The organism is Kitasatospora sp. NPDC087271 (assembly GCF_044744605.1).
In the GTDB taxonomy this organism is placed as follows: Bacteria; Actinomycetota; Actinomycetes; order Streptomycetales; family Streptomycetaceae; genus Kitasatospora.
Map to the genome: position 1 here is coordinate 55534 of NZ_JBIUYQ010000008.1, position 57521 is coordinate 113054.

Genomic DNA, 57521 nt, shown 5'->3' on the forward strand with positions numbered 1-57521 from the left:
AGCACACCGGCGAACATCACCAGGCCGGGCGCCCAGTCGCGGAACTCGTTGCCCGGCGTCGGCTGCGGCGTGCCGGGGGTGGTGCGCCAGGTCCGCCCGGGCTGCTCGGGGTCGGTGCGCCAGGGCTGCCCGGGCTGCTCGGGGCCGGTGCGCGGGGGCTGCTCCGGCTGCTCGGGGTCGGGCGACGGGCTGCTCATGGACTCCTCCAGGGGCCGAACAGGCCTACGGGCGGACCGTACGGACTTCGACCGTCCGTCGGGCCGGGGCGCCGGGCAACCGGGCCGGGGCCGTTCGGGCGACGCGCCGTGCGGGCCCCGCGGTACGCCCGGAGCCGGCCCGGCGAGCGTGACGGGGGTTCGGGGGCCGGGGTCCGGGAGCGGGGGCCGAGGGCGGTGGGGACGGGAAGCCCGGCGCGAACCGGTTCGCGCCGGGCCCGCGCTCGTTAGGATGAGCGGGTGCCCCGCCGGCTCCGGGGCGCGGCATCCGGAGGGAGTGGGCCGTCATGGCAGACGAGAGGCACGCTCCGGCGGCCGCGGAAGCGCCCGTCCGAAGGCGCGGCCAGGGCGAGTTGGAGGCACAGGTACTCGCGGTGCTCCAACGGGCGCCCGGCCCGGCCACCGCGGGGTGGGTCCAGGAACGCCTGGAGGGCGACCTGGCGTACACCACCGTGATGACCATCCTGTCCCGGCTGCACGCCAAGAGCGCCGTCTCGCGGTCCCGTTCGGGCCGCTCCTACCTGTGGCAGGCCTCCTCCGACGCGGCCGGGCTGGCGGCCCTGCGGATGCGCCGGATGCTCGACGGAGAAGCGGACCGGGACGCCGTCCTGGCCAGCTTCGTGAGCGCGCTGCTCCCGCACGACGAGGACCTGCTGCGGGCGCTGCTGGACGCCGCGTCCGTCGATCCGGCAGCGGCCGACCGTGAGAGCTGACCCGTGGGCTTCTTCGTCTTCCTCCCGCTCATCCTGCCGCTGACCGCGGTGCCGATCGCGCGTCTCACCGAGCAGCACCTGCACCCGCGCGGTGCGGCCCGGCTGATGACCGTGATCAGCGCGGTGATGGCGGTGTGCAGTGTGCTCTGCCTCGGCCTGATCGGCGTGGTGGGCACCGCGCAGATCCCCGGCAACCCGCTGCCGGACAGCTGGTCCGATCCGGAGGTGCGGGCCGCGCTGCCGTACCACGAGACGTTCGGGACGGCCGCGATGTGGCTGCTGGTCCTGGTGGCCGCGGCCTGTGCCCGGACGGTCGGCCGGCACCTGCGGGTGCGCTCCCGGGCCCGGCGGGCGCTGACCGGGCTGCCGGCGGGGCCGGAGTCGGCCGGCGATCTCGCGGTGCTGCCGGACCGCAGCCCGTACGCGTACGCGCTGCCCGGTTCGCCGGGGCGGGTGGTGGTCTCCACCGGGATGCTGGCCGGGCTGCCCGAGGACGAGCGGGAGGCGCTGCTCGCGCACGAGCGGGCACACCTGCGCCACCGCCACCACCGGTACCTGCTGACCACTCAACTGGCCGCCTGCGTCAACCCGTTCCTGCGGCCGCTGCAGTACGCGGTGGCGTTCAGCGCGGAGCGCTGGGCGGACGAGGAGTCGGCGCAGGAGGTGGGGGACCGCCGGATCACCGCGCGGGCGGTGGCCCGGGCGGCCCTGGTGTCGCACGCGGCGCCGGCGCCCGGCTTCGCGGCCTTCGCCGCCCCGGCGCCCGCGCCCGGCCCGGTGCCGCGCCGGGTCGCCGCACTGCTCGGCCCGGTGCCGACGTCCCGCAACTGGCCCCCGGCGAAGACCCGGGCGGGCCTGGCCGCGATGGTCGCCGCGGCCGGTACGGCGGCGTCGGCGCTGTGCGCGCTCAACGCCGCCGTGGCCCTGCTGGTGGTGCTGAAGGCCGTCACCCCGCTGTAGACCGGGTGGATCAGGCAGATCAGGCAGTGGCGAGCGCGTCCAGGGCGGCCTCGGCGTCGGCCAGGGACTTCGCGGCGATCGGCTGCAGCCCGGCCAGGGCGGGGACGTCGTCGGCGCGGGTGAGTTCGGCCGGGACGATGTGCAGGTGCTCGGCCGGGACGCCGAGCCTGGCGAAGTAGGCCCGCAGGTACGGGGTCTGGAAGTCGAAGGCCTCACGCGGGGTGCCGGGGCCGTAGCCGCCGCCGCGGGCGGCCGCGACGACGACCCGGGTGCGGCGCAGCAGGCTCTCGCCGGTGGCCGGGTCGGTGTAGACGCCGGGGAAGCTGATCCGGTCGATCCAGGCCTTGAACACGGCCGGGACGGTGAGGTTGTACATCGGCACGCCGAGCAGCACGGTGTCGGCGGCGAGCAGCCGGTCGACCAGCGGGTGGGTGAGGGACCACTCGTGTTCCTCGTCCGGGCCTTCGGCGAGGGCGGCGATGTCGGAGGCCGGGATGGTCCCCTTGCGTTCGACGCGGCGGCCGAGCATGGCGTACCCGGCGCCGATCGCGGCGACCGGCTCGGCGGCGAGGTCCCGGTAGACGTACCGGCCGGCGGAGCCGTGCCGGGCGCGCCAGGCGGCGGCGAACCGGGCGGTCAGCGCGCGGCTGACCGAGTCGCCGAGGCTGATGCTGGAGTCCAGGTGCAGCAGGGTGGTGGTGGTCACAGCGTTCTCCCGTCACTTCGGTGGTGGGTGGATCGTCATCGGTGTGACGGGCGGGGCCGAGGAAAGGTGACCGATGGACGGGGACGAGGTGCTGGCGGCGCGGTTCGAGGCCGAGCGGGGGAGGCTGCGGGCGGTCGCCCAGCGGATGCTCGGGTCGACGGGCGAGGCGGAGGAGGCCGTCCAGGAGGCGTGGCTGCGGCTGGACCGGGCCGGCCCGGACGAGGTGGACAACCTGCCGGGCTGGCTGACCACGGTGGTGTCGCGGATCTGCCTGGACGTGCTGCGGGCCCGCGCGGTGCGCCGCGAGGAGCCGACCGGTGCCGGGCTGCCGTCCGGTCTGCCGGACCCGGCGGCCGGGGCGGGGGCCGAGGGCGCGGACCCGGAGCGGGAGGCGCTGCTGGTCGACTCGGTGGGTCGGGCGCTGCTGGTGGTGCTGGACCGGCTGGGGCCGGCCGAGCGGGTCGCCTTCGTGCTGCACGACGGTTTCGCGGTGCCGTTCGAGCAGATCGCGCCGATCGTCGGCCGGACCCCGGTGGCCGCCAAGAAGCTGGCCAGCCGGGCCCGGCAGCGGGTGCGCGGGGCGGCCGCGCTGCCGCCGGAGCGGCTGGCCGGGCACCGGCGGGTGGTGGAGGCGTTCCTGTCCGCCGCCCGGGGCGGGGACCTGGCCGCGCTGCTGGCGGTCCTGGCTCCGGACGTGGTGCGCCGGGCCGATCCGGCCGCGCTGCCGGCCGGGCGTTCCCCGGTGGCCCGGGGCGCGGAGACGGTGGCCCGGGAGACGACGGTGTTCGGCCGGCGGGCCCGGTTCGGCGCGGTCGCGCTGGTGGACGGGGTGCCGGGGATCGTGATCGCCCCGGGCGGGCGGTTGCGGCTGGTGCTGCGGGTGGCGGTGGCGGACGGCCTGGTGGCCGGCTACGAGGTGGTCGCCGACCCGGCGCGGCTGGCCGCCCTGGAGCTGGCCGTGCTGCCGGAGTGACCGGGTCGTACCACTGGATCCCGGACGCGTTTCGGTGGATGCCGTCGGGCCCGGCGGCATCCACCGGGCGCGGCCTACTCGGCGAGCCGGACGATCATCTTGCCGGTGTTGGTGCCGCGCAGCATGCCGAGGAAGGCGTCCACCACGTGCTCGAAGCCGTCCACGATCGTCTCGTCCGGGACCACCGCGCCGGAGCGCAGGTGCGGGACGAGGAACTCGTACAGCTCGGGGTGGGCGTCGCGGTGGTCGCGGACCAGGAAGCCCTCCAGCCGCAGGCTCCTGCCGACCACGTCGAAGAGGTTGCGCGGGGCGGCGGGCGGGTTCCCGAGGTGGTTGTACTGGGCGACGGCGCCGCACCAGGCGATCCGGCCGTGGTCGCGTATGGCGCTGATGGCGCCCTCCAGGTGGTCGCCGCCGACGTTGTCCAGGTAGACGTGCAGCCCTTCGGGGGCGGCCTCGCGGAGCCGGTCGGCGATCGGCCCGTCGTGGTAGTCGAAGGCGGCGTCGAAGCCGAGGTGCCCGGTGAGGTGGGCGGCCTTGGCGGCGGAGCCGGTGCTGCCGATGATCCGACCGGCGCCGAGCAGTCGGGCGAACTGGCCGGCGGCGGTGCCGACCCCGCCGGCCGCCGCCGAGATGAAGACCGTCTCGCCGGGTTGCAGCCGGGCGATCCGGGTGAGGCCGACCCAGGCAGACAGGCCGGTGCCGCCGAGCACCGACAGGTGGGCGCTGAGCGGGACGCCGTCCAGGTCGGGCAGCGGGCTCGCGCTCCCGGCGGTGACCACCGAGTGGGTGCGCCAGGCCTGGCGGTGGAAGACCAGCGCGCCGACCGGCAGGGTGCCGGCGCGGGACTCGACCACCCGGCCGAGGGTGCGGCCCTCCAGCGGGGCGTGCAGCTCCCAGCCGCCCTCCTCCATCTCCTCGCGCATGTACGGGTCGACGGACTGGTGGGTGTTCTCGACCAGGGCCTCGCCGGCGGCGAGCGCCGGGACGCGTTCCTCGACGAAGGCGAAGTTCCCGGCGGTCGGGGCGCCGTCGGGACGGGACACCAGGTGGACGGCGTGCGCGGTGGGGCGGGGCATCGGGTTGCTCCGAACGGGAGGCGACGGGCGGACGCGCCCACCGTAGGAAGCGGGTGAGCGGCCGGGGAGGGGTCCGCGTCGATGGAACGGCGGCTTCCATGAGCGGGATCGATGGATGCCGGTAGATTCGGATGCATGACCGATCTCGCCCCGCACGAGCTGCGGATCCTGGTCGCGGTCGAGGAGGAGGGCAGCTTCACGGCCGCCGCCGCGCGCCTGGACACCACCCAGTCCGCCGTATCGCACGCCGTGCGCGCCTGCGAGCGGAAGCTCGGCGCGGTGCTCTTCGACCGTGGGCGCCACGGCGCACGCCCCACCGACGCCGGCGCGCGTGCGGTGGCGTACGCCCGCCGGATCCTGCGGCTGCTGGCCGCGATGGGCGCCGAGGTGCGGGGCGCGGGTACGGCGGGGCCGCTGACCGGCACGCTGCGGATCGCCGCCTTCCGCAGCGCAGCCGCCCACCTGCTGCCGCCCGTGCTGGCCGGGCTGGCCGCCCGCCACCCGGGGCTGACGGCGCAGGTCCGGATCGTCCGGGAACTCGGCCGCGGCACCGCCGGAGAGGTCGCCGACGGCCGGGCCGACCTCGGGCTGGCAACCCTGGACGCCGACGGCCCGCCGCCCGTCCCGGGCCTGGTCGCGGTGCGCCTGTACGAGGAGTCGTACGCGCTCGCGCACCAGCGGGGCCATCCGGCGCCGCGCGGGCTGCCGCTGGTCGACTGGGACGAGAACTGCGATTCGCACACCCGGGACTGGTGGCGGAGGCAGGACTGGATCCCGCCCGCGACCATCGACGTCGAGGACGACACGGTGGCCGTCTCGCTCGTCTCGCAGGGCCTCGGCATGGCGATCATGCCCCGGACCGCGCTGCTCGGTGCCCCGGCCGGCCTCGCCGTCGCCGACCTCGGGCCGCACCCGCCCAGCCGGTTCGTCGGGTACGTCACCACGCCCGAGCTGGCCGGGACGGCCGCCGTCCGGGCGCTGATCCGCGAGCTGCGCCGGCTCCCGCTGCCGGCGGGGCTGACGGCGGCCTGACGAGTCGTCTGGCGGGCCGCCCCTGGCGGGCCGCCTGTCCGGCTCCGGCGGCCGTCAGCCGTCAGCCGTCAGCCGTCCAGCGCGTCCCGGAGCCGGCGGAACTCGGCGGCCAGCCCGTCCAGCGTGTAGTGCGCGTTGAGCCCGCTCGGGTTGGGCAGCACCCACACCTCGGTGTCGCCGATGCCCTCCGGCTGGCGGCCGATCGCGGCCCGCCGCTGCCCGAAGGCCGTCCGGTAGGCACCGATGCCGAGCACGGCCAGGACGCGCGGGCGCAGCCGCAGCACGCGTTCGGTGAGCGCGGCGCCGCCCTCGCGCAGTTCCTCGGCGGTCAGCTCGTCGGCCTTGGCGGTGGTGCGCGGGGCGACGTTGGTGATGCCCAGGCCGAGCGCGGGCAGTTCGCCCTGCTCGTCCGGGCGGAACTGGCGCGTGGTGAAGCCGGAGCGGTGCAGGGCGGGCCAGAAGCGGTTTCCGGGGCGGGCGAAGTGGTGCCCGGTGGCGCCGGACCACAGGCCCGGGTTGATGCCGCAGAACAGCACCCGCAGTCCGGGCCCGGTGACGTCCGGGATGGTGGTGTCCTTGGCCGCCTGGAGCTGTTCGGCGGTGGGCTTCACGGGAGGGAGGGGCTGGTTCGGCACCCGGCCAAGTCTGCCCGTTCCCTGATGAGCCGGGTACGCCGGTTCCGTAGCCAGCGGAGGCCGAACACCACCAGCGCCGCGTACGCCCAGCCCGCGAAGATGTCCACGATGAAGTGCTCGGCGCCGTACACGAGGGTGAACGCCATCGCGAGCGGATAGGCGACCAGCAGCGCCCGCAGCCAGGGGCGGGCCGTCGGCCAGAAGAAGAACAGCAGCATCGCCGGGTAGGCGGAGTGCAGCGAGGGCATCGCGGCGACGTCGTTGGCGAACTGGCTGCCGTTCTCGACCAGCGAGTTGGCCTGCGGCAGCCCGCTCGTGGAGATCACGTCCCATACGACCCGGGTGAGCCCCGGCAGGTGGCCCTCCTGGGCGACCAGCCACGGCGGGTCGGCCGGGTAGAGCAGGTACGTGGCGAAGCCGGCGAAGGTGAGCAGCAGGTAGCAGGCGAGCAGTTGCCGGAACCGCTCGTGCCGGCGCCGCCAGAGCACCGCGAGCAGGACGAAGACCAGGAAGAAGTGCGAGAGGTAGACGACGGTCGCCGCGTAGTCGTACCAGTGCGGCGAGCCGGGCGTCCACAGCGCGTGCTGGAGCCGGACGGTCCAGGTCTCGCCGAAGCCGAGCACCTCGTCGGCGCGCAGTTGCGGCAGCCAGTGCGGGGCCCACGGGGTGTGCGCGCCGTAGCCGCGCAGCAGCGAGTACGTCCAGACCGCGGCCATCACCGGCACCCAGTCGCGCAGCACCAGCAGGAAGCCGCGTCGGCCGTGCCCGCTGTGCACGGCCGCCGTCAGCAGGGCGCCGATCAGCCACAGGAACACCACGTCGTTGGCGAAGGCCATGCCCTGGGTGCGCAGGTACCAGACGAGCGCGGTCAGGTAGACCGGCCAGGCCAGCAGCCGGAGTCTCGACAGACCGGTACGGCGGGGGCGGGCGGTCACGGGTCGCAGTCGCCCGGCCCGCGCCGGGGTGGGCGGGGCCGGGCTGAGCAGCTTCGTCATGCTCACCGAAACTACCAACGCAAACTTGGAGGACTCTGGGTGAACCATGACCGCCTCGTAAGAAAGTCGCACAGTCGGACCGTCGTTCTGACGGCGGAGCAGCGGGGTGACGGCCCCGTCATGAGACGGAGCCCAGCTCGTGCGGGGTGTTGTTGAGCCGGCGGCCGCCGGTGGGGGTGACGGTGACGATGTCCTCGATCCGCACCCCGAAGCGGCCGGGCAGGTAGACGCCGGGCTCGATGGAGAAGCACATGCCGGACACCAGCGGCCGCTCCTCGCCCTCGACCAGGTACGGCGGTTCGTGCGTGGTGATGCCGATGCCGTGCCCGGTGCGGTGGATGAAGTACTCGCCGAAGCCGGCCTCGGCGATCACCCGGCGGGCGGTCCGGTCGATCTCCTGGCAGCTGACCCCGGGTCGGACCGCCTCGAACGCGGTCTGCTGGGCGAGCCGGACCACGTCGTGCACCTTCTGGACCTCCGCCGGCACCTCGGTGCCGACGTGCACGGTGCGGGTGGTGTCGGAGCCGTAGCCGTCCTTGAGCCCGCCGAAGTCCAGCACCACGGTGTCGCCGGGCCGGATCACCCGGTCGCCGGCCTCGTGGTGCGGGTCGGCGCCGTTCGGGCCGGAGCCGACCACGGTGAAGTCGACCTGGCTGTGCCCGTACTTGATGAGCAGTGCGCCGAGGTCGGCGGCGACGTCGGTCTCCCGGCGGCCGGCGAACTCGACCTCCAGGATGCCCCGGTAGGCGGCGTCCGCGGCGCCGCCGGCCGCGGCCAGCCGCTCCAGTTCCTCGGTGCCCTTGACCGCGCGCAGCATCGGCAGGGTCTCGGTGAGCGAGGTGAAGCCGGTGCCGGGCAGCGCGGCCTGGAGGCCGAGCAGGTGCATCGCCCAGGCGTTGTCGGAGATGCCGTACCGCCCGGCCGGGTCGAGCAGCGGGCGGACGGTGGCGTACGGGTCCTCGCCGTCGGTCCAGTCGAGCAGCCGCAGGGCCGGGGCGCCGGCCGCCCTCTCGGCGTCCGGGCGCTCCAACCTGGGGACGATCAGCGCGGGTTCGCGTCCGGCGGTGATCACCAGGGCGGTGAGCCGCTCGGTGATCGCGGTGGGCTGGTAGCCGCACAGGTAGACCAGGTCGGGGCCGGGGGCGACGACCAGGCCGGACAGTCCGGCGGCGGTCGCTTCGGCGGCGGCCCGGGCCGTCCGGGCGGTGTAGTCCTCGGTGGTGAAGGGGCGAGGCACGGTCGGGTCCTCCTCGAAGGCAGGGCGGGCTACTTGCGGACGGTGTCCTGCAAGTTGAGGTCGTCGATCTTGTCCTGGATCTCGGCGAGCCTGCCCGGGCAGTACACCGAGAGCACGATCGCCTCGGCCCGCACCGCGTCGCGGTCGGACAGCACCGGTCGTTGGCCCGGCCCGTCGGCGCCGTTGGACATGCCGGACGTCCACTGCGCCTGGGTCAGCGCGTTCGACGGGTTCGCGCAGACGGCGCCGCCGTCCTCGCCCAGGGTGTGCACGATCTGGTCCCGCGCGGGCACCGGATAGCCGGCCGAACCCAGCGCCCGGGCGAGCTGCCCGGCCTTGCGGTCGGCCTGGTCGGTGGCGTGCAGCCGGGTGAACGAGAGCAGGCCGGTGATCAGCATCGCGACCAGCAGCCCGATCGCCCCGAGGTAGATCCAGCGGTGCCGGGAGGCCATCAGGCTGGTGGTCATGCCGCACCGCCCGCGGCGCCGCGCAGCTCGGCCGACTCCTGCGCGGCCAGCTCCGCCGCCGCCTCCGGGGAGCGCCAGCCGGGCTTGCGCAGCCTGAGGAACAGGTACGGGACCAGCAGGCCGAGGACCAGCAGGCCGCCGCCGACGATCCCGATGTACGTCCAGACGCTGCCGCTGCCGAACTGGGACGACGGTACGAAGCCGATCGCCATCGCGCACGCCGAGGCGAGCAGCCCGACCACGCAGATCGGCACCAGCGCCGGGGCCCGGTAGCCGCGCGGGTGGTCCGGCCGGGTGCGGCGCAGCCGGATCGCGGCGGTGAACATCAGCAGGTAGACGATCAGGTACACCTGCGTGGTGATCACCGAGAAGATCCAGTACGCGCTGGAGACGTTCGGGATCAGCGCGTACAGCAGGGCGATCGCCGTGGTGACCACGCCCTGGGCGACCAGCAGGTTCTGCTGGACGCCCTCCCGGTTCAGCCTCTGCAGGAACGGCGGCAGGTAGCCCTCCTGCCGGGAGATCATCAACAGGCCCTTGGACGGCCCGGCCAGCCAGGTCAGCATGCCGCCGAGCGAGGCCGCGACCAGCGCCACCGCGATCACCGGGGTGAGCCAGCCGATGTCGAAGTACTGGAAGAAGGCGTCGAAGGCCTGCATCACGCCGGCCGTCAGGCTCAGCTCGCTGGACGGCACCACCCAACTGATCGCCAGAGCCGGCAGGATGAAGATCAGCAGCACCATCGCCGACGCGGTGAACATCGAGCGCGGGAACTCCCGCGCCGGATTGCGCAGCGAGGAGACGTGCACCGCGTTCATCTCCATGCCGGAGTAGCTGAGGAAGTTGTTGACGATCAGCACCAGGCTGGCCAGGCCGGTCCACCGCGGCAGCAGGTGCGCGGAGTCCATCGGAGCGGCGGAGCCGTTGCCCTGGCCGAGGAAGACGAAGCCGAGCACCACCAGCAGCGTGCCGGGGATCAGCGTGCCGATCACCAGGCCCATCGAGGACAGGCCGGCCACGGCCTTCGTCCCGCGCGAGGAGACCCAGACGCCGGTCCAGTACAGCACCATGATCACCACGGCGGTGTACGGGCCGTTGCTGGCCAGCCTCGGGTTCACCACGTACGCGATCGTCGATGCCACGTACGCCAGCAGCGACGGGTAGTAGAAGATCGTCATCGCGAACTGGCACCAGACGGCGAGGAAGCCCAGCGGCTTCGACAGGCCCTCCGAGACCCAGCGGTAGACGCCGCCCTCCCAGCCGGACGCCAGCTCGGCGGAGACCAGCGCGGTCGGCAGCAGGAACACCAGCGCCGGGACGAGGTAGAGGAAGACGCAGGCCAGGCCGTAGACGGCCATGGTCGGGGCGGAGCGCAGGCTGGCCACCGAACTCGTGGTCATCAGGGCGAGCGTCAGCCAGGACATCCGGGGTGCGGTGACCACCCGGGTGGCCACCGCGCCGGTCCGCTCACGGGTGATCGGGCCGTCGGGGCTCCTCCGGTCACCGGGGTCGCCCCGGCCGCCGGGGCTGTTCGGGTCACCGGACCTGCTGGGACCGTCGGGGGCGGCGGCCTCTCCGGGGCCGCCCCGGCCGGGCGAGGGCGCGTCCGTGGAACCCATCTGTCCTCCTCCGGTACGGCCCCGGCCGGCTGCGCGGCGTCCGGGCGCGAGGCGCCGCGGGCGCGGACGCCGCCCGGGAGGGGCCCCGGGGCGGGCCGTACCCGGCCAGTTCACCCGGTTGCCGAGGCCGCCGCATGCGGCGTGCACCCGCGCGGGTGAGCGACTGTCAGGGGCGGGCCGCCGGATCCTGCGGCGCCGGCCAGGCGGCGCGGCGCAGCGTACGGCTCGCGGTCGCGGGCAGCAGGGCGGCCGCGAGCAGGACGCTGATCGCGGCCAGCGCGACGGCGGGGGAGAGGTGGTCCAGCAGCAGGCCGCTGCCGAGCGTTCCGGCCGGCATGCCCGCGGTCAGCAGCGTCATGGTCGCCGCGATCACCCGGCCGCGGAGCTCGTCCGGCACCTGCCGGAACACCAGCAGGTCCAGCATCACCCGCAGGGCCGGAACGCCGATCCCCACCACGAACAGCGCGGCGAACACGGTGGCCACCCCGCCCGGCAGCAGCGGCGCCAGCGTCACCGGCACGGCGGTCCAGGCCACCACCAGCAGCAGGACGCCCGGCCCGGCCAACCGGTGCAGCCGGGACACCAGGACCGCTCCGGCCAGCGCCCCCACCGCCTCGCCGGCCAGCGCCAGGCCGATCCCGGCGCTGCCCGTGCCCCCGTCCCGCAGCAGCACCATCACCGGCAGCATCAGGGCCGTCCCGGCGAGGTTGACCACCAGCAGGACGGCCAGGGCGGAGCGCAGCAGGGGGGAGGCGGCGAGCAGGCGGAACCCGGCCAGGGCGCCGCCGGACTCGGGGGCCGGTTCCGTGCCGCCCGGTTCGCGGTTCGGCTGTGCGGCGGTTTCGCCGCTCGGCTGTGCGTCGGCGGGGCGGCCGGGGAAGCGCACCACTAGCGCGGCCACCAGCGCGAGCAGGGAGGCGAGCGCGGTGCCGAGGAACGGCACCGCGCTGCCGAGCCCGTACAGGAAGCCGGCCAGCGGCGGACCGGCCAGCGAGGCCCCGGTCATCCGGGCCTCGTCCTGGGCGAGTGCCTGCGGCAGCTGCTCCGGCGCCACCACCGAGCGCAGAGCCAGCAGCCGGATCGGGCCGCTGTACGCGATGGTCGCCCCGACGGCGGCGGCGACGAGCAGCAGGTGGGTCAGGGTCAGCCGGTCGAAGGCCATGGCCACCGGGACGGTCGCCGTGACGAGCAGCCGGGCGGCGTCGGAGGCGATCAGCACCCGGCGGCGGTCGAGGCGGTCGGCGACCACGCCGCCGTGGACGCCCAGCAGCAGGGTCGTGACCATCTGTACGGCCCCGAAGGCCCCGGCGGCGGTGGAGGAACCGGTGAGCGCGAGGACCAGCAGCGGGAAGGCGGTGTCGCCGACCCGCATGCCGAGCGTCGCGGCGGCCTGGCCGGCCCAGAGCGCCTGGAAGCGGAAGTTCCGTCGCAGCGGGACGGGCGGCGTGGCCGTCGCGGCCTTCGCCGCCGCCTCTCCTGCCCCCGCTGCCGTCTCTCCTGCCCCCGCCGCCGTCCTCGACTCGTCAGCCGCCGTTCTGTTCCCCGCCATGGTCCACCCCACCGTTCGCGCTTCCGACATCATTCACGTTGTGGTGAATGATGTCGGAATCATGATTGGTTGCGCAAGGGTGAGCGCTCACCAGAGCGTGATTGCGTGCGGCGCGGCCGATCTGCCAAGGTGGTGCCCGTGGCCGAGCACGATCTGGAACCCGCCGACGGCGGCGAGCAACCCACCACCTGGGTCAAGGAACGCCAGGTGGCCGACGTCGCCGTGCTCAAGGCGCTGGCCGACCCGCTGCGGCTGGCCATCCTCGGCGCCCTGAAGTCCGGCGAGGAGCGCCCGCTCACCGCCAAGGAGATCGCCGCCGCGCTCGGCGAACCGCAGACCAAGCTCTACCGCCACATCAAGCAGTTGGAGAAGGCAGGGCTGGTCATCGTGGCCGGCACCCGGCTGGTCTCCGGGATCGTCGAGAGCCGCTACGCCGCCGCCCAGGAGTCGATCCGGCTCGCCCCGGAGATGTTCACCGCGGACTCCCCGGGCCGCTCCGAGGCGTACGACGCCATCCTGGCCGCCATGGACCGGGTCCGCGGCGACTTCCGGGCCCAGGTCCTCGGCGGGCGGCTGGACTTCAGCTCGCCCCGGGACGGATCGGTCGGGCCGCCCGGACTGTTCGTGCACTCGACGCTGCGGCTCAGCCCGGACCGGCTGATCCGGCTGCGGACCCAACTCGCCGCAGTCATCGACGAGCTGAACGAGGAAGCGCCCAGCACGGCCGAGGACGCGGTGGACGTGACGGTCTTCACCCTGCTCTACGGACTCCAGCCGGGCACGGAATCATAAACTCCGCGCCGACTGTCGGTGTGGTGGGACACGATGACCGGCATGTCCTATGAACTCCAGGCCCTGATAGGAACATTCGAGCTGTTGGCGGTGGCCGCGGCGGAAACCTCGACGGCCCGGGTGGTGCCACTGGCACAGGGTCTGGCCCTGATACCGGTCACCCCCGCGGTGCTCTCCGCCCTCCAGACCGACGACGGCTCGACGAAGCCCGCCGAGGGGGCCGGCTTCGGCTGGCACCCGGGCGGCTTCGAACTCCGGCTGGCCGCCTGGTCCAAGGCCGGCCCGATCGCCTGCGTGGAGGCCGAGTACTTCGGCGGCAGCGGCACTCAGCGTGCCGCCGTCTGGGAGGACGGCCGGATCGTCCTCGGACCGCTCACCAAGGGAGAGTTCGAACCCTTCCCGCCCGAGGGCTCCCCGATCTCCCGCGCCCTGCGGCGGATCGGCGCCCGCACCGAGGCCGGCCGGGTGGACGAGTTCGAGTCCGTCGGCCTGTCCGCCCACCGCGGCACCAGCGGCTGGGCGGCCGCCGACTGACCCGCCGCCGACTGAGGGGTCGTCGGATGAGATGCCGTCGGATGACTCGCCGTCGGGCGGCCCATCGCCGGATGGCTCATCGTCGGCCGGCCGTCGCTCGTCGTTCGGCGTAGCTGCGGTGGCTGCGTCAGGAGTGCTGCCCCACCGTGTGAAGCAGGCGATCCCGCCTGACTCGCACTTGAGAGGGAGCAGCACCCATGCGTGCCACCCGGATGGTCGCCGCGCTGATCGCGGCACTCGCGCTGACCGTGGTCACCACGGCGTTCGCCACCGCCGCCGACCGCCAAACCGAGACCCCGCGCACCACCCTCGCCTCCGCCCCGAACCCCGCCGCCATCCCGGCGCCCGCCGACGTGGTGGTTGCCGCCCCGCTCCTGCCCCCGGACCTGGCCCTGCCGACCGTTCCGGTGCCCGCCGCCCCGGCCCTGCCCGCCGTCCCGGCCCTGCCCGCGACCCCGGACCCGAGCGCGGCCCTCGGGACTCTCGGCGACGTCATCAACCAGATCGCCGGCCTGCTCTCGGAGGCCACGTCCACCACCCCCGACCCCGCGGCCGTCCAACAGCTCGTCGCCACCCTGCAGACCACCCTGCAGACCCTGATCGCCCAGCTCCCGGCCGCCCCGGCGGCGACCGCCCCGACCCTGCCCAAGACCTCCGGCCCGGCCACCCTGCTGGACCAGCTCGCCACCCTGCGCGCCCAGGCCCAAGCCCTCGCCACGGCCACCCACCCCCGCCCCGCCGCCGGCTGACCCCACCCACGCGAAAGGCCCCGCCCCCGGAGCTCAAGCTCCCGGGAGCGGGGCCCTGCCGCGCAACCCTCCAGGGGTCAGCGGTAGTTCACGTACTGGATCGCGAAGTCCAGGTCCTTGCCCTTGAGCAGTGCCTGTACGGTCTGCAGGTCGTCGCGGCTCTTCGAGCTGACCCGCAGCTCGTCGCCCTGGACCTGCGCCTTGACGCCCTTCGGGCCCTCGTCGCGGATGATCTTCGCGACCTTCTTGGCATCCTCCGTGGAGATGCCCTCCTTGATGTCCGCGAAGATCTTGTACTCCTTGCCGGACAGCTGCGGCTCGCCGGCGTCCAGGGCCTTGAGCGACAGTCCGCGCTTGATGAACTTGCCCTGTAGGACGTCCAGGATGGCCTTCACGCGCTCCTCGCCGTTGGCCTTCATCTCGATCTTCTCGCCGGAGCGGCTGATCTCGCCGCCGACGCCCTTGAAGTCGAAACGGGTGGCGATCTCGCGGGAGGTCTGGTTGATCGCGTTGTCGACCTCCTGCCACTCGACCTTCGAGACGATGTCGAAACTGGAGTCGGCCATGGGTGTTGGTCTCCTTGGTGTTCTGGCTTCACTGGCACGGCCTGCCCCACCGGGCGTCCGCCTCCCCAGCCTATCCAGCGGTACCCCGCCCCCGCCCCCGACAGCCACGCCGTGGCCCTTGATCGTCACGTGACCTATCGAGTGGCGGAGCACCCCCTGGCATCAGGTATTGTTTACGACGTCGAACGGGGCGGACGCCCCGGGGGACAAGATCCTGGCTGGTTGCCCGAGCGGCCAAAGGGAGCAGACTGTAAATCTGCCGCGTAAGCTACGCAGGTTCGAACCCTGCACCAGCCACAGGACAGAGAACGGCCCCCGATCTGCGGAGACGCGGATCGGGGGCCGTTGTCGTTTTCCCGCCGCGTGATCGTCGCGTGGGCGCCGCGGCGCTGCCGCGCCGGTGGCGGGGACACTTATTGCGCATTGCTTGCAATTACGGTCAGCAGGCAGCAGAGTGGGTGCGGGGGTGGGTGGGGCCGTTCAGCGTGATTGTGGTGGTGTCCCGGGTGTGCGTAGGGCGCGCCGGGGGTTCTTCGCAAGAGCTGGTCGTCTTCCCAACCGGCGCCCGCCGGGACAGCGGCCCACCCATCCCCGCCACCGCCCCCCGCCATGAGCTCTCCCGCGGTGCGTCAAGGGCCCGTCAATGGTTCCTGGGACGGCGTCAGGAACGCGTAGGGGTCGGGGGAAGGGCGGGGGTGCGGCCCGCAGGATCGGAGGAACGACCGATCGCGGAGGTTCCGTCCGATGCCCAGCGCCATCACCACCCCGGCCGTCACGGCCGAACCCGAACCGCCGGACACCGGCGCGGGCGACGAGCGGCACCGGCTGAGTGCGCTGGGCGGTCTGGCGGCGCTGTCGTTGGACGCCATGGCCTCGGTCGCGTACGGGCCGGAGTCGATCGTGCTGGTGCTGGCCGCGGCCGGGGCGTACGGGCTGGGCTTCACGCTGCCGGTGACGGTGGCGATCGCGGTGCTGCTGGGCGTGCTGGTGGCGTCGTACCGGCAGGTGATCGCGGCGTTCCCGGACGGCGGCGGCTCGTACGCGGTGGCGAAGGAGCACCTGGGCCGGCGGACGGCGCTGACCGCGGCCGCCTCGCTGGTGATCGACTACATCCTGAACGTGGCGGTCTCGGTGACCGCGGGGGTGGCGGCGCTGACCTCGGCGGTGCCGAGCCTGTACGACGACCGGATCTGGCTGTGCCTGGGCGTGCTGGCCCTGGTGACGGCGGTGAACCTGCGCGGGATCGCCGAGTCGGCGCGCTGGTTCATGGCGCCGACGGCCGTCTTCGTGGTGTCGATCCTGGCGATCATCGTGGTCGGCCTGTTCCGGGACGGCCCGGCGAGCACCGCGGCCGCCGCGGGCCACGCCTCGACGCTGGCCGAGAACGCCACGACCGTCGGCGCGCTGCTGCTGCTCAAGGCGTTCGCGGCCGGGTGCTCGGCGCTGACCGGGGTGGAGGCGGTGGCGAACGCCGTCCCGTCGTTCCGGACCCCGCGGGTGAAGCGGGCGCAGCACACCGAGGTGGTGCTCGGCGCCCTGCTCGGCGTGATGCTGATCGGGCTGGCCGTGCTGATCGGCCGTTTCCACCTCCAGCCGGTGGAGGGCGTCACGGTGCTGGCCCAGCTCGCCGACGCCTCGCTCGGCCACGGCGCCGCCTTCTACGTCGTCCAGTTCGCCACCGTGGTGCTGCTCGGGCTGGCCGCGAACACCTCCTTCGGCGGGCTGCCGGTGCTGCTGCACCTGCTCGCCCGGGACAACCACCTGCCGCACGTGTTCGCGCTGCGGGCCGACCGCCAGGTGCACCGGCACGGGGTGCTGTTCCTCGCCCTGGTGTCGGCGGCGCTGCTGGTCGGCTCGGGCGGGGACGTGAACAGCCTGGTGCCGCTGTTCTCGATCGGCGTGTTCGTCGGGTTCACGATCTGTCAGGTCGGCATGGTCCGGCACTGGTCCGTGCACCGGCCGGCCGGCTGGGTGCGGAAGGCCGTGCTGAACGGGTTCGGCGCGCTGCTCACCGGGGTCGCGACGGTGGTGGTGACCGGCACCAAGTTCACCGAGGGCGCCTGGGGCATCGTGGTGGCGCTGCCGCTGCTGGTGGTGCTGTTCGAGGCGGTGCACCGCAGCTACGGGCTGATCGGGGAGCGGCTGGAGCTGGGCCGGGTGCCGGGCGCGGTGACCCGCCAGCGCAGCCTGGTGGTCGTGCCGGTGACGGCCATCACCCGGCTCACCCGGGACGGCCTGTCGGCGGCGCTGTCGCTCGGGGACGAGGTGCTGGCGGTGACGGTGGTGCACGAGCAGGCCGAGGCGGAGGCGCTGCGGCGGGACTGGGAGCTGTGGCAGCCGGGCGTGCCGCTGGTGGAGATCCCGGAGGACCGCCGCCGGCTGGGCCAGCCGATCGCCGCGTTCGTGAACCGGCTCGGCGAGGAGCACGCCTACGACCGGCTGACGGTGCTGATCCCGGAGGTGGAGCCGGCCCGCTGGTGGCAGCGGGCGCTGCAGAACCGGCGCGGCGCCGTGATCGACCGCGCGCTGCGCCGGCACACCGACGCGGTGGTCTGCCGGCTGCGGATGCGGATGTGACCGGGGCCGCCACCGCTGAGGTGCTGGGCGTCCACAGCCTGGACGCCCGATAACAACCCGGCATCTTGACGCGGTCTTAACGGGGCGGCCCTGACGCCCTCGATACGCCCGGCACGTGCCCGCCCGCAGTGGCCCTGACCTGCGGGAAGTCCATGAGGGCGGGACGTGCCGGGCCGGCGCCGCAACGGATTCCGTCGTGTCCGACCGAACTTACGCTCGCCAACGTGTTCAACGTGCCCCAGGCGCTCAAGCGCCTCGTCATCGGCCGGGCCATGCGCAGCGAGGAGCTCGGCGAGACGCTGCTGCCCAAGCGGCTGGCGCTGCCGATCTTCGCCTCCGACCCGCTCTCCTCGGTCGCCTACGCGACCCAGGAGATCCTGCTGGTGCTCACCGTCGGTGGCGCCGCCTTCCTCTACCTGACCCCGTGGGTCGCGGCCGGCGTGGTCGCGCTGATGGCGGTCGTGGTGATGTCCTACCGCCAGGTGGTGCACGCCTACCCGAGCGGCGGCGGCTCGTACGAGGTGGTGTCCCGCAACCTCGGCGCCAACTCAGGTCTGGTGGTGGCCGCCTCGCTGCTGGTCGACTACGTGATGACGGTCGCGGTGTCGGTGGCCTCCGGGGTGGACAACATCATCTCGGCGCTGCCTTCGCTGGCCGGTCACCGGGTCTGGCTGGCGCTGGGCTTCGTGCTGCTGCTGATGGCGGTGAACCTGCGCGGCGTCCGGGAGTCCGGCAAGGCCTTCGCCGCGCCGACGTACCTGTTCATCGGCGGCATCCTGCTGATGGTGGTCACCGGGCTGGTCCGGGTCGCGCTCGGCGACGCGCCGGTGGCGTCCAGCGCCTCGTACGGGATCCTCCCGGAGGACGGCAAGGACACGGTGGCCGGCCTCGGCCTGCTGATGCTGGGCCTGCGGGCGTTCGCCTCCGGCTGTACGGCGCTGACCGGGGTGGAGGCGATCTCCAACGGAGTCCCGGCCTTCCGGGCGCCGAAGGCGAGGAACGCCGCGCGCACCATGGCCGTGATGGGCACCACGGCCGTGGTGATGTTCGCCGGCATCACCGCCCTCGCGCTGATCGCCAAGGTGCACATCACCGAGGGCGGCGCCTGCCGGCTGACCGGCTTCCCCGGCGACTGCGCGAGCACGCCCCAGCAGACCGTGATCGCCCAGCTCGCGGCGGCGATCTTCGGCGGCGACCACAGCGTGCTGTTCTACGCGATCCAGGCGGTCACCGCGCTGGTGCTGATCCTGGCCGCCAACACCGCCTTCAACGGCTTCCCGCTGCTGGCCTCGATCCTGGCCGAGCACCGCTACCTGCCCCGGCAGATGCACACCCGCGGGGACCGGCTGGCCTTCTCCAACGGCATCATCGCGCTCGCGGTGGTGGCCGGCGGGCTGCTCTGGCTGTACGACGCGAACGTCACCAGCCTGATCCACCTGTACATCCTGGGCGTCTTCACCTCCTTCACGCTGTCCCAGATCGGCATGGTCCGGCACTGGAACCGGGCGCTGGCCACCGAGACCGACCCGGCGGTGCGCCGCTCGGCGCTGCGCTCCCGGGTGATCAACGCCTTCGGCGCGGTCGTCACCGCGCTGGTGCTGGTGATCGTGCTGCTCACCAAGTTCACCCAGGGCGCCTGGCTGGCCGTGGTCGCCGCGCTGGTGCTGTGGCTGATGATGCGCGGCATCCGCCGGCACTACGACGGCGTCGCCGCCGAGCTGGCGGTGGACGACCCGGAGGCCGAGTCGGCGCGGCCCGCCCGGGTGCACGGGATCGTGCTGGTGTCCAAGCTGCACAAGCCGACGCTGCGGGCGCTCGGCTACGCGGAGGCGTTCCGGCCGGACTCGCTGGAGGCGCTGACCGTGGCGGTGGAGCCGGAGGCGACCGGCGAGCTGGAGCGGCAGTGGACGGAGGCCGGCGTCCGGGTGCCGTTGAAGGTGCTGGACTCGCCGTACCGGGAGATCACCAAGCCGGTGCTGGCGTACGTGCGGGAGCACCGCCGGGACAGCCCCCGGGAGGCGGTCGCCGTGTTCATCCCGGAGTACGTGGTCGGCCACTGGTGGGAGCACCTGCTGCACAACCAGTCGGCGCTGTGGCTGAAAAGCCGGCTGCTGTTCACGGCGGGCGTGATGGTGATCAGCGTGCCGTGGCAGCTGACCTCCTCCGGGCGCGCGGGCGGCCCGTCGCGCCGGGCGCCCGGCGCGGTGCGCCGGGGCGAGCCGGCCCCGGGGAGCGGGTACGAGCGGCTCCCGGCGCCGGAGAAGGTCTGACCGGAGCAGCAGCCGGCCCCCCGGGCCTCCGTCGGCCCCGCCCGCACGAAGCCCGTACCAACCCGCACCCCCACCCGTGCGGAAGCCCCGGAATCCCGGGGCTTCCGGCGTTCCGGCGCCGGGCCGATCACGGCCTGATGACGACGGTCACGGCCCGGTGAAGCGGGCGTCAAGGTCGCGTCAACGTCCCGCAGTCACCCGTATGGAGGGCGTCAGGGAGCCATAACGCGCCTCTGACGGCTGCTTTGCTGCATCTGCCGGTCGTCCGCCGGCGCCGCGCGAAGCCCCCGGCCCGCCCGCGGCAGTCTCCCGAACCGCTCTGGTGGAGCCCATGTCCGATCTCATCTACGTCGGTGTCACGGTCGCCGTGTTCGCCGTCATCGCCCTGATCGCGCGGGGGGTGGAGAAGCTGTGAGCGCGGAGAACATCGCAGGTCTGATCGTGGCCGTCGCGCTCGTCGGCTATCTCGTCGTGGCGCTGATCTTCCCGGAGAAGTTCTGACATGGGATCCACTCTCGCGGGCTGGCTGCAGGCCCTGGCCCTGGTCGGGGCACTGGCCCTGTGCTACCGCCCCCTTGGCGACTACATCGCCAAGCTCCTCACCACCACCAAGCACCTCAGAGTCGAGCGCGGCATCTACAAGGTGATCGGCGTCGACGGCGACGCCGATCAGCGCTGGCCGGTGTACCTCCGCTCGGTGCTGGCCTTCTCGGCCGTCTCCGTCCTCTTCCTCTACGGCCTGATCCGCCTCCAGGGCTACCTGCTGCTGAACCTGGGCGTTCCGCAGATGGAGGGCCACCAGGCCTGGAACACCGCGATCTCGTTCGTCGCCAACACCAACTGGCAGTCCTACGCCGGTGAGTCCGCGATGGGCCACCTGGCGCAGATGGCGGGCCTGGCGGTGCAGAACTTCGTCTCCGCGGCCGTCGGCATCGCCGTCGTCGGCGCGCTGATCCGGGGCTTCACCCGCAACCGGACCGACCGGGTCGGCAACTTCTGGGTGGACCTCACCCGGATCAACCTGCGCCTGCTGCTGCCGATCTCGATCGTCTTCGCCCTGGTCCTGGCCGCCTCCGGCGTGATCCAGAACTTCCACGGCTTCCACGAGGTGGCCACGCTCAGCGGCGAGGTGCAGAAGATCCCGGGCGGCCCGGTGGCCTCCCAGGAGGTCATCAAGCTGCTCGGCACCAACGGCGGCGGCTTCTTCAACGCCAACTCCGCGCACCCGTTCGAGAACCCGACCGGCTTCTCCAACCTGGTCGAGATCTTCCTGATCCTGCTGATCCCGTTCGCGCTGCCGCGGGCCTTCGGCCGGATGGTGGGGGACAACCGCCAGGGCTACGCGATCCTCGCCGTGATGGGCCTGTTCTGGGTCGCCTCGGTCGCCCTGCTCACCTTCGCCGAGTCGCAGCACCAGGGCACCGCCCTCCAGGCCGCGGGCGCCGCGATGGAGGGCAAGGAGCAGCGCTTCGGCATCGCCGCCTCCGGCCTGTTCGCCGCCTCGACCACACTGACCTCGACCGGCGCGGTGAACTCCTTCCACGACTCGTTCACGCCGTTCGGCGGCGGGCTGACGGTCTTCAACATGATGCTGGGCGAGATCGCGCCCGGCGGTGTGGGCTCCGGCCTGTACGGCATGCTCGTGCTGGCGATCGTCGCGGTGTTCGTCGCCGGTCTGATGGTCGGCCGCACCCCCGAGTACCTGGGCAAGAAGCTCGGCGGCCGGGAGATGAAGTTCGCCTCGCTGTACATCCTCACCACGCCGACCCTGGTGCTGGTCGGCACGGGCCTGGCGATGGCCCTGCCGGGGGAGCGGGCCGGGATGCTCAACTCGGGCGCCCACGGCTTCTCCGAGGTGCTGTACGCCTTCACCTCGGCCGCCAACAACAACGGCTCGGCCTTCGGCGGCATCACCGTCAACACCGACTGGTACGACACGGCGCTCGGCCTGGCGATGATCTTCGGCCGCCTCCTGCCGATCGTCTTCGTCCTGGCGCTGTCCGGTTCGCTCGCCCAGCAGCAGCCGGTCCCGGCCACCCCGGGCACCCTGCCCACCCACAAGCCGCTGTTCGTGGGCCTGCTGTCGGGCGTCATCCTGATCGTCGTCGGCCTCACCTACTTCCCGGCCCTGGCTCTCGGGCCGATCGCGGAAGGTCTCTCCTGATGTCCACCCCTACGCTCAACCCCGCACCGGCCGACAAGGCTGAGCCCGCCGCGCAGCACAGAGTGGCCAGCGGCCTGCTCGACCCGAAGCTGATCGTCGCGTCCCTGCCGGACGCGGTGAAGAAGCTCGACCCCCGGGTGATGGTCAAGAACCCGGTCATGTTCGTGGTCGAGGTCGGCTCGGTGGTCACCACCGTCTCCGCGATCGCCAGCCCGTCCGTGTTCGCCTGGGCCATCACCGTCTGGCTCTGGCTCACCACGATCTTCGCCAACCTGGCCGAGGCCGTCGCCGAGGGCCGCGGCAAGGCCCAGGCCGACACCCTGCGCAAGACCAAGACCGAGAGCGTCGCCCGCCGGCTCACCGACTGGCCCGCCACGCAGGCCGAGGAGGAGGTGCCGGGCACCGCGCTGCGGCTCGGCGACCACGTGGTGGTCGAGGCCGGTCAGATCATCCCCGGCGACGGCGACGTCGTCGAGGGCGTCGCGAGCGTCGACGAGTCGGCGATCACCGGCGAGTCCGCGCCGGTCATCCGCGAGTCCGGCGGTGACCGCTCGGCGGTGACCGGCGGCACCAAGGTGCTGTCCGACCGGATCGTGGTGAAGATCGCCTCGGAGCCCGGCAAGTCGTTCATCGACCGGATGATCGCCCTGGTCGAGGGCGCCGCCCGGCAGAAGACGCCGAACGAGATCGCGCTGAACATCCTGCTCGCCTCGCTGACCATCGTCTTCCTGGTCGCCGTGGTGACCCTGCAGCCGATGGCCACCTACGCGGGCGCGCCGCAGTCGATGATCGTCCTGGTCGCCCTGATCGTGGCGCTCATCCCGACCACCATCGGCGCGCTGCTCTCCGCGATCGGCATCGCCGGCATGGACCGGCTGGTGCAGCGCAACGTGCTGGCGATGTCCGGCCGGGCCGTCGAGGCGGCCGGCGACGTCAACACCCTGCTGCTGGACAAGACCGGCACCATCACCCTGGGCAACCGCCAGGCCGCCGAGTTCCTGCCCGCCCCGGGCGTGTCCACCGAGGAACTGGCCAGCGCCGCGCAGCTGTCCTCCCTCGCGGACGAGACCCCGGAGGGCCGCTCGATCGTGGTCCTCGCCAAGACCGAGTACGGCCTGCGGGCCCGCGCCCAGGGCGAGCTGACGCACGCCACCTGGGTCCCGTTCACCGCCCAGACCCGGATGTCCGGCGTCGACCTGGACGAGGCCGAGGCGGTCCACCAGGTCCGCAAGGGCGCGGCCGGCGCGGTCACCAACTGGGTGACCGAGAACGGCGGTTCGGTCGGCAACGAGGTCTCCGCCCTGGTCGACGGGATCTCCGCGGCCGGCGGCACCCCGCTGGTGGTGGCCACCAAGGTCGGCGCCAAGCCGGCCCGCGTCCTCGGGGTGATCCACCTCAAGGACGTGGTCAAGGAGGGCATGCGGGAGCGCTTCGACGAGCTCCGCCGGATGGGCATCAAGACCATCATGATCACGGGCGACAACCCGCTGACCGCCAAGGCGATCGCGGAGGAGGCGGGCGTGGACGACTTCCTCGCCGAGGCCACCCCCGAGGACAAGATGGCGCTGATCAAGAAGGAGCAGGAGGGCGGCAAGCTGGTCGCGATGACCGGCGACGGCACCAACGACGCCCCCGCGCTCGCCCAGGCCGACGTCGGCGTGGCCATGAACACCGGGACCATGGCGGCCAAGGAGGCCGGCAACATGGTCGACCTGGACTCCAACCCGACCAAGCTGATCGAGATCGTCGAGATCGGCAAGCAGCTGCTGATCACCCGTGGCGCGCTGACCACCTTCTCGATCGCCAACGACGTGGCCAAGTACTTCGCGATCATCCCCGCGATGTTCGCCGGGGTCTACCCGGGCCTGAGCCACCTCAACATCATGGGCCTGCACAGCCCGCAGTCCGCGATCACCTCGGCGATCATCTTCAACGCCCTGGTCATCATCGGCCTGATCCCGCTCGCCCTGCGTGGCGTGCGCTACCGCCCGTCCGACGCCAGCTCCCTGCTGCGCCGCAACATCGGGGTCTACGGCTTCGGCGGTCTGGTGGTGCCGTTCGTCGGCATCAAGCTGATCGACCTGATCGTCCAGTTCATCCCCGGCCTGAGCTGAGAGAGGAGAATCCGATGTCCAAGCCCCTGCCGACGACCGTCCGCACCCACTTCACCGCACTGCGGGCGCTGCTGGTGCTCACCGCGATCCTCGGGATCGCCTACCCGCTGCTGGTCACCGGGATCAGCCAGGTCGCCTTCACCGAGAAGGCCAACGGCTCGCTCGTGAAGTCCGACGGCAAGGAGGTCGGTTCCAGCCTGATCGGCCAGAACTTCAACCTCCCGAAGAAGAACCCCGACGACCCGAAGGAGGAGGCGCAGCCGGACCCGAAGTGGTTCCAGCCCCGCCCCTCCGCGGCCGGGACCGGCTACGACTCGTCCTCGTCCGGCGCCTCCAACCTCGGCCCGAACAGCGACGACCTGCTGAAGGCCGTCAACGACCGCCGCGCCGCCGCCGCCGAGTTCGACGGCGTCGCCCCGGAGAGCGTCCCGGCCGACGCGCTGACCGCCTCCGGCTCCGGCCTCGACCCGTACATCTCGGTCGCCTACGCCGAGGAGCAGGTGAACCGGGTCGCCAAGACCCGCAACCTGTCGGCGGACGCGGTGCACAAGCTGGTCGAGAAGTACACCGAAGGCCGCTCGCTCGGCTTCCTCGGGCAGGAGGGCGTCAACGTCCTCCTGCTGAACCGGGCACTCGCGGAACAGAAGTGACCGGCGGAACAGGAATGACCGGCGGAGCAGAAGTGACAGGTCAACGGCTGGATCCGTGAAACAGGCCGACCCGGGCCGGGGCACCACCCCCGCGCCCGGGTCGGCCGCCGTACGTCCCGACCCCGGCCCGAGGACGCCCTGGCGGCAGCCTCGCAGGAACGAAAGAGCAGTGCCCATGGCCCGCGACCTCACCCCCGGCACCGGCATCCGCAAGGGTCGGCTGAGGGTGTACCTCGGTTCCGCCCCGGGGGTCGGCAAGACCTACCGGATGCTGGACGAGGCCCGGCGCAGACAGGAGCGCGGGGCCGACGTCGCGGTCGGGTACATCGAGTGCCACGGCCGCCGCCACACCGAGGGCATGCTGGACGGCCTGGAGGTCCTGCCGCGTGTCCAACGCTCCTACCGCGACGCCGAGTTCGACGAGATGGACCTCGACGCGGTGCTCACCCGCCGTCCGTCCGTCGTGCTGGTCGACGAACTGGCGCACACCAACATCCCCGGCGGCCGCCACGCCAAGCGCTGGCAGGACGTCGAGGAACTGCTGGCCGCCGGGATCGACGTCATCACCACCGTCAACATCCAGCACCTGGAATCGTTGAACGACGTCGTCCAGAAGATCACCGGCATCCCGCAGCGCGAGACCGTCCCGGACGAGGTGGTCCGCCGGGCCGACCAGATCGAGCTCGTCGACATGGCCCCGCAGGCGCTGCGCCGCCGGATGGCCCACGGCAACGTCTACAGGGCGGAGAAGGTGGACGCCGCGCTCTCCAACTACTTCCGGGTCGGCAACCTCACCGCCCTGCGCGAACTCGCCCTGCTCTGGGTGGCCGGGCGGGTCGACGAGGGCCTGCGCGACTACCGGGCCAGCCACAACATCGACCGCGTCTGGGAGACCCGCGAACGCGTCGTGGTCGCCCTCACCGGCGGCCCCGAGGGCGAGACCCTGATCCGCCGCGCCGCCCGGATCGCCGACCGCACCGCCGGCGGCGACCTGCTGGCCGTCCACGTCACCCGCAGCGACGGCCTGGCCGGCGCCTCCTCCGGCGCGCTCGCCCAGCAGCGCCAGCTGGTCGAGACCCTCGGCGGCAGCTACCACGTGGTGGTCGGCGACGACATCCCCACCGCGCTGCTCACCTTCGCCCGCGCCCACGACGCCACCCAGCTGGTGCTCGGCACCAGCCGCCGCGGCCGGATCAACCGCTTCCTCACCGGCCCGGGCATCGGCGAGACCACCGTGGACGACTCCGAGGACATCGACGTCCACATGGTCACCCACGAGTTCACCGGCCGCGGCCGGCTGCCCTCGCTCGGCCGCCGCCACTCCAAGCGCCGCACCATCGCCGGCTACGCGGCCGGCCTCGTGGTGCCCTGGCTGCTGACCGCCGTCCTGTCCCAGGCGCACGGGAGCATCAACCTCACCACCGACGCGCTGATCTTCCAGCTCGGCGTGGTCATCGTCGCCCTGCTCGGCGGCGCCACCTCCGCCCTGCTGGCCTCGGTCACCGCCTCGCTGCTGCTCAACTACTACTTCATCCCGCCGATACACGCCCTGACCATCGGCGAGACCAACAACATCGTCGCCCTGGTCGTCTTCGCCTCCGTCGCGCTCGCCGTCGCCACCATCGTCGACCACGCCAGCCGGCTCACCAGTCGCGCCGCCCGTGCCACCGCCGAGGCCGAGACCCTCTCCACCCTGGCCGGCAGCGTGCTGCGCGGCGCCGACGCCCTGTCCGCCCTGATGGAGAAGTCCCGGACGGCCTTCGGCATGCAGGCCGTCGCCCTGCTCTCCCGGATCGACGACCAGGTGCTCGCCCACTCCGAGGCCGAGCACCAGGACGACCCCGACGGGCAGAGCGAGACCACCGAGGTGCCGGTCGGCGCGGACGCCGTCCTGGTCCTCACCGGCCGCCGACTGCCGGCCGCCGACCAGCGCGTCCTCACCGCCTTCGCCGCGCACGTCGCCGTCGCGCTGGAACGCGACCGGCTCGCCGTGGTCGCCGCCGAGGTCGAGCCGATCAAGGCCGCCGACCGGATGCGCACCGCCCTGCTCGCCGCCGTCAGCCACGACCTGCGCACCCCGCTCGCCGCCGCGCTCGCCTCGGTCGGCTCGCTGCGCAGCCCCGACGTCGAGTTCTCGCCCGAGGACCAGGCCGAACTGCTCGCCACCGCCGACGAGTCGCTGGTCAAGCTCACCCGCCTGGTCGACAACCTGCTCGACATGAGCCGCCTCCAGGCCGGCGCGCTCACCCTGCACCTCGCCGAGACCCACCTCGACGAGATCCTGCCCCGGGCGCTCGACAGCCTCCCCGACCCGTACGCCCCGATCCAGCCGCTCGACCTGGACACCGCGCCGCCGGTGCTCGCCGACCCGCCGCTGCTGGAGCGGGTGCTCGCCAACGTGATCACCAACGCGCTGCGCTACAACGCACCCGGCGCGCCCGTCCTGGTCACCGCCAGCCACCACGCCGACCAGGTCGAGATCCGGGTGATCGACCGCGGCCCCGGCATCGCCCCCGAGGAGCGCGACCGGGTCTTCCTGCCCTTCCAGCGCCTCGGCGACACCGACAACACCACCGGTGTCGGCCTCGGCCTCGCGCTCTCCCGCGGTCTGGCCGAGGCCATGGGCGGAAGCCTGGAGGTCGAGGACACCCCCGGGGGCGGCACCACCATGCTGCTCACCCTGCCCGCCGCCACTCGGGAGGAGCCCGTTCATGAGTGGACGAACTGAACGAACCGCGGAAAGGCGCGTGTCCCGCGAAGTGACCGCCGGGCGGAGCGAGGTGGCCGCATGAGCGAGATCCTGATCGTCGACGACGAACCGGCCCTGCTGCGCACGCTGCGGATCAACCTCAGCGCCCGGCAGTACGCCGTGCGGACGGCCGCCAGCGGCGGCGAGGCGCTGGACCGCGCCGCGCACTCCGCCCCGGACGCCGTGCTGCTCGACCTCGGCCTGCCGGACCTGGACGGCATGGACGTGCTGCGCGGCCTGCGCACCCACAGCGCGATGCCGATCATCGTGCTCTCCGGCCGGTCCGGTGCCGCCGACAAGGTGGGCGCCCTCGACGCGGGCGCCGACGACTACCTCACCAAGCCGTTCCTGATGGAGGAACTGCTGGCCCGGCTGCGCGCCGTGCTGCGCCGGCCGCTGGGCGGTGCCCCGCTGGGGCGGCCGGTGATAGGCGACCACACCGTCGACCTGACGGCCACCACGGTGACCGGCCCGCGGGGCCCGGTGCGGCTCACCCCGACCGAGTGGCGGATCCTCGCCCTGCTGGTGGCCAACCCGGGCCGGCTGGTGCCCGGGCGGCAGATCCTGCGCGAGGTGTGGGGGCCGGCCCAGGAGGCGCGCGGCAACTACCTGCGGGTCTACCTGGCCGGGCTGCGCCGCAAGTTGGAGCGCGACCCGGGCCGCCCGCGGCACCTGATCACCGAACCGGGGATCGGGTACCGGTACGAGCCCTGAACGCCGCCCCGGCAGCCGCCGCGTCAACGACCCGTCAAGAGCGGGCCGGAGACCGACAGGGGAGCGTCAAGGCAGGCCCGGAGCGGTGTTCCGTGGGCGTAGCGTCAGTGCTGACCGAGCGGGCCCGGCTCCAATGTGGGGGAGGCCCGGGACCGCTCCAGCCGCCGTCGAACGGCGGCCAGCAGGTGGGGGAGGGGCGCGCGACATCCGTCGCGCGCCCCTTGAACTTTCTGGGGGGGGAGGCTGTTCAGCCCCCGCCGGTGCTCCCGGACTGCCGGGGCAGCGCCAGCGCCACGGTGTCCGCGAACTCCCGCACCGCGCTCGTCCGGCTGACCACCCGGCCGCTGTGCACCACCAGCCGGCTGTGGCCGCCCGCAAGCGCCCCGGCCAGGCTGTCCCCGCGCACCGCCAGCAGCTCCGCCGGGAACCCGGCGTCCACCCGGACCGGTGGCAGCCCGAGCACCGCCCGGGCCTGGTTCGCCACCGCGTCGTACGCCGCCTCCAGGCCCAGCTCCCCGCCCGCCGCCAGCAGGTACGCCGACTCCAGCGGATCCGCCCGGCCGACCGGGTTGGACTGGTCCCGCAGCGCGCCGCTGCCGGCCGCCAACGGCACCCGGGCCTCCGTCAACTCCCGCAGCAGCCCCGGCCGCAGCCCCGGCGACCGGCCCTCCAGCCCGGTGCAGCCGCCGTTCTGCGGCAGGCAGACCACCCGCACCCCGCCGGTCGCCAGCACCGTGGACGCGCCCCGGGCCAGCGCCCCGCACGGCCCGAGCGCCACCCGCGGCCGCAGCGGGGCCAACGCGCCGACCAGCCGGGCGAGTTGGGCCGGATCGCCGGCCGTGGTGTGCAGGTCCACCGAGCAGTCCGCCTCCCGGGCGGCCTCCAGCAGCACCTGGACGTACCCGGCCGGATCCGGGTCCAGCTCCGGGCAGCCGCCGGCCGCGGTGGCGCCCAGCTTGAGCGCCTCGCGCAGTTGTGCCCGGCCGTCGGCGCCGGCCCGGCCGGTGAGCAGCCGGGGCATCGCCACCGCCTGGAGTTCGGCCAGGCCGCGCAGCGCCTGCCGGGCGGTGAGCACCGCCTCCAGCCGGCGCAGCCCGTGCACGTCGCCGATCCGGACGTGGGTGCGCTGGGCGGTGGCGCCGTAGCCGAGCGAGGCGAGCGCGGCCTCGGTGACCCGCCGGGTGAGGTCGGAGGGGCTCTCCGGCGGCGGGGCGGACAGGGCGGCGGAGAAGGCGGTGTCGTAGTGGGCGTGCGCCTCCGCGGGGGCCGGCAGCAGCAGGTAGCCCTTGAGGTCGATCCTGGCGCCGGTGGTGATGGTGGGCGCGCCGGGCAGGGCGGGCAGCGGGCCGAGGCTGCCGACGGTGCCGACGGCCTGGATCCGGTCGCCGCTGATCCGGACGTCCACCACCCGCCCGTCGGCCAGCCGGGCGCCGGTGAGCAGGAGGACCGGTCCGTGCCCGAGCGGGTTGGCTGTCGGGCCGGAGCCGGAGTGCGGTCCGTCGGCGGCTGCGCTGTCCATCGCAGGCTCCTTCCCGCGCTGGCCCGTCCGGTCGGCCGGACCGTCCTGATCCCGGGTCGTCCTGACGCCCCGGGCCGTCCCCGTCAATGAGGGTCGAGCCTATGGCGCGTGGGGGCGGGGCGCTCGGAGGCGGGCAATAGTCGTATCGGGTCGGGCCGTGCGGCTGGTGGGCCGATCGAACGCGGGGCCTTGGATCGTCCGTCCGTTCACCTCGCCGACCTGCGGTCTTCGCGTCGGGATACGGATTTCACCTCTGGGCGCGGAACGTGTAATCTCTTCCTCGTTCGCCCCTATAGCTCAGTCGGTAGAGCGTCTCCATGGTAAGGAGAAGGTCTGCGGTTCGATTCCGCATGGGGGCTCTGGTGAAAAGCAGTCGGCTTCGGTTGTGCTGCGGATCACTGTGGCGGTGTAGCTCAGTTGGTAGAGCAAGCGGCTCATAATCGCTGTGTCACCGGTTCAAGTCCGGTCACCGCTACCCCGCGTAGTCGGTCGGGAGATCGCACTCCCGGTCGGCTACTCTTGTTGTGTTCTTATTCGTTGTCCCAGGAAGGCACTCCCGTGGCTGCCACCGACGTCCGCCCGAAGATCACGCTGGCCTGCGTGGAGTGCAAGGAGCGGAACTACATCACCAAGAAGAACCGGCGTAACGACCCGGACCGTCTTGAGATGAAGAAGCACTGCCCCCGCTGCAACTCGCACACCGCGCACCGCGAGACCCGCTGACCCTCTCGCAGGGCATCGGGCCTGTGTGACACAGGTCTTGAGCTCCGGGCCGCATCCCTCAGGGGGTGCGGCCCGGAGTTTTTCGCGTATGCACCCATGCGCGCCCCGCCGGCGGCAACGGCCGCCGGATCCACCGTGCTTCCGAGGAGTTGCCCCATGGCACTCGACCCCTCCTTCATCGGGCGGACCTACCCGCCCACCGAGCCGTACGAGGTCGGCCGGGAGAAGATCCGCGAGTTCGCGATCGCGATCGGGGACACCAATCCGGCGTTCACCGATCCGGCGGTGGCGAAGGCGCTGGGCCACCCCGATGTGATCGCCCCGACGACCTTCCCGTTCGTGATCACCTACCAGGCGGCCTCCCAGGTGGTCGAGGACCCGGAGCTGGGACTGGACTACAGCCGGGTGGTGCACGGGGACCAGAAGTTCTCCTACTCCCGTCCGGTGCTGGCCGGTGACCGGCTGACGGTCGCGGTCACCATCGACAACATCAAGTCGCTGGCGGGCAACGACGTGCTCACCGTGCGTGGCGAGGTGTCGGACGCGATCGGCGAGCACGTGGTGACGTCGGTCATGACGCTGGTGGCCCGGGCCGCCGACGAGACGGGGAAGTGAACACGATGGCGATCAGCTACGACGAGGTCGAGGTCGGCACCCAGCTGCCGGCGCAGTCCTTCCCGGTGACCCGCGACACCCTGGTGCGGTACGCGGGCGCCTCCGGCGACTTCAACCCGATCCACTGGAACGAGAAGTTCGCCGTGGAGGTCGGCCTGCCGGACGTCATCGCGCACGGAATGTTCACCATGGCCGCGGCCATTCGGGTGGTCACCGACTGGGTCGGCGACCCGGCCGCGGTGGTCGAGTACGGCGTCCGCTTCACCCGCCCCGTCCCGGTGCCGAACGACGGCGTCGGCGCGGTGGTCGAGGTGTCGGCCAAGGTCGCCAAGCTGCTGGACGACCGCAAGGTGCAGGTCGACCTGCTGGCCACCACCGGCGGGCAGAAGGTGCTCGGGATGTCCAGGGCGGTCGTCCGGCTCGCCTGAAGGCCCCTCGGCCCCAGGTGTGTCCGGCCGCGGCGGGGCCCGTCCGACGGGATTCCCGCCGTGCCCGTCGGCCTTGCGAAGATAGTGATTGGCCACTAACTTGACTCCCATGGCGAGGACGAGCATGCGGATGAGCGCCGAGGAGCGGCGCGAGAGCGTCGTTCGTGCCGCGGTGATCGAATTCGCCAGGAGCGGCTACCGGGGGACGTCCACCGAGGCGATCGCCCGCCGGGTGGGGGTCTCGCAGCCGTACCTGTTCCGGCTGTTCCCCGGCAAGCAGGCGATCTTCACGGCCGCCGCCGAGCGCTGCATCGAGGAGACCTGGAAGGTCTTCGACGAGGCGTCGGTCGGGCTGACCGGGCCGGCGGCCGCCGAAGCGATGTCCGAGGCGTACCTGGGCCTGGTCGCGGACAGCGAGCAGCTCATGATGCAGATGCAGCTCTACGTCTCGGTGTTCGCGGCCCGGACGACCGGCGAGGACGAGATCGGGGAGACCGCCCGGAGGCTCTGGGAGGAGCTGTTCGAGCGGGTCAGGAACCGGATCGGCGGTGACGTGCAGGGCGCCGCGGAGTTCTTCGCGTACGGGATGCTGATCAACACGCTGGTGGCACTGGGGTACCCCCGGGACCACCGGATCTGGAGCGGCCTGGGTTTCGGAGAGCACGAAGAGCGCGGAGAGCACGGCGAGGGCGGGGAGTAGCGGGCCGCACGGTGGAGTCCGTGCGGCCTCTTTTCGGGCCTCGAAAGTTAGTGATCAATAACTATCTAAGACCCCTGGGGGGAAGTCATGACGGAGAGAACGGAAGAACAGGGCCTGGGACGGCTCGGTGTCTGGACCCTGGTGATCACCAGCGTCGCGGGCTTCATGGCCAGCCTGGACAACCTGGTCGTCACCACCGCGCTGCCGTCCATCCGCGAGGACCTCGGCGGCGGGCTGTCCGACCTGGAGTGGACGGTCAGCGCCTACACCCTGTCCTTCGCCGTCCTGCTGATGTTCGGCGCCGCGCTCGGCGACCGGTTCGGCCGCCGCCGGATCTTCCTGGTCGGGCTCACGCTCTTCACCGTCGGCTCCGCCGCCGCCGCCCTCTCGCCGGGCATCGGCGCGCTGATCGCCGCCCGCGCCGTCCAGGGCGCCGGCGCCGCGGTCTCCATGCCGCTCACCCTCACCCTGCTCACCGCCGCGGTGCCGGCGGCCAGGCGGGGTCTGGCCTTCGGCATCTGGGCGGGCGTCAACGGCCTGGCCGTCGCCACCGGACCGCTGGTCGGCGGGACGCTCACCGAGCACTTCTCCTGGCAGTGGATCTTCTGGGTGAACGTCCCGGTCGGCCTCGTCCTGATCCCGCTCGCCGCCCTCAAGCTCCGCGAGAGCCGGGGCGCCAACCCGGCGCTGGACGTGGTCGGCACGATCCTGGTCAGCCTGGGCCTGTTCGGCGTCGTCCTCGGCCTGATCCGCGGCAACCCGAACGGCTGGACCAGCCCGCTGGTGCTCGGCTCCCTGATCGGCGGCGTCGCGCTGCTCACCGCCTTCGTGCTGTACGAGCAGCGCTGGGCCGAGCACCCGATGCTCCCGATGCGGCTGTTCCGCAGCCGGGCCTTCTCCGCCGTCAACGCCTCCGGCCTGCTGATGTTCCTCGGGATGTTCGGCTCGATCTTCCTGATCAGCCAGCACCTGCAGAGCGTGGGCGGCTACAGCCCGCAGGAGGCCGGCATCCGGATGCTCCCGTGGACGGGCATGCCGCTGATCGTCGCCCCGATCGCGGGCATCCTGGCCGACCGCTTCGGCGGCCGCCCCATCGTGGTCACCGGGCTGCTGCTGCAGGGCGCCGGCCTGGCGATGTACGCGGCGATCACCGGCGGCAGCACCGGCTACGACTACGCCGCCGAGATCCCCGCCGTGGTGATCTGCGGCATCGGCATGTCGCTGTACTTCGCCCCGACCGCCGCCCTGGTGATGGACAGCGTCCGGCCGGAGGAGCAGGGCATCGCCTCCGGCGCCAACAACGCGCTGCGCGAGGTCGGCGGCGCGCTCGGCGTGGCCGTCCTCTCGGCGGTGTTCTCGGCGCAGGGCGGGTACACGTCGGAGCAGTCCTTCATCGACGGGCTGGTGCCCGCGCTGTACGTCGGCGCCGGGGTGGTGGCGGTCGCGGCGGTCTGCGCGTTCTTCCTCCCGCGCCGGGTGAAGCCCGTGGTCGTCGCCGACGAGCCGGCGGCCGTGGAGCCGGAGCAGGCCGGTGCCGAGCGGGCCGAGGACGCGGCGCCCGTCCACGCCGAGGCCTCGAAGGCCTGACCGGCCGATCCGGGTGCGGGGGCGGCCGGGCGGCCGCCCCCGCACCCGTACGCTGGTGGGCGTGCTGGTAGAAAACGACGCCCCCCTCGCCCCGCTGACCACGCTCCGGCTCGGCGGCCCGGCCCGCCGCCTGGTGACCGCCCACACCGACGACGAGGTGATCGCCGCCGTCCGCGCGGCCGACGAGGCCGGCGAGCCGCTGCTGGTCCTCGGCGGCGGCTCCAACCTGGTGATCGGCGACGCCGGCTTCCCCGGCACCGTGCTGCGGATCGCGACCACCGGCTTCGCCCTGGACGGCACCGTGCTGGAGCTGGCGGCCGGCGAGGTCTGGTCGGATGCGGTCGCCCGCGCGGTGCGCGAGCACGGCCTGGCGGGCGTCGAGTTCCTGGCCGGCATCCCCGGCTCGGCCGGTGCCACCCCGGTGCAGAACGTCGGCGCGTACGGCCAGGAGGTCGCCCAGTCGATCACCGAGGTGGTCGCCTACGACCGCACGGCCGGCGAGGTGGTCACGCTCCCCAACGCCGAGTGCGCGTTCTCCTACCGGCACAGCCGCTTCAAGGCCGAGCCGGACCGCTACGTGGTGCTGCGGGTGCGGTTCGCCCTGGCCGACCACGAGGGGCTCTCCACTCCGGTCAAGTACGCCGAGGTGGCCAGGCACTTCGGCGTCGAGCAGGGCGAGCGGGTGCCGCTGGAGCGGGCGCACGACGCGGTGCTGGGGCTGCGCTCCGGCAAGGGCATGGTGCTGGACCCGGCGGACCACGACACCTGGTCGGCCGGCTCCTTCTTCACCAACCCGGTGCTCACCGCCGCCCAGTACGAGTCCTTCCGGACCCGCCCGGGCACCGAGAACGCCCCCGCCTACCCGGCGCCGGAGGGCTGCACCAAGACCTCGGCCGCCTGGCTGATCGACCGGGCCGGCTTCGGCAAGGGCTACGGCAGCGGCCCGGCGACGCTCTCCACCAAGCACACCCTGGCGCTCACCAACCGCGGCGCGGCCACCGCCGAGGACCTGCTGGCGCTGGCCCGGGAGATCCGGGACGGCGTCCGCGAGGCCTTCGGGGTCGAGCTGGTGAACGAGCCGGTGATGATCGGCGTCAAGCTCTAGGCCCGGTCCCAGGGCACGCCTCAGGTGCCGCTGACCAGCCAGGTGTCGATGTCCGCCAGCAGTTCCTTGCGGACGGCCTCCGGCGCGCGCGAGCCGCGGACGGACTGCCGCGCCAGCTCGGCGAGTTCGGCGTCGCCGAAGCCGAGGACGTCGCGGGCCAGGTCGTACTGGGCGGCCAGCCGGCTGCCGAACAGCAGCGGGTCGTCCGCGCCCAGGGCCAGCGGCACGCCGGCGTCGAACAGCCGCCGCAGCGGGACGTCCTCGGGTCGCTCGTAGACGCCGAGCGAGACGTTCGAGGACGGGCAGACCTCGCAGGTGATCTGGCGGTCCGCCAGCCGTTCCATCAGCCGGGGGTCCTCGGCGGCGCGGACGCCGTGGCCGATCCGGCCGGCGCCCAGGTCGTCCAGGCAGTCCCGGACGGATTCGGGCCCGGCCAGCTCGCCGCCGTGCGGGGCGGCCAGCAGCCCGCCCTTGCGGGCGATCTCGAAGGCCCGGTCGAAGTCCCGGGCGAGGCCGCGCCGCTCGTCGTTGGAGAGGCCGAAGCCGACCACGCCCTGGTCGGCGTACCGGACGGCGAGCCGGGCCAGCGTCCGGGCGTCCATCGGGGACTTCATCCGGTTCGCCGCGACCAGCACCCGGATGCCCACCCCGGTGGCCGTGGCGGCGTGCTCCACGGCGTCCAGGATCAGTTCCAGCGCGGGGATCAGCCCGCCCAGCCGGGGCGCGTACGAGGTCGGGTCGACCTGGATCTCCAGCCAGCGGGAGCCGTCCCGCCGCTCGTCCTGGGCGGTCTCCAGGACCAACCGGCGGATGTCCTCCTCGTCCCGCAGCACCGAGCGGGCGGTGTCGTACAGGCGCTGGAAGCGGAACCAGCCGCGTTCGTCGGTGGCCCGCAGTCGCGGCGGCTCGCCGGAGCTGAGCGCCTCCGGCAGTCGGACGCCGTGCTTGTCGGCCAGCTCCAGCAGGGTGGCGGGCCGCATCGAGCCGGTGAAGTGCAGGTGCAGGTGGGCCTTCGGGAGGTCCCTGACGTCTCGCGGATTCAACAGGCGTTCCATTCGCCGATACTGCCGCATCGGACCCCCAAACGGGAACCGCCCTCCTTCCGTCCCCCGAAGGGGTGAAAGAGGGCGGTACCCGACGTGAAGCGCGGGTGTCAGCGGGCGTCAGCGGGCGCCGACGGGTGTCAGTCGCGGGCCTCGCCGAGCAGCTTCTGCAGCCGGCCGATGCCCTCGGCCAGGTCGGCGTCGCCGAGCGCGTAGGAGAACCGCAGGTAGCCGGGGGTGCCGAAGGCCTCGCCCGGGACGGCCGCGACCTCGGCCTCGTCCAGGATCAGCGAGGCCAGCTCGCCGGAGCTCTCCGGGCGCCGGCCGCGGATCTCCTTGCCCAGCAGGCCCTTGACGGACGGGTACACGTAGAACGCGCCCTCCGGCTCGGGGCAGTACACGCCCTCGATCTCGTTGAGCATCCGCACGATGGTCTTGCGGCGGCGGTCGAAGGCGGTGCGCATCTCGTGCACCGCGGCCAGGTCGCCGCTGACGGCGGCGATCGCGGCGCGCTGGGCGACGTTGGAGACGTTCGAGGTGGCGTGCGACTGCAGGTTGGTCGCGGCCTTGATGACGTCCTTGGGGCCGATCACCCAGCCCACCCGCCAGCCGGTCATCGCGTAGGTCTTGGCGACGCCGTTGACCACGACGCACTTGTCGGCCAGCTCGGGCAGCAGGGCCGGCAGCGAGGTGAAGGAGGCGTCGCCGTACACCAGGTGCTCGTAGATCTCGTCGGTGAGCACCCAGAGGCCGTGCTCCAGCGCCCAGCGGCCGATCGCCTCGGCCTCGGCCTCGGTGTACACCGCGCCGGTCGGGTTGGACGGCGAGACGAAGAGCACCACCTTGGTGTTCTCGGTGCGGGCGGCCTCCAACTGCTCGACCGAGACCTTGTAACCGGTGGTCTCGTCGGTCACGACCTCCACCGGGACGCCGCCGGCGAGCTGGACCGACTCCGGGTAGGTGGTCCAGTACGGGGCCGGGACGATGACCTCGTCGCCCGGGTCCAGGATCGCGGCGAACGCCTCGTAGATCGCCTGCTTGCCGCCGTTGGTGACCAGCACCTGGGAGGCGTCCACCTCGTAGCCGGAGTCGCGCAGCGTCTTGGCGGCGATCGCGGACTTCAGCTCGGGCAGGCCACCCGCCGGGGTGTAGCGGTGGTTCTTCGGGTCGCGGCAGGCCTCGACGGCCGCCTCGACGATGTAGTCCGGGGTGGGGAAGTCGGGCTCGCCGGCTCCGAAGCCGATCACCGGACGGCCGGCCGCCTTGAGGGCCTTGGCCTTGGCGTCCACGGCGAGGGTCGCGGACTCGGCGATCGCGCCGACCCGGGCGGAGACCCGGCGGTCGGCGGGGCGGATGGAACGGTCGGGCTGCGGGGTGGAAGCGCTCATGCCTGCATCGTCGCAGAACCGGGACGGACCGGGCATCGCGGTTTCACCATCCGTACCGGACCGTCCACATGGCGGCGCCCGTCGATCCGTCGGTGATCATGCGGGCATGCCGGACATATGCCGGACAACCGGTGCTCCCGGAAGAAGAGGTTCGACCAAACACCCCTCGACCACGTATGCTCACTGCTCGACGGCCCGCCGAAAAAGAACCGGAGCTTCACCAGCTGTGCAGACAGCCGGGGGAGATGCGGTAGGTTGGTCGCTACGGAGTCGCGAGACCCCGTAGGGCAATAGCTCAATTGGTAGAGCACCGGTCTCCAAAACCGGCGGTTGGGGGTTCAAGTCCCTCTTGCCCTGCTGCTTGATCCGTTTTCAGCCCGTTCGCTCCACAGAGCGAGCGGGCTTGATGCGGAGAGGGCGCCGAATCAGCACCGCTTGTAGCCGGCCGTTCGTGCCCCATCGGGCGCGAGCCGCTCGGCCGGACCCGGATTCAGGTGAGGACGAGTGACGGAGACCACGGGCTCCACCGCAACGCCTGAGAGCGGCAACCCCGAGGGGGCCGACGGCGCTGCCGACACCACGCCCGCCGAGGGCGAGGAGAAGTCGCTCTCGCGCCGCGAGCGCAAGCGCGCCGCCCGCGCCGGTGACAAGAAGTCCGGCAAGCGCGGCAAGATGGGCCCGTTCGCCCGAATCGGCCTGTTCTACCGCCAGATCATCGCCGAACTGCGCAAGGTCGTCTGGCCCACCCGCAGCGAGCTCACCCAGTACACGACCGTCGTCGTCGTGTTCGTGGTGGTCGTGATGGGCTTCGTGGCCGGCCTCGACTACGGCCTCTCCAAGCTGAGCCTCCTGGTCTTCGGCTGACCTGGCCGTCCCACTCCGTAGCAGTCTCCCGACCCGGGCCGAATCATCGGCCCGGGTCGTGCTGTCTGCGCCGGACGTACGCGGCCGCTACCGTGGACTCGGTACTGTTGAAGTCTCCGAGTCCTCTCCTGGCGCCCGCGCGAGCGGCAGCCCGCCGGAGCCGGCCCCGGAGCGCGCCACCTTCACCATCTCCAGGAAAGAAGCAGCCACCGTGTCTGAGTCCCCCCTGTACGACGCCGACGAGACCGTCCGCGAGGCGGATGTCGCCGCCGAGCTGGACGCGGCCGAGCTGGCTGACGAAGCCGAGTCCGCCGAGCAGATCGTTGACGCCGTGGACGGCGACGAGGACGAGGTCGACGCGCACGACGAGGCCGAGGCCGGCGAGCCCGCCGAGGAGGCGGCGCTGCACGTGGAGGACGACGTGGAGCCCGCCGCCGAGGAGACCGAGGCCGACGCCGAGGAGGCCGAGGCTGAGGAGGCCGTCGAGGTCGACCCGGTCGCCAAGTTCCGCGAGGACCTGCGCTTCATGCCGGGCGAGTGGTACGTGATCCACACCTACGCCGGCTACGAGAACCGGGTGAAGCAGAACCTGGAGCAGCGCGCCGTCTCGCTGAACGTCGAGGAGTACATCTTCCAGGCCGAGGTGCCGCAGGAGGAGGTCGTCCAGATCAAGAACGGCGACCGCAAGACCATCCGCCAGAACAAGCTCCCCGGCTACGTCCTGGTGCGCATGGACCTCACCCCCGAGTCCTGGGGCGTCGTGCGCAACACCCCCGGTGTCACCGGCTTCGTCGGCAACGCCTACGACCCGTACCCGCTGACCCTGGACGAGGTCGTCAAGATGCTCGCCCCGGACGTCGAGCGCCAGGCGGCCAAGGAGGCCGGCAAGCCCTCGCCGATCAAGCCGAGCGAGATCCAGGTGCTGGACTTCGAGGTCGGCGACTCGGTCACCGTCACCGACGGTCCGTTCGCGACGCTGCAGGCGACCATCAACGAGATCAACCCCGACTCGAAGAAGGTCAAGGGCCTGGTCGAGATCTTCGGCCGGGAGACCCCGGTCGAGCTCTCCTTCGACCAGATCCAGAAGAACTAGTCCCACGGTCTTCGGATCCGGGGCGGGGCCGAGGGCCCTGCCCCGGATCCGTTTTGGTCCAGCGGCGCTAAGGCGTTAGCCTGGTTCGATGTGTGTGTTGGCGGCCGGGTGTCGCCCCGGTTCCGCACACACCAGCACTCACCTCTCGGAAGGACCCGGAGAGACATGCCTCCCAAGAAGAAGAAGGTCACGGGGCTTATCAAGCTCCAGATCAACGCCGGTGCGGCCAACCCGGCGCCGCCGGTCGGCCCCGCGCTGGGCCAGCACGGCGTCAACATCATGGAGTTCTGCAAGGCCTACAACGCTGCGACCGAGTCGCAGCGCGGCATGATCGTGCCGGTGGAGATCACGGTCTACGACGACCGTTCCTTCACCTTCATCACGAAGACGCCGCCGGCCGCGCGCCTCATCCTGAAGGCCGCCGGTGTGGACAAGGGCTCCAGCGAGCCGCACAAGACCAAGGTCGCCAAGCTCACCAGCGCCCAGGTCCGCGACATCGCGACCACCAAGATGCCCGACCTGAACGCCAACGACCTGGACGCGGCGGAGAAGATCATCGCCGGCACCGCCCGGTCGATGGGCATCACCGTCGAGGGCTGACCAGCTCTTTTCGTCCCTGTGGTAGGGCCTGCGCAGGCCCGTGATACCACGACTCCCATCACCATTCAGGAGCAGCAGTGAAGCGCAGCAAGGCTCTGAAGGCCGCGGACGCTCAGGTCGACCGCGACCGCCTCTACGCCCCCCTCGAGGCCATCCGCCTCGCCAAGGCCACCAGCACCACCAAGTTCGACGGCACCGTCGAGGTCGCCATGCGTCTGGGCGTCGACCCGCGCAAGGCCGACCAGATGGTCCGCAGCACCGTGATCCTCCCGCACGGCACCGGTAAGACCGCTCGGGTCCTGGTCTTCGCGACCGGTGACCGTGCCGAGGCCGCGCGTGCTGCGGGCGCCGACATCGTCGGCTCCGACGAGCTGATCGACGAGGTCGCCAAGGGCCGTCTGGACTTCGACGCCGTCGTCGCCACCCCGGACCTCATGGGCAAGGTCGGCCGCCTCGGCCGCGTGCTCGGTCCCCGTGGTCTGATGCCGAACCCGAAGACCGGCACCGTGACCCCGGACGTCGCCAAGGCTGTCAACGACATCAAGGGCGGCAAGATCGAGTTCCGCGTCGACAAGCACTCGAACCTGCACTTCATCATCGGTAAGGCCTCCTTCACCGACGAGCAGCTGGTCGAGAACTACGCCGCCGCGCTGGACGAGGTGCTCCGCGCCAAGCCGTCCGCCGCCAAGGGCCGCTACATCAAGAAGACCGCCATCAGCACCACGATCGGCCCCGGCATCCCCGTGGACCCGAACCGCACCCGCAACCTCTTCGTCGAAGAGGACCCGGCCGCGGTCTGAGCCGATCGGCTCTGAAGCAGTCCGTACAGCGGGCCCGTACCCCCTTCACCGGGGGTGCGGGCCCGCAGTCGTTTCCGGATCGGGACAGGGGTGGATGGGAACGGTTGCCCGAAGCGTCGTACGCTCTGCCGGTCAGATCATGTGCAGAACGTGTGACCGTCGGAGCGTGCCGTGCCGCCCACCCTTCGCCCCGCCGTCGCGGTGGCCACCCTGCTGCTGATCGGTGCCACCACCGGGTGCAGCCTGCTGGCCGCCCCGGGAACCCGCACCCCCGACGGCGACCCCGCGCCCGTACCTCCCCGCCAGGTGGTGCTCGCCGCCGCCCAGGCGCTGGACGACGCCGGCGGCGCCCGGATCGACGTGGTCGAGGAGGGCCCGGCCGGCCGCCGCACCGCGAGCGGCACCCTGACCTGGGGCACCCGGGACGAGGGCGCCCTGACCGTCACCGACGAGCAGGGCACCGGGCAGCTGACCCTGAGGGACGGTGCACTCGACCTCAGCTACCAGGGCGCCCCGCCCAAGCACGCGGACCGGGACGGCGCCGAGTCGCTCGATCCGCGGGCGACCACCGGCCCGGGCGGCTACGCGGGTGGCTGGATGACCGCCCTGGTCACCAACCCGGGCAGCCGCGCGTACGAGATCGCGCAGACCGGGAAGCTCGGCTCGCTCGGCGGCGAACAGCTGGCCGGGATGACCGTGGCGCACTACCAGGGCACCACGCCGGTGGCCGAATACTTCGGCGCGGACCAGGAGTTGACCCCCGCGCGACTCGCCGCGGTGGTCGACTGGTACCGCCGGCGGGGGGTGACGGCGATCGGTTACGACGTCTGGGTCGGGCCCGGCGAGCGGCTGCTGAGACTGCGTGAGACGGCCCGGGGGAGCGACGGCACCACGGTGACCACGACGGATGTCTCGACCCCCGGAGAAGGCGACGCGCCCCCTGCCGAAGCCGGGTGACGGGAGGGGGCTGTCCGGCGCGTGGGACATCTGGCGATCCGTTAGAGTCCGCGTGAGAAGAAGCCGAAAATCGGTTCTTCATCGGATCGTTCGGATCTCACGGGGGACTCCATGCGCGCTGCGCGCCTCGCCTCGACCGTCGTCACCGCGGCCGTGCTGCTCGGTGCCGCCACCGCCTGCGGCAGCAAGGGCGGCGACGCCAAGGGCGGCGACGCGGCGCCGGCCGGAGACCCCAAGGCCGCGCTGGCCGCCTCCGCCCTGGTGATGCAGAAGGCCGGCAACGGCAAGGTCACCATGGTCTCCCCGGACGGCTCGACCCACACCGCGGGCAGCGGCGACGCCGACTGGAAGGACCCGAACCGGACGGCCGTCGACCTGACGGGCGAGGTGGAGACCAAGAAGATCCGGTTCCGGGTGATCGGGACCGACGGCTACCTCGGCGGCGGCGACACCGAGGCCGCCGCCATGGGCGGCAAGCACTGGATCAAGCTGCCCGCCTCGAACGAACTCGGCGACGGCGTCCTGCTGATGAGCCAGCTGCTCGACCCGGTCGCCCAGCTCGGGCTCGCCGCGCAGAGCGGCAAGCCCGCCAAGGTCGGCCAGGAGAGCCTCGACGGCGTCCAGGTCACCCACCTGCGGGTGGTCGAGGAGGCCTCCGCCATGGTGGCCGGCATGCCGGCGCTCACGGCCGACCAGCGCACGGCCGTCCAGAAGTCCCTGGAACAGGACGGCAGGACCCTCACCATCGACTTCTGGCTCAACGGCCGGCAGGAACTCGTCCAGTACCAGGAGTACGGCGACAAGAACGGCGAGCACGACGCCGTCACCGTCAAGTACGCGGACCTCGGCAAGGCCGCGAAGATCGACGCCCCCGCCGCCACCGACCTCGGCAGCGAGACCGACCTCCTCAAACTGCTCGGCTGATCCGCCGAGCCCGCGCACCGGAGCCGACACGGCTCCCTCCGTACCGAACGGCTGCCCCCGGGGCGCAGCACGGCAAGTCCACCGTCCTCTACTCGGACTACGGCACGCCGGTCACCACTGCGGTGCCGGAGGCGGCCGACACGGTGGAACTGGCCGAGCTGGCGAAGCTGGGCAAGGGGGGCGCCACCGGCTGATCCGGGGCAGGGTGGCAAGGTGGCCGGAACGAAAGCCGCCGACGCGGCGCCCGGGCGAGAGGGGACCAGACGATGGCGGGACGACGGCGGTTGGCGGCGCTGGCCGCGGTCGTCCTGCTGGCGAGCGGGCTGGCCGGATGCGGCGGGGGTGGCGGCACGCCGGCCGTGCCCTCCGGCAGCCCGACCCCGACCAGCTCCGCGTCGACCGAGGCGGCCAAGCCCAGCGACCGCTCGCCGCACGGCGTCCTGGTCTCCGCCCAGCTGGCCATGCAGACCGCCCGCCGGGCCAAGGTCAGCTACCGGCTGGGAGCGGACGCCGGGGCCGGGCCGCTGTTCTGGCAGCCCAAGACGGCGCTCCAGATCAAGCGCTCCACTCCGGCCGACGCCGAGCAGCTGATCGTCGTGGACACCGTCGCCTACCAGGGCGGTGACGCCGCCACCGCGGCCCGCCAGGGCGGCCGGCACTGGGAGCGCTTCTCCGTCCCGCCGGACCCGGACGGCCACCGGGAGGTCCCGTACGCGGGGCTGATCGACCTGCTGAACCCGGTCGAGGCGCTGGCCGCCGCCACCGCCGACGGGGTGGACCCGCGGTTCGTGGGTGAGGAGAAGTTCGACGACTCGACGGTCGAGCACTACCGGATCACCACCACCGCCGAGCGCTACGCCGCCGCCCAGACCCAGCTGACCCAGGCCCGCCGGGACGGCCTGCGGGCCGCGCTGGCCCCCGGCGGCTCGATCTCGCTCACCGTGGACCTCTGGCTCAACGACAAGGACCAGCTGGTCCGGCTCCAGCGCACCGGCAGCGGTGACAGCGGCCGGGCGGACGACTCGATCCTCTACTCCGACTTCGCCGGCGCCCTGCTCTCGGTGCAGGCCCCGGCCGAGGCGGACACCGTGGACACCGGGCCCCGGACGGTCTCCCCACTGGCCCGCTGAGCCCCGTCCGGCGCGGCCGGCCCGGCGGGGATCGGCCGTTCAGGGGCGATTTGCCCCGGACGGCCGAGTCCGGTTACTGTTACCGAAGCCAAAGACCGCTGGTTGTCACCGTTCTCGCGAGGGATTCGGTGGCCGAAGGATCTGCGCTTCGTCGCAGGCAGCCCGCGCAGGTGTGTCTGGAGCTTCGACTTCCGGGTCCGCGTTCGCGCGAACATCCGTTGAGGTCGTTTCGAGCCCCGTGCGCCCTGCGCACCGGGGCTCATCTGCTTTTCCGCAGGCTTTCCTTCCGTCCGGTTGGTTCGAGGCGTGAATGGTCGACTTTCGCGGTCGGCCGGATTTCGACATCACGGAAGGAGGCGTAAGCCTATGGCAAGGCCCGACAAGGCTGCTGCCGTCGCCGAGATCACGGACAAGTTCCGTGGCTCCTCCGCGGCGCTGCTGACCGAGTACCGCGGTCTCTCGGTGAAGCAGGTCAAGACCCTGCGTCGCTCGCTCGGCGAGAACGCCGAGTACGCCGTGGTGAAGAACACGCTGACCAAGATCGCGGCCAACGAGGCCGGGATTTCGGAGCTCGACGACCTGTTCAACGGTCCGACGGCTGTCGCCTTCGTCACCGGTGACCCGGTGGAGTCGGCGAAGGCTCTGCGTGACTTCGCCAAGGAGAACCCCGCTCTCATCATCAAGGGCGGTGTCCTTGACGGTAAGGCGCTGTCCGCCGATGAGATCAAGAAGCTCGCGGACCTCGAGTCCCGCGAGGTGCTGCTCGCCAAGCTGGCGGGTGCCCTGAAGGCCAAGCAGTCCCAGGCTGCCGCGCTCTTCCAGGCCCTGCCGTCGAAGCTCGTCCGCACTGTGGACGCGCTGCGCGACAAGGTCGAGCAGGGCGGTGCCGGTACGCCGGCTCCCGCCGCCGAGGACGCCGCCGCCGAGTAATCGGCAGGCTCACGCCTCGCTGCGGGCCCGTGCCCGCCCCACCCGTACATACGGCATCACCTGCCGATTTAGTGGAAGGACGCCATCATGGCGAAGCTGTCCCAGGACGAGCTGCTCGCGCAGTTCGAGGACCTCACCCTCATCGAGCTCGCTGGCTTCGTGAAGGCCTTCGAGGAGAAGTTCGACGTCACCGCCGCCGCCCCGGTCGCCGTTGCCGCCGCCGGTGGCCCGGCCGCCGTTGAGGCCGTCGAGGAGCAGGACGAGTTCGACGTCATCCTCGATGGTGCCGGCGACAAGAAGATCCAGGTCATCAAGGAGGTGCGCACCCTGACCTCCCTCGGCCTGAAGGAGGCCAAGGACCTCGTTGACACCGCTGGTGCCAAGGTCCTGGAGAAGGTTGCCAAGGACGTTGCCGAGAAGGCCAAGGCCGCCCTCGAGGGTGCCGGCGCCAAGGTCACCGTCAAGTGACTTCTCGCCCCCTCTGAGGGGGCCTGAAGCCGGGCCGATCACCCTTGTGGGTGGTCGGCCCGGCTTTTTCGCGTTTCCGGCCCTGAGCGGCCCTGGGGCGGCCCCAGGGCCGGTCCGCGGCCGGGATGCGCCGGTGTGGCCGAGAGCCCACTCGGCAGCGTCGGTGCGGACGGGTATGGTGATCACCGTCATCGACTGTGGCCCCCACCACGGCTTCTGTAACGCCGGGGGGCGTCCGGCCGATGGACGGGTCGAGGTCCGCACCGCCTGCGGGCCCTTGACGAACCCGGCGAGGCGCGCGATTCTCAAGGCGCGAGTCCGCCCGGTTGGTTTGCCCCTGGATGCATAACCAGTGGCTCAGGCGGGAAATGACTCCACGTGAGTTATGGGGCCCGGGCAGTGCCCGGGCCGGTGCAGTACCCGGTGGGCGTTCGCGTCCGCCGGCTACCGGGAGGAGTCTCCGATTCGGTTTCCGAATCAGAGCTGGACAGCAGTGTGCCCTTTGGCTACACTGTCCCTTTGCGCTGCCTGTTAGCTGCTCCGTGACTCGTCGCCCGGAGTCTGCGTTGCCCTGAAGGGGTCTGGCATCGCCTCCGCAAAGCGGCTCTGACCTGGGATCTCGATCCCGGCGGAGGCCAGTGGCGAGGGAGGCGGGACCAAGCCCGTGAAGGCCCGGCTGGTACGCGCGTAGTGAGCTCCGAGCCCTCGGAAGGACCCCCCTCTTGGCCGCGCCGCGCAACGCCTCGAACAATTCCGCCGCATCCACCGCCCCGCTCCGCGTCTCCTTCGCGAAGATCAAGGAGCCCCTCGAGGTCCCCAACCTCCTGGCCCTGCAGACCGAGAGCTTTGACTGGCTGCTCGGCAATGCGGCCTGGAAGTCCCGGGTCGAGGCGGCGTTGGAGAACGGTCAGGACGTCCCCACCAAGTCCGGTCTGGAGGAGATCTTCGAGGAGATCTCCCCGATCGAGGACTTCAGTGGGTCGATGTCGCTGACCTTCCGCGACCACCGTTTCGAGCCGCCGAAGAACTCGATTGACGAGTGCAAGGACCGCGACTTCACGTTCGCGGCTCCGCTCTTCGTCACGGCCGAGTTCACCAACAACGAGACCGGTGAGATCAAGTCTCAGACGGTCTTCATGGGCGACTTCCCGCTCATGACCCACAAGGGCACGTTCGTGATCAACGGCACCGAGCGTGTCGTCGTGTCGCAGCTGGTCCGCTCCCCGGGCGTGTACTTCGACTCCACCCTGGACAAGGTGTCCGACAAGGACATCTACTCCTGCAAGGTCATCCCCTCGCGTGGTGCCTGGCTGGAGATGGAGATCGACAAGCGCGACATGGTCGGCGTCCGCATCGACCGTAAGCGCAAGCAGTCCGTCACCGTGCTGCTCAAGGCGCTCGGCTGGACCAACGAGATGATTCTCGAGGAGTTCGGCGAGTACGAGTCCATGCGCAACACCCTGGAGAAGGACCACACCCAGGGCCAGGACGACGCGCTGCTGGACATCTACCGCAAGCTGCGTCCTGGCGAGCCGCCGACGCGCGAGGCCGCGCAGACGCTTCTGGAGAACCTGTACTTCAACCCGAAGCGCTACGACCTCGCCAAGGTGGGCCGCTACAAGGTCAACCGGAAGCTGGGCAACGCCGAGTCGCTGGACTCCGGCGTGCTCACCGAGCCCGACATCATCGGTGCGATCAAGTACCTGGTGAAGCTGCACGCCGGTGAGACCGAGTGGAACGACCAGACCGGTCGCGACATCGTGGTCGAGGTCGACGACATCGACCACTTCGGCAACCGTCGCCTGCGCAACGTCGGCGAGCTCATCCAGAACCAGGTCCGTACGGGTCTCGCCCGTATGGAGCGCGTCGTGCGCGAGCGCATGACCACCCAGGACGTCGAGGCGATCACGCCGCAGACCCTGATCAACATCCGGCCGGTCGTCGCCTCCATCAAGGAGTTCTTCGGCACCAGCCAGCTGTCGCAGTTCATGGACCAGACGAACCCGCTGTCGGGCCTGACCCACAAGCGCCGTCTGTCCGCCCTCGGCCCCGGTGGTCTCTCCCGTGAGCGCGCCGGCTTCGAGGTCCGTGACGTGCACCCCTCGCACTACGGGCGCATGTGTCCGATCGAGACCCCCGAAGGCCCGAACATCGGTCTGATCGGGTCGCTGGCCTCGTACGGCCGGGTCAACGCCTTCGGCTTCATCGAGACCCCGTACCGCAAGGTCATCGAGGGTGTCGTCACGGAGCAGGTCGACTACCTCACGGCCGACGAGGAGGACCGCTACGTCATCGCGCAGGCCAACGCCCCGCTGACGACGGAGCTGACCTTCGCCGAGCCGCGTGTCCTGGTCCGCCGCCGTGGCGGCGAGATCGACTACATCCCGGGCACCGAGATCGACTACATGGACGTCTCGCCGCGCCAGATGGTGTCGGTCGCGACCGCCATGATCCCGTTCCTCGAGCACGACGACGCCAACCGCGCGCTCATGGGCTCGAACATGATGCGCCAGGCGGTGCCGCTGCTGAAGAGCGAGGCTCCGCTGGTCGGTACCGGCATGGAGTACCGCTGCGCCGTCGACGCCGCGGACGTCATCACCGCCGAGAAGGCCGGTGTCGTCCAGGAGGTCTCGGCCGACTACGTCACCGTCGCCAACGACGACGGCACGTACACCACGTACCGCGCCGCCAAGTTCACCCGCTCCAACCAGGGCACCGCCTTCAACCAGAAGGTGCTCGTGGACGAGGGCGCCCGGGTCGAGTCCGGCCAGGTGCTGGCCGACGGCCCGTGCACCGACGAGGGCGAGATGGCCCTCGGCAAGAACCTGCTCGTGGCGTTCATGTCGTGGGAGGGTCACAACTACGAGGACGCGATCATCCTGTCGCAGCGCCTCGTGCAGGACGACGTCCTCTCCTCGATCCACATCGAGGAGCACGAGGTCGACGCCCGTGACACCAAGCTCGGCCCCGAGGAGATCACCCGGGACATCCCGAACGTCTCCGAGGAGGTCCTCGCCGACCTCGACGAGCGCGGCATCATCCGCATCGGCGCCGACGTCGTCACCGGCGACATCCTGGTCGGCAAGGTCACGCCCAAGGGCGAGACCGAGCTGACCCCGGAGGAGCGCCTGCTCCGCGCGATCTTCGGTGAGAAGGCCCGTGAGGTCCGCGACACCTCGCTGAAGGTGCCGCACGGTGAGTCCGGCAAGGTCATCGGCGTCCGCGTCTTCGACCGCGAAGAGGGCGACGAGCTGCCCCCGGGCGTGAACCAGCTGGTCCGCGTCTACGTGGCCCAGAAGCGCAAGATCACCAACGGTGACAAGCTCGCCGGCCGTCACGGCAACAAGGGCGTCATCTCGAAGATCCTGCCGGTCGAGGACATGCCGTTCCTGGAGGACGGCACCCCGGTCGACATCATCCTCAACCCGCTGGGCGTCCCGTCCCGAATGAACCCGGGACAGGTCCTGGAGATCCACCTCGGGTGGCTCGCCAAGCAGGGCTGGGACGTCTCCGGCCTCGCCGACGAGTGGGCCCAGCGCCTCCAGGCGATCGGCGCCGACACCGTCCAGGGCGGCACCAACCTCGCCACCCCGGTCTTCGACGGCGCCCGCGAGGACGAGATCACCGGCCTGCTGGACAACACCACCCTCACCCGTGACGGTGAGCGCCTGGTGAACTCCACCGGCAAGGCCCGGCTGTTCGACGGCCGCTCCGGCGAGCCGTTCCCGATGCCGGTCTCGGTCGGCTACATGTACATCCTCAAGCTGCACCACCTGGTCGACGACAAGCTGCACGCCCGTTCGACCGGTCCGTACTCGATGATCACCCAGCAGCCGCTCGGTGGTAAGGCGCAGTTCGGTGGTCAGCGCTTCGGTGAGATGGAGGTGTGGGCCCTTGAGGCGTACGGCGCTGCTTACGCGCTGCAGGAGCTGCTCACCATCAAGTCCGACGACGTCCTCGGCCGCGTGAAGGTCTACGAGGCCATCGTCAAGGGCGAGAACATCCCCGAGCCCGGCATTCCCGAGTCCTTCAAGGTCCTCATCAAGGAAATGCAGTCGCTCTGCCTCAACGTGGAGGTGCTGTCCTCGGACGGCCAGTCCATCGAGATGCGGGACTCCGACGAGGACGTGTTCCGCGCCGCCGAGGAGCTCGGCATTGACCTGTCCCGGCGCGAGCCGAGCAGCGTCGAAGAGGTCTGACGGAGGTTGGGCCGGCTGCCCGAGCAGCCGGCCCGCCCCCAGGCCCCCCTCAGACCACATGAACGACTCTCGACTTACGAAAGAGGGCTTGACGACCAGTGCTTGACGTCAACTTCTTCGACGAGCTCCGCATCGGCCTGGCCACCGCCGACGACATCCGCCAGTGGTCGCACGGCGAGGTCAAGAAGCCGGAGACCATCAACTACCGCACCCTGAAGCCCGAAAAGGACGGACTCTTCTGCGAGAAGATCTTCGGCCCCACCCGGGACTGGGAGTGCTACTGCGGTAAGTACAAGCGAGTCCGCTTCAAGGGCATCATCTGTGAGCGCTGCGGCGTCGAGGTGACCCGCGCCAAGGTGCGCCGTGAGCGGATGGGCCACATCGAGCTGGCCGCCCCGGTCACCCACATCTGGTACTTCAAGGGCGTGCCGTCCCGCCTGGGCTACCTGCTCGACCTGGCGCCGAAGGACCTCGAGAAGGTCATCTACTTCGCCGCCTACATGATCACCTGGGTCGACGACGAGCGCCGCCAGCGCGACCTGCCGTCCCTGGAGGCGCACGTCTCGGTCGAGCGCCAGCAGATCGAGAACCGCCGCGACTCCGACCTCGAGGCCCGTGCCAAGAAGGCCGAGACCGACCTGGCCGAGCTGGAGGCCGAGGGCGCCAAGGCCGACGTGCGCCGCAAGGTGCGCGAGGGCGCCGAGCGCGAGATGAAGCAGCTGCGCGACCGCGCGCAGCGCGAGCTCGACCGCCTCGACGAGGTGTGGGCCCGCTTCAAGAACCTCAAGGTCCAGGACCTCGAGGGCGACGAGCTGCTCTACCGCGAGCTGCGCGACCGCTTCGGCACCTACTTCTCCGGCTCGATGGGCGCGGCGGCCCTCAAGGACCGCCTCGAGACCTTCGACCTGGCGGAGGAGTCCGAGCGCCTGCGCGAGATCATCCGCACCGGCAAGGGCCAGAAGAAGACCCGTGCGCTGAAGCGCCTCAAGGTCGTCTCCGCGTTCCTGCAGACCACCAACAAGCCCAACGGCATGGTGCTGGACTGCGTCCCGGTCATCCCGCCGGACCTGCGTCCGATGGTGCAGCTGGACGGTGGCCGCTTCGCGACCTCCGACCTGAACGACCTGTACCGCCGCGTGATCAACCGCAACAACCGCCTGAAGCGGCTTCTCGACCTCGGCGCGCCCGAGATCATCGTGAACAACGAGAAGCGCATGCTCCAGGAGGCCGTCGACGCCCTGTTCGACAACGGCCGTCGCGGCCGTCCGGTCACCGGCCCGGGCAACCGCCCGCTGAAGTCCCTCAGCGACATGCTGAAGGGCAAGCAGGGCCGTTTCCGCCAGAACCTGCTCGGCAAGCGCGTCGACTACTCGGCCCGTTCGGTCATCGTCGTCGGCCCGCAGCTCAAGCTGCACCAGTGCGGTCTGCCCAAGGCCATGGCGCTGGAGCTCTTCAAGCCGTTCGTGATGAAGCGCCTGGTCGACCTGAACCACGCGCAGAACATCAAGTCGGCCAAGCGCATGGTCGAGCGTGCCCGCCCGGTCGTGTGGGACGTGCTCGAAGAGGTCATCGCCGAGCACCCCGTCCTGCTGAACCGTGCGCCCACCCTGCACCGCCTCGGCATCCAGGCCTTCGAGCCCCAGCTGGTCGAGGGCAAGGCCATCCAGATCCACCCGCTCGTCTGCACCGCGTTCAACGCGGACTTCGACGGTGACCAGATGGCCGTCCACCTGCCGCTCTCCGCGGAGGCGCAGGCCGAGGCCCGCATCCTGATGCTGTCCTCGAACAACATCCTGAAGCCGGCCGACGGTCGCCCCGTCACCATGCCGACCCAGGACATGGTGCTCGGCCTGTTCTTCCTGACCTCGGACCGGGAGACGGTGAAGGGCGGTGGCCGTTCCTTCTCCTCGACCGCCGAGGCCGTCATGGCCTTCGACGCCCGCGAGCTGGACGTCCAGGCCCCGATCGAGCTGCGCCTGCCGGCCGGCACCGTCCCGCCGCGCGGCTGGACCCCGCCGGTGGACGAGGAGGGCCAGACGGCCTGGTTCGACGGCGAGCCGTTCCGCCTGACCACCACCCTGGGCCGCGCGCTCTTCAACGAGCTGCTGCCCGAGGACTACCCGTTCGTCGACTACGAGGTGGGCAAGAAGCAGCTCTCCGCGATCGTCAACGACCTGGCGGAGCGCTACCCCAAGGTCGTCGTCGCGGCGACCCTGGACAACCTGAAGGCGGCCGGTTTCCACTGGTCGACCCGCTCGGGTGTCACCGTCTCGATCTCCGACGTCGTCGTCCCGCCGAACAAGCCCCAGATCCTCGAGGGCTACGAGGCGAAGGCGGAGAAGGTCCAGCGTCAGTACGAGCGCGGCCTGATCACCAACGACGAGCGCAAGCAGGAGCTCATCGGCATCTGGACCCAGGCGACCAACGAGGTCGCCGAGGCCATGAACGAGAACTTCCCGAAGACGAACCCCATCTTCATGATGGTCGACTCGGGTGCTCGTGGAAACATGATGCAGATGCGCCAGATCGCCGGTATGCGTGGTCTGGTGTCGAACGCCAAGAACGAGACCATCCCGCGACCCATCAAGGCGTCGTTCCGTGAGGGTCTCACCGTGCTGGAGTACTTCATCTCCACCCACGGTGCCCGTAAGGGTCTGGCGGACACCGCCCTCCGTACCGCCGACTCCGGCTACCTCACCCGTCGTCTGGTCGACGTCTCCCAGGACGTCATCATTCGCGAGGAGGACTGCGGCACCGAGCGCGGCCTGAAGCTGGCGATCGGCACCGTCGGTGCGGACGGCGTGCTGCGCAAGGCCGACGACGTCGAGACCAGCGTGTACGCCCGCATGCTCGCCGAGGACATCACGGTGGACGGCAAGCTCCTTGCCACCGCCAACACCGACCTCGGTGACGTGCTGATCGACGAGCTGATCCGCCACGGCATCGGCGAGGTCAAGACCCGCTCGATCCTGACCTGCGAGTCGGCCGTCGGCACCTGCGCCTTCTGCTACGGGCGTTCGCTGGCCACCGGCAAGCTGGTCGACATCGGTGAGGCGGTCGGCATCATCGCCGCCCAGTCCATCGGTGAGCCCGGTACCCAGCTGACGATGCGTACCTTCCACACCGGTGGTGTGGCCGGTGACGACATCACCCAGGGTCTGCCGCGTGTCGTCGAGCTCTTCGAGGCCCGTACCCCCAAGGGTGTGGCCCCGATCTCGGAGGCCACCGGCCGGGCGCGGATCGAGGACACCGAGAAGACCCGCAAGCTCGTCATCACCCCGGACGACGGCAGCGACGAGATCGCCTACCCCGTCTCCAAGCGTGTGAAGCTGCTGGTCAGCGAGGGCGAGGCGGTCGAGGTCGGCCAGAAGCTGACCATGGGTGCCACCAACCCGCACGACGTCCTGCGCATCATGGGCCAGCGTGCCGTCCAGATCCACCTGGTCGCCGAGGTCCAGAAGGTCTACAACTCGCAGGGTGTGTCGATCCACGACAAGCACATCGAGATCATCATCCGGCAGATGCTCCGCCGCGTGACGATCATCGAGTCGGGCGACGCCGAGCTGCTCCCGGGCGAGCTCGTCGAGCGCGGCCGCTTCGAGACCGAGAACCGTCGCGTGGTCGCCGAGGGCGGTCACCCCGCCTCCGGCCGTCCGCAGCTGATGGGTATCACCAAGGCCTCGCTGGCCACCGAGTCCTGGCTGTCGGCCGCCTCCTTCCAGGAGACGACCCGGGTCCTCACCGACGCGGCGATCCACGCCAAGTCGGACCCGCTGCTGGGCCTCAAGGAGAACGTCATCCTCGGTAAGCTCATCCCGGCCGGTACGGGTCTGCCCCGCTACCGCAACATCCGGGTCGAGCCGACCGAGGAGGCCAAGGCCGCGATGTACTCGGCCGTCGGCTACGACGACTACGACCTGTCGCCCTTCGGCGCCGGCTCCGGCCAGGCGGTCCCGCTGGACGACTACGACTACGGCCCGTACACCGGCTGAGTCCGACGTTCGGCTGTCAGGGCGGTCACCCCTCGCGGGGTGGCCGCCCTGCGGCGTTCCCGCTGCGGGGTCCGGGGGCCGGAGTCCGGGGGCCCTGCGGGGCACGGATTAGGTTCCCCGGCAGAAGTCGCGTAGAGTCGTGTTTACCGACGCGGGGTGGAGCAGCTCGGTAGCTCGCTGGGCTCATAACCCAGAGGTCGCAGGTTCAAATCCTGTCCCCGCTACTCAGTAGCAACGAAGGGCCCGGAGGCATCAAGCCTCCGGGCCCTTCGTCGTTCCCGGGAGCGGCCCCTCCCTCGTGCGGGGGAGGGGCCGGAACCGCTCTGGTGGGGGAGGCGGGGGAGGGGACGGCCGGGGGAGGCTTCGCGTGTCGGGACGGCGGGGCTTTCGAAGGGGGCCGGGCATGAAGCGGGTACTGGGCGCGGTGGCGATCACGGGGGCGGTGCTGGTCGGGATGTCCGCCTGCCTGCCCTTCGGGGACGACCAGGAGCACCGGACCGTGGACTACGGGGTGTCGGAGCCGGTCGGGGAGCTGGTGGTCGAGGCGCACACCGGCGGGATCGTGGTGACCGGCGGCGGCGACGCGGTGCACGTGACCGAGGAGCAGAACTACCGGGGCGAGGCGCCGCGGACCACGCACGAGGTGAAGGACGGCGTGCTGCGGCTGACGTACGACTGCCGGGGCTGCGGCGTCGGGTACACCGTGCAGGTGCCGGCCGGGACGAAGGTGCGGGTGACCCAGGAGACCGGCGGGGTACGGCTGGTCGGGCTGGCCGCCGAGGTGGAGGCCTCGGTGGACACCGGCGGGGTCGAGGCCACCCGGCTGACCTCGCAGACCGTCCGGTTGAGCACCCGGACCGGCGGGGTGCGGGCCGACTTCGCGGCGGCACCCGTGAAGGTGGAGGCGAAGGCGGAGACCGGCGGGGTGCGGGTCAGGGTGCCGGCCGGGGAGGCGTACGCGGTGGACGCGCACGCCGGGGCCGGCGGAGTGGAACTCGGGATCCCCTCGCAGCCGGGGGCGGCGCGCAGCATCACGGCGCGCACGGGCGCCGGCGGAGTGTCGGTCGACGGTGTCTGACCGGGCCGTTCCGGAGGTCCTGCCGGTAGGGCATGATCTTCTCCGCGGGGGCGGTGCCCCCGGACCCGGGGGAGGGGCGGCGGTGGTGCGAGCGGCGCGCTGGCAGAGCTGGTCGGCCGGGCTGAGTCCGTACGTGCTGGACTCGCTGCTGGCCGTGGCATCGGCCGGGATCTCGGTCTGGGCGGTCGGCAACGACGACACGGCCTGGCCGTGGTGGGTCTACCTGGTGGCGGTGTCCACCGCGCTGTCGCTGCCCTGGCGGCGCCGGGCGCCGCTGGCCGCGCTGGCGGCGGGCAGCGTGGCCCTCATGACGCTGTCCGTGGTGGCGCACTCGGCGAGTCCGCAGGTGCCGCTGGCCGGGGTGATCGGCATCTACACGGTGGCGGAGCGCTCCCCGGACCGGCAGCGCTGGACGGTGCTGGCGGTGGTGGTGGTCGCCAACGTGATCGGCACCCACTCGCCCAACGGCATGCTGTTCAGCCTGCTCACCTCGGTCGGCTCGTTCGTCTTCGGCTCGCTGGTGCGCGCCCAGCGGCGGCTGGCCCGGCTGGAGGCCGAGCGGGCCCGCGAGGCGGGGGAACGGGCGGCGAGTGAGGCGGGCCGCGCGGTGGTGGAGGAGCGGGCCCGGATCGCCCGGGAGATGCACGACATCCTGGCGCACGCCGTCTCGCTGATGATCATCCAGGCCGAGGCCGGGCCGCTGGTGGTGCACGCCAACCCGGACCGGGCGATCCGCGCCTTCGACACCATCGCGGACGCGGGCCGCGACGCGATGGTCCAACTGCGTCGCGTCCTCGGAGTGCTGAAGGAGGAGGGGGCCGGCCCTGAGCTGGCCCCGCAGCCCCGGTTGGCCGAACTCGCCGACGTGGCAGAGCGGGTGCGCCGGGCCGGACCGGCGGTGGAGCTCGAACTGGCCGACGGGCTGGGCGCGGTGCCCGCCGACCTCCAGGCGGCGGCGTACCGGATCGTGCAGGAGGCGCTGACCAACACGGTCAAGCACTCCGGCGCCGACCGGGTGGCGGTCCGGGTGCGGCGGTCCGGGGACACCCTGGAGGTCGTGGTGTCCGACAACGGGCGCGGGCTGCCGGTGACCGTCGGCGGCGCGGTGAACGGCTGGTCCGGCGGCCGCGGGCTGGTCGGCATCCGGGAGCGGGCGGCGGCCTGCGGCGGGCGGGCCGAGGCCGGGCCCGGACCGGAGGGCAAGGGCTTCCTGGTGAGTGCCCGGCTGCCGTTGGGGGTGGCGGGCGTGGTGGAGAAGGCGGGCGGATGAATCCGATTCGGGTGGTCGTCGCGGACGACCAGGAGCTGGTGCGGGCAGGGTTCGGGATGATCCTGGACGCGCAGCCCGACATCGAGGTGGTGGCCGAGGCGCGCGACGGCGCCGAGGCGGTCGAGGCGGTCCGCGCCCACGGCCCGGACGTCCTGCTGCTGGACGTCCGGATGCCGGTCATGGACGGGCTGGAGGCGGCCCGCCGGGTCTGCGCCGAGTTCCCGTCCACCAAGGTGATCATGCTGACCACCTTCGACGCCGACGACTACGTCTTCGACGCGCTGTACGCGGGCGCCAGCGGCTTCCTGCTCAAGGACGTCCGGCGGGACGACCTGGCGCACGGGGTGCGGATGGTGGCCTCCGGGGAGGCGCTGCTCGCGCCCTCGGTGACCAGGCGGCTGATCGGCGAGTTCGCCGCCCGCCGCCCGGGCTCGCCCGAGCGGGCGGTCCGGCCGCCGTCCAAGCTGCTGGAGCAGCTCACCCTGCGCGAGCAGGAGACCCTGCGGCTGCTGGCGCGCGGGCTCTCCAACGCGGAGATCGCGGCCGAGCTGGTGGTCAGCGAGCACACGGTGAAGACGCACGTCAGCAATGTGCTGAGCAAGCTGGGGCTGCGGGACCGGGTGCACGCGGTGGTGTTCGCGTACGAGGCCGGCGCGGTGGTGGCGGGGGAGGCGTAGGGCGCTCCTCCGGATCACGCCGGGCGCGCGGGGCCCCTGGGCGGGGCTCCCCCATGCGGGGGAGGCGGCGGGTTCGCCGGTGCGGGCGATCCGCGACGAGGGGTGCGGCGGACAGCATCTGTGGTGTCGGAACGGACCACGGGCCACCAGCTACCTGCCGGGGCCGCGGATCACCACAGGAGACCGTCGGATGAACACCCCGCAGCAGAACCGCCGCACCGCCTACGCCGTCGTCGGCGCCCCCGCCCTGATGGCCCTCTACGGGGGGATCCGGCTGGTCCCGGGCTCCCGGGAGCCCGGCCTCGGCTGGACGGTCGGCCACACCGCGATGTTCGCCGGGCTGCTGCTGTTCGCCCCGGTCCTGCTCGCCCTGCGCGGGCTGCTCGCCCCGCGCGGGACCACGGCCGGGCGGCTCGCGGCCGGTGCCGCGCTCGGGACGGCGTTCGCAGGCCTGGCGGCCTCGCTGGTGCAGATCGGGATCGATCTGTACGTCGGCCTGGCGGCGGCGGACAAGGCCGGGCAGTCGCGGCTGTTCGACCGCGTCCAGGGCGTCCCCGGGGTGCTGCCGGCCGTCTACCGGATCGGCCCGCTGCTGTTCTACGTCGGCCTGCTGGCCCTGCTGGTCGCCGCCGCGGTGGGCGCGGCCCGGACGCTGCCCTGGTGGAGCCCGGTGCTGATGCTGGCCGGCACCGCCGCCTCGGGGGTCGACCTGGCGCTGATCCCGGTGGCCGCGGTCTGCTACCTGGCGGCGCTGGCCCCGCTGGCCCGCCGCTCCGCCGCTCCCCGCCCGGCACTGGTCTGACCGGCACTGGTCTGACCGGCGCCGGCCTGACCGGTGTTGGTCCGACCGGGCGGTACGGACGGGCGGCCGCTCCCGCAGGGGAGGGGCGGGCGCCCGTCAGCTCATCCGGAACACCGGTCCGCGCGGGGTGAACGGCAGCCCGGCGCCCCGGGGGACGAGGAAGGCGTGCTCGCGGCGCACCCGCAGCACGTCGCACGCGCCGTCGGTGATGACCAGCAGGGGCGCCCCGCGCGGGAAGTCCTCGGCCCGCTCCAGCAGGTCGACGCCCGGCTGCAGCTCGGTGCCGCCGCGCCCGCGCACCCGGACCCGGCCGGCGATCTCGCCGACCGGGACGTACCCGGCGTCGTGCGGGGCGGCGTCGCAGTGCACCACCCGGGCCGCGGGCACGTCCCGGGCGGCCGCGTACGAGGCGATCGCGCCGAGCGCCTTGCCGAGCAGTACCCGGTTCATCGAGCCGGAGGTGTCCAGGACGACGCCGAAGGTGCAGCGCGGCACCTCCTCGGGCGGGTGGTAGCGGCCGGCCCGGGGGATGTCCGGGGTGGCGGACTGCCGGCGGGCCGGCCGGGAGTA

Annotated in this window: 50 protein-coding genes and 5 tRNA genes (2 of these 55 only partly in view); 41 read left to right on the forward strand and 14 right to left on the reverse strand. The window is 72.0% G+C overall.

What is annotated here, in order from left to right; genetic code table 11:
- Positions 1-197, reverse strand: partial view of a hypothetical protein gene (locus ACIO9K_RS15815; protein ID WP_400330221.1) — the 5' end (the start) only. Its footprint begins 343 nt before the window's first position; 197 of the gene's 540 nt are visible here — the first part of the coding sequence; it begins with the start codon at positions 195-197; its stop codon lies off the left edge, out of view.
- 305 nt (positions 198-502) lie between these two features.
- Here ACIO9K_RS15815 and ACIO9K_RS15820 point away from each other — a divergent pair, with 305 nt between their 5' ends.
- Together ACIO9K_RS15820 and ACIO9K_RS15825 are read left to right on the forward strand one after the other, a co-directional pair.
- Positions 503-928, forward strand: a complete 426-nt coding sequence (locus tag ACIO9K_RS15820) for a BlaI/MecI/CopY family transcriptional regulator (protein ID WP_350876992.1) — start codon at positions 503-505, stop codon at positions 926-928.
- Positions 929-931: 3 nt separating this feature from the next.
- A complete protein-coding gene (locus ACIO9K_RS15825; RefSeq protein ID WP_350876994.1) occupies positions 932-1888 on the forward strand; it encodes a M48 family metalloprotease in 957 nt (318 codons plus the stop codon).
- A 19-nt stretch (positions 1889-1907) separates the two neighbouring features.
- Here the strand turns inward: ACIO9K_RS15825 and ACIO9K_RS15830 are convergent, their stop codons facing one another.
- Positions 1908-2594: an NAD(P)H-dependent oxidoreductase gene (locus ACIO9K_RS15830; protein ID WP_363617884.1), complete on the reverse strand. Its 687-nt coding sequence runs from the start codon at positions 2592-2594 to the stop codon at positions 1908-1910.
- Between the two features lie 73 nt (positions 2595-2667).
- Between ACIO9K_RS15830 and ACIO9K_RS15835 the strand changes: the two genes are divergently transcribed.
- Positions 2668-3567 (forward strand): sigma-70 family RNA polymerase sigma factor, encoded by a 900-nt coding sequence (locus ACIO9K_RS15835; protein ID WP_363617886.1) that lies wholly within the window; start codon positions 2668-2670, stop codon positions 3565-3567.
- 74 nt (positions 3568-3641) lie between these two features.
- Here the strand turns inward: ACIO9K_RS15835 and ACIO9K_RS15840 are convergent, their stop codons facing one another.
- Entirely contained in the window at positions 3642-4646 is a 1005-nt protein-coding gene (locus tag ACIO9K_RS15840; RefSeq protein ID WP_400330226.1) for an NADP-dependent oxidoreductase, read from the reverse strand.
- 135 nt (positions 4647-4781) lie between these two features.
- On the opposite strand from ACIO9K_RS15840, the gene ACIO9K_RS15845 reads away from it, so the two are divergent.
- On the forward strand, positions 4782-5678 hold the full coding sequence (locus ACIO9K_RS15845; protein WP_400330229.1) for a LysR family transcriptional regulator: 897 nt from the start codon (positions 4782-4784) through the stop codon (positions 5676-5678).
- Between the two features lie 68 nt (positions 5679-5746).
- Here ACIO9K_RS15845 and mug read toward each other — a convergent pair whose 3' ends face one another.
- The 6 genes from mug to ACIO9K_RS15875 all read right to left on the reverse strand — a co-directional run bounded on the left by mug (position 5747) and on the right by ACIO9K_RS15875 (position 12180).
- Positions 5747-6289 (reverse strand): G/U mismatch-specific DNA glycosylase, encoded by a 543-nt coding sequence (mug, locus tag ACIO9K_RS15850; protein ID WP_363579976.1) that lies wholly within the window; start codon positions 6287-6289, stop codon positions 5747-5749.
- Positions 6286-7308, reverse strand: coding sequence for a phosphatase PAP2 family protein (locus ACIO9K_RS15855; RefSeq protein WP_363617892.1), 1023 nt, complete (start codon positions 7306-7308; stop codon positions 6286-6288). Before ACIO9K_RS15855 ends, mug begins: the two co-directional genes overlap by 4 nt.
- 118 nt (positions 7309-7426) lie before the next feature.
- On the reverse strand, positions 7427-8545 hold the full coding sequence (locus ACIO9K_RS15860) for an aminopeptidase P family protein (protein ID WP_371518376.1): 1119 nt from the start codon (positions 8543-8545) through the stop codon (positions 7427-7429).
- A gap of 29 nt (positions 8546-8574) precedes the next feature.
- Entirely contained in the window at positions 8575-9012 is a 438-nt protein-coding gene (locus ACIO9K_RS15865; RefSeq protein WP_063348912.1) for a hypothetical protein, read from the reverse strand.
- Complete coding sequence (locus ACIO9K_RS15870) at positions 9009-10436, reverse strand: APC family permease (protein ID WP_371522779.1); 1428 nt, start codon at positions 10434-10436, stop codon at positions 9009-9011. The genes ACIO9K_RS15865 and ACIO9K_RS15870 overlap by 4 nt, the downstream gene beginning before the upstream one ends.
- A 361-nt stretch (positions 10437-10797) precedes the next feature.
- Entirely contained in the window at positions 10798-12180 is a 1383-nt protein-coding gene (locus ACIO9K_RS15875) for an MFS transporter (protein WP_400330235.1), read from the reverse strand.
- 138 nt (positions 12181-12318) lie between these two features.
- On the opposite strand from ACIO9K_RS15875, the gene ACIO9K_RS15880 reads away from it, so the two are divergent.
- The 3 genes from ACIO9K_RS15880 to ACIO9K_RS15890 all read left to right on the forward strand — a co-directional run bounded on the left by ACIO9K_RS15880 (position 12319) and on the right by ACIO9K_RS15890 (position 14255).
- Positions 12319-12972, forward strand: a complete 654-nt coding sequence (locus ACIO9K_RS15880; RefSeq protein WP_363579986.1) for a helix-turn-helix domain-containing protein — start codon at positions 12319-12321, stop codon at positions 12970-12972.
- A gap of 42 nt (positions 12973-13014) precedes the next feature.
- Positions 13015-13506, forward strand: a complete 492-nt coding sequence (locus ACIO9K_RS15885; protein ID WP_363579988.1) for a hypothetical protein — start codon at positions 13015-13017, stop codon at positions 13504-13506.
- A gap of 197 nt (positions 13507-13703) precedes the next feature.
- On the forward strand, positions 13704-14255 hold the full coding sequence (locus ACIO9K_RS15890; protein ID WP_363617899.1) for a hypothetical protein: 552 nt from the start codon (positions 13704-13706) through the stop codon (positions 14253-14255).
- Positions 14256-14332: 77 nt separating this feature from the next.
- On the opposite strand, the gene ACIO9K_RS15895 is transcribed toward ACIO9K_RS15890, so the two are convergent.
- Positions 14333-14821: a YajQ family cyclic di-GMP-binding protein gene (locus ACIO9K_RS15895; protein WP_063348915.1), complete on the reverse strand. Its 489-nt coding sequence runs from the start codon at positions 14819-14821 to the stop codon at positions 14333-14335.
- Positions 14822-15037: 216 nt separating this feature from the next.
- Here ACIO9K_RS15895 and ACIO9K_RS15900 point away from each other — a divergent pair.
- The 9 genes from ACIO9K_RS15900 to ACIO9K_RS15940 all read left to right on the forward strand — a co-directional run bounded on the left by ACIO9K_RS15900 (position 15038) and on the right by ACIO9K_RS15940 (position 28059).
- Positions 15038-15118, forward strand: a tRNA-Tyr gene (locus tag ACIO9K_RS15900).
- A gap of 447 nt (positions 15119-15565) precedes the next feature.
- Complete coding sequence (locus tag ACIO9K_RS15905; protein ID WP_363617933.1) at positions 15566-17398, forward strand: APC family permease; 1833 nt, start codon at positions 15566-15568, stop codon at positions 17396-17398.
- Positions 17399-17670: 272 nt separating this feature from the next.
- Positions 17671-19668 (forward strand): APC family permease, encoded by a 1998-nt coding sequence (locus tag ACIO9K_RS15910; protein ID WP_400330509.1) that lies wholly within the window; start codon positions 17671-17673, stop codon positions 19666-19668.
- Positions 19669-20079: 411 nt separating this feature from the next.
- A complete protein-coding gene (kdpF, locus tag ACIO9K_RS15915) occupies positions 20080-20169 on the forward strand; it encodes a K(+)-transporting ATPase subunit F (protein WP_037971201.1) in 90 nt (29 codons plus the stop codon).
- Position 20170: 1 nt separating this feature from the next.
- Positions 20171-21832: a potassium-transporting ATPase subunit KdpA gene (kdpA, locus tag ACIO9K_RS15920; RefSeq protein ID WP_363617935.1), complete on the forward strand. Its 1662-nt coding sequence runs from the start codon at positions 20171-20173 to the stop codon at positions 21830-21832.
- The gene (gene kdpB / locus ACIO9K_RS15925) at positions 21832-23946 is read left to right on the forward strand and encodes a potassium-transporting ATPase subunit KdpB (RefSeq protein WP_363580038.1); all 2115 of its coding nucleotides are present in this window, start codon (positions 21832-21834) and stop codon (positions 23944-23946) included. Before kdpA ends, kdpB begins: the two co-directional genes overlap by 1 nt.
- A 14-nt stretch (positions 23947-23960) precedes the next feature.
- Positions 23961-24596, forward strand: a complete 636-nt coding sequence (kdpC, locus tag ACIO9K_RS15930) for a potassium-transporting ATPase subunit KdpC (RefSeq protein ID WP_363580040.1) — start codon at positions 23961-23963, stop codon at positions 24594-24596.
- A gap of 175 nt (positions 24597-24771) precedes the next feature.
- A complete protein-coding gene (locus tag ACIO9K_RS15935) occupies positions 24772-27324 on the forward strand; it encodes a sensor histidine kinase KdpD (protein ID WP_363617937.1) in 2553 nt (850 codons plus the stop codon).
- Between the two features lie 60 nt (positions 27325-27384).
- Positions 27385-28059 (forward strand): response regulator, encoded by a 675-nt coding sequence (locus ACIO9K_RS15940; protein WP_363617939.1) that lies wholly within the window; start codon positions 27385-27387, stop codon positions 28057-28059.
- A 247-nt stretch (positions 28060-28306) separates the two neighbouring features.
- Here the strand turns inward: ACIO9K_RS15940 and ACIO9K_RS15945 are convergent, their stop codons facing one another.
- Positions 28307-29578 (reverse strand): hydrolase, encoded by a 1272-nt coding sequence (locus ACIO9K_RS15945; RefSeq protein WP_363617941.1) that lies wholly within the window; start codon positions 29576-29578, stop codon positions 28307-28309.
- Positions 29579-29864: 286 nt separating this feature from the next.
- On the opposite strand from ACIO9K_RS15945, the gene ACIO9K_RS15950 reads away from it, so the two are divergent.
- From ACIO9K_RS15950 to ACIO9K_RS15985, 8 genes are all read left to right on the forward strand, one after another.
- Positions 29865-29937: transfer RNA gene (locus tag ACIO9K_RS15950), tRNA-Thr, on the forward strand.
- Between the two features lie 43 nt (positions 29938-29980).
- Positions 29981-30053, forward strand: a tRNA-Met gene (locus tag ACIO9K_RS15955).
- An 83-nt stretch (positions 30054-30136) separates the two neighbouring features.
- Positions 30137-30301 carry a 50S ribosomal protein L33 gene (gene rpmG, locus ACIO9K_RS15960; protein ID WP_006604855.1) on the forward strand — a complete coding sequence of 55 codons (165 nt, stop codon included), beginning with the start codon at positions 30137-30139 and terminating at the stop codon, positions 30299-30301.
- A gap of 156 nt (positions 30302-30457) precedes the next feature.
- Positions 30458-30916, forward strand: a complete 459-nt coding sequence (locus ACIO9K_RS15965; RefSeq protein WP_363369376.1) for a MaoC family dehydratase N-terminal domain-containing protein — start codon at positions 30458-30460, stop codon at positions 30914-30916.
- 5 nt (positions 30917-30921) lie between these two features.
- Complete coding sequence (locus tag ACIO9K_RS15970) at positions 30922-31344, forward strand: MaoC family dehydratase (RefSeq protein WP_063351327.1); 423 nt, start codon at positions 30922-30924, stop codon at positions 31342-31344.
- A 109-nt stretch (positions 31345-31453) separates the two neighbouring features.
- Complete coding sequence (locus ACIO9K_RS15975; protein WP_400330246.1) at positions 31454-32044, forward strand: TetR/AcrR family transcriptional regulator; 591 nt, start codon at positions 31454-31456, stop codon at positions 32042-32044.
- An 87-nt stretch (positions 32045-32131) separates the two neighbouring features.
- On the forward strand, positions 32132-33631 hold the full coding sequence (locus ACIO9K_RS15980; RefSeq protein ID WP_400330249.1) for an MFS transporter: 1500 nt from the start codon (positions 32132-32134) through the stop codon (positions 33629-33631).
- Positions 33632-33692: 61 nt separating this feature from the next.
- Positions 33693-34736 carry a UDP-N-acetylmuramate dehydrogenase gene (locus ACIO9K_RS15985; RefSeq protein WP_400330251.1) on the forward strand — a complete coding sequence of 348 codons (1044 nt, stop codon included), beginning with the start codon at positions 33693-33695 and terminating at the stop codon, positions 34734-34736.
- A 20-nt stretch (positions 34737-34756) separates the two neighbouring features.
- Here the strand turns inward: ACIO9K_RS15985 and ACIO9K_RS15990 are convergent, their stop codons facing one another.
- Both ACIO9K_RS15990 and ACIO9K_RS15995 read right to left on the reverse strand, forming a co-directional pair.
- Entirely contained in the window at positions 34757-35791 is a 1035-nt protein-coding gene (locus tag ACIO9K_RS15990; protein WP_350877043.1) for an adenosine deaminase, read from the reverse strand.
- A 128-nt stretch (positions 35792-35919) separates the two neighbouring features.
- Positions 35920-37167, reverse strand: coding sequence for a pyridoxal phosphate-dependent aminotransferase (locus ACIO9K_RS15995; protein WP_363580053.1), 1248 nt, complete (start codon positions 37165-37167; stop codon positions 35920-35922).
- Positions 37168-37451: 284 nt separating this feature from the next.
- Here ACIO9K_RS15995 and ACIO9K_RS16000 point away from each other — a divergent pair.
- The 17 genes from ACIO9K_RS16000 to ACIO9K_RS16080 all read left to right on the forward strand — a co-directional run bounded on the left by ACIO9K_RS16000 (position 37452) and on the right by ACIO9K_RS16080 (position 56951).
- Positions 37452-37524: transfer RNA gene (locus ACIO9K_RS16000), tRNA-Trp, on the forward strand.
- 147 nt (positions 37525-37671) lie between these two features.
- Positions 37672-38031 carry a preprotein translocase subunit SecE gene (gene secE, locus ACIO9K_RS16005; protein WP_350877047.1) on the forward strand — a complete coding sequence of 120 codons (360 nt, stop codon included), beginning with the start codon at positions 37672-37674 and terminating at the stop codon, positions 38029-38031.
- 211 nt (positions 38032-38242) lie between these two features.
- Positions 38243-39124, forward strand: coding sequence for a transcription termination/antitermination protein NusG (nusG, locus tag ACIO9K_RS16010; RefSeq protein WP_400330256.1), 882 nt, complete (start codon positions 38243-38245; stop codon positions 39122-39124).
- A 165-nt stretch (positions 39125-39289) separates the two neighbouring features.
- Entirely contained in the window at positions 39290-39724 is a 435-nt protein-coding gene (gene rplK, locus ACIO9K_RS16015; protein ID WP_063348931.1) for a 50S ribosomal protein L11, read from the forward strand.
- 77 nt (positions 39725-39801) lie between these two features.
- Positions 39802-40524: a 50S ribosomal protein L1 gene (gene rplA, locus ACIO9K_RS16020; RefSeq protein WP_363580057.1), complete on the forward strand. Its 723-nt coding sequence runs from the start codon at positions 39802-39804 to the stop codon at positions 40522-40524.
- 171 nt (positions 40525-40695) lie between these two features.
- Positions 40696-41481: a hypothetical protein gene (locus tag ACIO9K_RS16025; RefSeq protein ID WP_363617951.1), complete on the forward strand. Its 786-nt coding sequence runs from the start codon at positions 40696-40698 to the stop codon at positions 41479-41481.
- A gap of 111 nt (positions 41482-41592) precedes the next feature.
- Positions 41593-42405: a hypothetical protein gene (locus ACIO9K_RS16030; RefSeq protein WP_400330260.1), complete on the forward strand. Its 813-nt coding sequence runs from the start codon at positions 41593-41595 to the stop codon at positions 42403-42405.
- A gap of 266 nt (positions 42406-42671) precedes the next feature.
- Positions 42672-43535, forward strand: a complete 864-nt coding sequence (locus tag ACIO9K_RS16035) for a hypothetical protein (RefSeq protein WP_400330263.1) — start codon at positions 42672-42674, stop codon at positions 43533-43535.
- 366 nt (positions 43536-43901) lie between these two features.
- Complete coding sequence (gene rplJ, locus ACIO9K_RS16040; protein WP_063348937.1) at positions 43902-44465, forward strand: 50S ribosomal protein L10; 564 nt, start codon at positions 43902-43904, stop codon at positions 44463-44465.
- 84 nt (positions 44466-44549) lie between these two features.
- Complete coding sequence (gene rplL, locus ACIO9K_RS16045) at positions 44550-44933, forward strand: 50S ribosomal protein L7/L12 (protein WP_208869184.1); 384 nt, start codon at positions 44550-44552, stop codon at positions 44931-44933.
- 722 nt (positions 44934-45655) lie between these two features.
- The gene (rpoB, locus tag ACIO9K_RS16050) at positions 45656-49132 is read left to right on the forward strand and encodes a DNA-directed RNA polymerase subunit beta (RefSeq protein WP_350877059.1); all 3477 of its coding nucleotides are present in this window, start codon (positions 45656-45658) and stop codon (positions 49130-49132) included.
- Between the two features lie 98 nt (positions 49133-49230).
- Positions 49231-53124 (forward strand): DNA-directed RNA polymerase subunit beta', encoded by a 3894-nt coding sequence (locus ACIO9K_RS16055; protein ID WP_350877062.1) that lies wholly within the window; start codon positions 49231-49233, stop codon positions 53122-53124.
- Between the two features lie 150 nt (positions 53125-53274).
- Positions 53275-53348, forward strand: a tRNA-Met gene (locus ACIO9K_RS16060).
- Positions 53349-53527: 179 nt separating this feature from the next.
- Positions 53528-54202, forward strand: coding sequence for a hypothetical protein (locus tag ACIO9K_RS16065; RefSeq protein WP_363617957.1), 675 nt, complete (start codon positions 53528-53530; stop codon positions 54200-54202).
- Positions 54203-54284: 82 nt separating this feature from the next.
- Positions 54285-55472, forward strand: a complete 1188-nt coding sequence (locus ACIO9K_RS16070) for a sensor histidine kinase (protein ID WP_400330268.1) — start codon at positions 54285-54287, stop codon at positions 55470-55472.
- Positions 55469-56149 (forward strand): response regulator transcription factor, encoded by a 681-nt coding sequence (locus ACIO9K_RS16075; protein WP_363580070.1) that lies wholly within the window; start codon positions 55469-55471, stop codon positions 56147-56149. The genes ACIO9K_RS16070 and ACIO9K_RS16075 overlap by 4 nt, the downstream gene beginning before the upstream one ends.
- Before the next feature lie 190 nt (positions 56150-56339).
- Positions 56340-56951 carry a hypothetical protein gene (locus ACIO9K_RS16080; protein WP_363617961.1) on the forward strand — a complete coding sequence of 204 codons (612 nt, stop codon included), beginning with the start codon at positions 56340-56342 and terminating at the stop codon, positions 56949-56951.
- A 96-nt stretch (positions 56952-57047) separates the two neighbouring features.
- Here ACIO9K_RS16080 and ACIO9K_RS16085 read toward each other — a convergent pair whose 3' ends face one another.
- Positions 57048-57521, reverse strand: the 3' portion of a protein-coding gene (locus ACIO9K_RS16085; protein WP_400330273.1) for a hypothetical protein. The gene runs 1326 nt beyond the window's last position; the window shows 474 of its 1800 coding nt (coding positions 1327-1800); the start codon falls outside the window, past its right edge; it ends in the stop codon at positions 57048-57050.

Bases quoted from the DNA above. Each gene is read 5' to 3' on its own strand.
- ACIO9K_RS15820 (WP_350876992.1), top strand. From the start codon at position 503: ATGGCAGACGAGAGGCACGCTCCGGCGGCCGCGGAAGCGCCCGTCCGA.
- ACIO9K_RS15835 (WP_363617886.1), top strand. From the start codon at position 2,668: ATGGACGGGGACGAGGTGCTGGCGGCGCGGTTCGAGGCCGAGCGGGGG.
- ACIO9K_RS15840 (WP_400330226.1), bottom strand. From the start codon at position 4,646: ATGCCCCGCCCCACCGCGCACGCCGTCCACCTGGTGTCCCGTCCCGAC.
- ACIO9K_RS15845 (WP_400330229.1), top strand. From the start codon at position 4,782: ATGACCGATCTCGCCCCGCACGAGCTGCGGATCCTGGTCGCGGTCGAG.
- ACIO9K_RS15855 (WP_363617892.1), bottom strand. From the start codon at position 7,308: ATGACGAAGCTGCTCAGCCCGGCCCCGCCCACCCCGGCGCGGGCCGGG.
- ACIO9K_RS15865 (WP_063348912.1), bottom strand. From the start codon at position 9,012: ATGACCACCAGCCTGATGGCCTCCCGGCACCGCTGGATCTACCTCGGG.
- ACIO9K_RS15870 (WP_371522779.1), bottom strand. From the start codon at position 10,436: ATGTCCTGGCTGACGCTCGCCCTGATGACCACGAGTTCGGTGGCCAGC.
- ACIO9K_RS15875 (WP_400330235.1), bottom strand. From the start codon at position 12,180: ATGGCGGGGAACAGAACGGCGGCTGACGAGTCGAGGACGGCGGCGGGG.
- ACIO9K_RS15885 (WP_363579988.1), top strand. From the start codon at position 13,015: ATGTCCTATGAACTCCAGGCCCTGATAGGAACATTCGAGCTGTTGGCG.
- ACIO9K_RS15890 (WP_363617899.1), top strand. From the start codon at position 13,704: ATGCGTGCCACCCGGATGGTCGCCGCGCTGATCGCGGCACTCGCGCTG.
- ACIO9K_RS15895 (WP_063348915.1), bottom strand. From the start codon at position 14,821: ATGGCCGACTCCAGTTTCGACATCGTCTCGAAGGTCGAGTGGCAGGAG.
- ACIO9K_RS15905 (WP_363617933.1), top strand. From the start codon at position 15,566: ATGCCCAGCGCCATCACCACCCCGGCCGTCACGGCCGAACCCGAACCG.
- ACIO9K_RS15910 (WP_400330509.1), top strand. From the start codon at position 17,671: ATGCGCAGCGAGGAGCTCGGCGAGACGCTGCTGCCCAAGCGGCTGGCG.
- kdpA (WP_363617935.1), top strand. From the start codon at position 20,171: ATGGGATCCACTCTCGCGGGCTGGCTGCAGGCCCTGGCCCTGGTCGGG.
- kdpB (WP_363580038.1), top strand. From the start codon at position 21,832: ATGTCCACCCCTACGCTCAACCCCGCACCGGCCGACAAGGCTGAGCCC.
- kdpC (WP_363580040.1), top strand. From the start codon at position 23,961: ATGTCCAAGCCCCTGCCGACGACCGTCCGCACCCACTTCACCGCACTG.
- ACIO9K_RS15935 (WP_363617937.1), top strand. From the start codon at position 24,772: ATGGCCCGCGACCTCACCCCCGGCACCGGCATCCGCAAGGGTCGGCTG.
- ACIO9K_RS15940 (WP_363617939.1), top strand. From the start codon at position 27,385: ATGAGCGAGATCCTGATCGTCGACGACGAACCGGCCCTGCTGCGCACG.
- ACIO9K_RS15945 (WP_363617941.1), bottom strand. From the start codon at position 29,578: ATGGACAGCGCAGCCGCCGACGGACCGCACTCCGGCTCCGGCCCGACA.
- ACIO9K_RS15965 (WP_363369376.1), top strand. From the start codon at position 30,458: ATGGCACTCGACCCCTCCTTCATCGGGCGGACCTACCCGCCCACCGAG.
- ACIO9K_RS15970 (WP_063351327.1), top strand. From the start codon at position 30,922: ATGGCGATCAGCTACGACGAGGTCGAGGTCGGCACCCAGCTGCCGGCG.
- ACIO9K_RS15975 (WP_400330246.1), top strand. From the start codon at position 31,454: ATGGCGAGGACGAGCATGCGGATGAGCGCCGAGGAGCGGCGCGAGAGC.
- ACIO9K_RS15980 (WP_400330249.1), top strand. From the start codon at position 32,132: ATGACGGAGAGAACGGAAGAACAGGGCCTGGGACGGCTCGGTGTCTGG.
- ACIO9K_RS15990 (WP_350877043.1), bottom strand. From the start codon at position 35,791: ATGGAACGCCTGTTGAATCCGCGAGACGTCAGGGACCTCCCGAAGGCC.
- ACIO9K_RS15995 (WP_363580053.1), bottom strand. From the start codon at position 37,167: ATGAGCGCTTCCACCCCGCAGCCCGACCGTTCCATCCGCCCCGCCGAC.
- rplK (WP_063348931.1), top strand. From the start codon at position 39,290: ATGCCTCCCAAGAAGAAGAAGGTCACGGGGCTTATCAAGCTCCAGATC.
- ACIO9K_RS16030 (WP_400330260.1), top strand. From the start codon at position 41,593: ATGCGCGCTGCGCGCCTCGCCTCGACCGTCGTCACCGCGGCCGTGCTG.
- ACIO9K_RS16035 (WP_400330263.1), top strand. From the start codon at position 42,672: ATGGCGGGACGACGGCGGTTGGCGGCGCTGGCCGCGGTCGTCCTGCTG.
- rplJ (WP_063348937.1), top strand. From the start codon at position 43,902: ATGGCAAGGCCCGACAAGGCTGCTGCCGTCGCCGAGATCACGGACAAG.
- ACIO9K_RS16065 (WP_363617957.1), top strand. From the start codon at position 53,528: ATGAAGCGGGTACTGGGCGCGGTGGCGATCACGGGGGCGGTGCTGGTC.
- ACIO9K_RS16075 (WP_363580070.1), top strand. From the start codon at position 55,469: ATGAATCCGATTCGGGTGGTCGTCGCGGACGACCAGGAGCTGGTGCGG.
- ACIO9K_RS16080 (WP_363617961.1), top strand. From the start codon at position 56,340: ATGAACACCCCGCAGCAGAACCGCCGCACCGCCTACGCCGTCGTCGGC.